Origin of the sequence: Stenotrophomonas sp. SMYL8, assembly GCF_036320065.1 — a bacterium.
GTDB lineage: Bacteria > Pseudomonadota > Gammaproteobacteria > Xanthomonadales > Xanthomonadaceae > Stenotrophomonas > Stenotrophomonas maltophilia_A.
Window position 1 is genome coordinate 1 of record NZ_JAWIRR010000006.1, and the last position, 57,671, is coordinate 57,671.

General features: G+C 64.0%; 47 protein-coding genes, 1 tRNA gene and 1 other RNA gene (1 of these 49 running past the window's edge). 29 read left to right on the forward strand and 20 right to left on the reverse strand.

Annotated elements, in window-relative coordinates; translation table 11 throughout:
* Positions 1–608 precede the first annotated feature (608 nt).
* A complete protein-coding gene (locus tag V3B25_RS07140; RefSeq protein ID WP_329810376.1) occupies positions 609–1,013 on the forward strand; it encodes a DUF6165 family protein in 405 nt (134 codons plus the stop codon).
* 18 nt (positions 1,014–1,031) lie between these two features.
* Here V3B25_RS07140 and V3B25_RS07145 read toward each other — a convergent pair whose 3' ends face one another.
* A complete protein-coding gene (locus tag V3B25_RS07145) occupies positions 1,032–2,078 on the reverse strand; it encodes a glycosyltransferase family 9 protein (protein WP_049421589.1) in 1,047 nt (348 codons plus the stop codon).
* Between the two features lie 20 nt (positions 2,079–2,098).
* Between V3B25_RS07145 and V3B25_RS07150 the strand changes: the two genes are divergently transcribed.
* From V3B25_RS07150 to V3B25_RS07160, 3 genes are read left to right on the forward strand one after another with little or no spacing between them, the layout of a single operon-like run.
* Complete coding sequence (locus tag V3B25_RS07150; protein WP_100437407.1) at positions 2,099–2,848, forward strand: 3-deoxy-D-manno-octulosonic acid kinase; 750 nt, start codon at positions 2,099–2,101, stop codon at positions 2,846–2,848.
* Entirely contained in the window at positions 2,848–3,615 is a 768-nt protein-coding gene (locus tag V3B25_RS07155; RefSeq protein WP_149908917.1) for an MBL fold metallo-hydrolase, read from the forward strand. The genes V3B25_RS07150 and V3B25_RS07155 overlap by 1 nt, the downstream gene beginning before the upstream one ends.
* Positions 3,612–4,001, forward strand: coding sequence for a nuclear transport factor 2 family protein (locus tag V3B25_RS07160; RefSeq protein WP_329810377.1), 390 nt, complete (start codon positions 3,612–3,614; stop codon positions 3,999–4,001). The genes V3B25_RS07155 and V3B25_RS07160 overlap by 4 nt, the downstream gene beginning before the upstream one ends.
* A gap of 78 nt (positions 4,002–4,079) precedes the next feature.
* On the opposite strand, the gene ffs is transcribed toward V3B25_RS07160, so the two are convergent.
* An RNA gene (ffs, locus tag V3B25_RS07165) (signal recognition particle sRNA small type) lies at positions 4,080–4,176 on the reverse strand.
* 300 nt (positions 4,177–4,476) lie between these two features.
* Here ffs and sugE point away from each other — a divergent pair.
* Positions 4,477–4,794, forward strand: a complete 318-nt coding sequence (gene sugE / locus V3B25_RS07170) for a quaternary ammonium compound efflux SMR transporter SugE (protein WP_010483859.1) — start codon at positions 4,477–4,479, stop codon at positions 4,792–4,794.
* Positions 4,795–5,153: 359 nt separating this feature from the next.
* Complete coding sequence (locus V3B25_RS07175; protein ID WP_329810378.1) at positions 5,154–16,034, forward strand: autotransporter-associated beta strand repeat-containing protein; 10,881 nt, start codon at positions 5,154–5,156, stop codon at positions 16,032–16,034.
* Positions 16,035–16,091: 57 nt separating this feature from the next.
* On the opposite strand, the gene V3B25_RS07180 is transcribed toward V3B25_RS07175, so the two are convergent.
* From V3B25_RS07180 to V3B25_RS07195, 4 genes are all read right to left on the reverse strand, one after another.
* Entirely contained in the window at positions 16,092–16,535 is a 444-nt protein-coding gene (locus tag V3B25_RS07180) for a GNAT family N-acetyltransferase (protein ID WP_329810379.1), read from the reverse strand.
* A gap of 75 nt (positions 16,536–16,610) precedes the next feature.
* Positions 16,611–17,717, reverse strand: a complete 1,107-nt coding sequence (locus V3B25_RS07185; RefSeq protein ID WP_329810380.1) for a DUF3667 domain-containing protein — start codon at positions 17,715–17,717, stop codon at positions 16,611–16,613.
* A 964-nt stretch (positions 17,718–18,681) separates the two neighbouring features.
* Positions 18,682–18,900, reverse strand: coding sequence for a hypothetical protein (locus V3B25_RS07190; RefSeq protein WP_072168251.1), 219 nt, complete (start codon positions 18,898–18,900; stop codon positions 18,682–18,684).
* An 816-nt stretch (positions 18,901–19,716) separates the two neighbouring features.
* Positions 19,717–20,739 (reverse strand): toll/interleukin-1 receptor domain-containing protein, encoded by a 1,023-nt coding sequence (locus V3B25_RS07195; protein ID WP_072168249.1) that lies wholly within the window; start codon positions 20,737–20,739, stop codon positions 19,717–19,719.
* Positions 20,740–20,913: 174 nt separating this feature from the next.
* Here V3B25_RS07195 and V3B25_RS07200 point away from each other — a divergent pair, with 174 nt between their 5' ends.
* Positions 20,914–21,246: a GrlR family regulatory protein gene (locus tag V3B25_RS07200; protein ID WP_072168248.1), complete on the forward strand. Its 333-nt coding sequence runs from the start codon at positions 20,914–20,916 to the stop codon at positions 21,244–21,246.
* A 56-nt stretch (positions 21,247–21,302) separates the two neighbouring features.
* Here the strand turns inward: V3B25_RS07200 and V3B25_RS07205 are convergent, their stop codons facing one another.
* From V3B25_RS07205 to V3B25_RS07215, 3 genes are all read right to left on the reverse strand, one after another.
* Positions 21,303–21,644: a hypothetical protein gene (locus V3B25_RS07205; protein ID WP_072168247.1), complete on the reverse strand. Its 342-nt coding sequence runs from the start codon at positions 21,642–21,644 to the stop codon at positions 21,303–21,305.
* Complete coding sequence (locus tag V3B25_RS07210) at positions 21,641–21,952, reverse strand: hypothetical protein (protein WP_072168246.1); 312 nt, start codon at positions 21,950–21,952, stop codon at positions 21,641–21,643. The genes V3B25_RS07205 and V3B25_RS07210 overlap by 4 nt, the downstream gene beginning before the upstream one ends.
* Positions 21,953–22,020: 68 nt before the next feature.
* Positions 22,021–22,797, reverse strand: coding sequence for a hypothetical protein (locus V3B25_RS07215; protein WP_329810381.1), 777 nt, complete (start codon positions 22,795–22,797; stop codon positions 22,021–22,023).
* Positions 22,798–22,927: 130 nt separating this feature from the next.
* Between V3B25_RS07215 and V3B25_RS07220 the strand changes: the two genes are divergently transcribed.
* The 3 genes from V3B25_RS07220 to V3B25_RS07230 all read left to right on the forward strand — a co-directional run bounded on the left by V3B25_RS07220 (position 22,928) and on the right by V3B25_RS07230 (position 25,464).
* Positions 22,928–23,242, forward strand: coding sequence for a helix-turn-helix transcriptional regulator (locus V3B25_RS07220; protein ID WP_072168244.1), 315 nt, complete (start codon positions 22,928–22,930; stop codon positions 23,240–23,242).
* A gap of 378 nt (positions 23,243–23,620) precedes the next feature.
* Positions 23,621–24,292, forward strand: a complete 672-nt coding sequence (locus tag V3B25_RS07225) for a hypothetical protein (protein WP_239499518.1) — start codon at positions 23,621–23,623, stop codon at positions 24,290–24,292.
* Between the two features lie 95 nt (positions 24,293–24,387).
* Complete coding sequence (locus V3B25_RS07230) at positions 24,388–25,464, forward strand: DUF3800 domain-containing protein (protein ID WP_239499520.1); 1,077 nt, start codon at positions 24,388–24,390, stop codon at positions 25,462–25,464.
* Between the two features lie 5 nt (positions 25,465–25,469).
* Here the strand turns inward: V3B25_RS07230 and V3B25_RS07235 are convergent, their stop codons facing one another.
* Together V3B25_RS07235 and V3B25_RS07240 are read right to left on the reverse strand one after the other, a co-directional pair.
* Positions 25,470–26,960, reverse strand: a complete 1,491-nt coding sequence (locus tag V3B25_RS07235) for a hypothetical protein (RefSeq protein ID WP_329810382.1) — start codon at positions 26,958–26,960, stop codon at positions 25,470–25,472.
* Positions 26,961–27,062: 102 nt separating this feature from the next.
* The gene (locus V3B25_RS07240) at positions 27,063–28,454 is read right to left on the reverse strand and encodes a site-specific integrase (protein ID WP_072168243.1); all 1,392 of its coding nucleotides are present in this window, start codon (positions 28,452–28,454) and stop codon (positions 27,063–27,065) included.
* A 354-nt stretch (positions 28,455–28,808) separates the two neighbouring features.
* On the opposite strand from V3B25_RS07240, the gene V3B25_RS07245 reads away from it, so the two are divergent.
* The 3 genes from V3B25_RS07245 to V3B25_RS07255 all read left to right on the forward strand — a co-directional run bounded on the left by V3B25_RS07245 (position 28,809) and on the right by V3B25_RS07255 (position 32,695).
* Positions 28,809–28,955 (forward strand): hypothetical protein, encoded by a 147-nt coding sequence (locus V3B25_RS07245; RefSeq protein WP_164092920.1) that lies wholly within the window; start codon positions 28,809–28,811, stop codon positions 28,953–28,955.
* A 119-nt stretch (positions 28,956–29,074) separates the two neighbouring features.
* The gene (locus V3B25_RS07250) at positions 29,075–30,964 is read left to right on the forward strand and encodes a DUF4209 domain-containing protein (protein ID WP_329810383.1); all 1,890 of its coding nucleotides are present in this window, start codon (positions 29,075–29,077) and stop codon (positions 30,962–30,964) included.
* A gap of 201 nt (positions 30,965–31,165) precedes the next feature.
* Positions 31,166–32,695 carry a MobA/MobL family protein gene (locus V3B25_RS07255; RefSeq protein ID WP_072168242.1) on the forward strand — a complete coding sequence of 510 codons (1,530 nt, stop codon included), beginning with the start codon at positions 31,166–31,168 and terminating at the stop codon, positions 32,693–32,695.
* Between the two features lie 104 nt (positions 32,696–32,799).
* Here the strand turns inward: V3B25_RS07255 and V3B25_RS07260 are convergent, their stop codons facing one another.
* From V3B25_RS07260 to V3B25_RS07275, 4 genes are all read right to left on the reverse strand, one after another.
* Positions 32,800–33,954, reverse strand: coding sequence for a phospholipase D family protein (locus tag V3B25_RS07260; RefSeq protein WP_329810384.1), 1,155 nt, complete (start codon positions 33,952–33,954; stop codon positions 32,800–32,802).
* A gap of 556 nt (positions 33,955–34,510) precedes the next feature.
* The gene (locus tag V3B25_RS07265) at positions 34,511–35,278 is read right to left on the reverse strand and encodes an NYN domain-containing protein (RefSeq protein WP_072168240.1); all 768 of its coding nucleotides are present in this window, start codon (positions 35,276–35,278) and stop codon (positions 34,511–34,513) included.
* Positions 35,278–36,786, reverse strand: a complete 1,509-nt coding sequence (locus V3B25_RS07270) for a site-specific integrase (RefSeq protein ID WP_329810385.1) — start codon at positions 36,784–36,786, stop codon at positions 35,278–35,280. Before V3B25_RS07270 ends, V3B25_RS07265 begins: the two co-directional genes overlap by 1 nt.
* 84 nt (positions 36,787–36,870) lie before the next feature.
* Positions 36,871–36,963: transfer RNA gene (locus tag V3B25_RS07275), tRNA-Ser, on the reverse strand.
* A 162-nt stretch (positions 36,964–37,125) separates the two neighbouring features.
* Between V3B25_RS07275 and dnaX the strand changes: the two genes are divergently transcribed.
* From dnaX to V3B25_RS07295, 4 genes are all read left to right on the forward strand, one after another.
* Positions 37,126–39,162 (forward strand): DNA polymerase III subunit gamma/tau, encoded by a 2,037-nt coding sequence (gene dnaX, locus V3B25_RS07280; protein ID WP_329810386.1) that lies wholly within the window; start codon positions 37,126–37,128, stop codon positions 39,160–39,162.
* Positions 39,163–39,168: 6 nt separating this feature from the next.
* Positions 39,169–39,489: a YbaB/EbfC family nucleoid-associated protein gene (locus tag V3B25_RS07285; RefSeq protein WP_005408298.1), complete on the forward strand. Its 321-nt coding sequence runs from the start codon at positions 39,169–39,171 to the stop codon at positions 39,487–39,489.
* Positions 39,490–39,630: 141 nt separating this feature from the next.
* On the forward strand, positions 39,631–40,230 hold the full coding sequence (recR, locus tag V3B25_RS07290) for a recombination mediator RecR (protein WP_010483844.1): 600 nt from the start codon (positions 39,631–39,633) through the stop codon (positions 40,228–40,230).
* Between the two features lie 66 nt (positions 40,231–40,296).
* Complete coding sequence (locus V3B25_RS07295; RefSeq protein ID WP_014646179.1) at positions 40,297–40,656, forward strand: histidine triad nucleotide-binding protein; 360 nt, start codon at positions 40,297–40,299, stop codon at positions 40,654–40,656.
* Positions 40,657–40,754: 98 nt separating this feature from the next.
* Here V3B25_RS07295 and V3B25_RS07300 read toward each other — a convergent pair whose 3' ends face one another.
* Genes V3B25_RS07300 through V3B25_RS07315 form a run of 4 tightly spaced genes read right to left on the reverse strand, consistent with a single transcriptional unit; the run spans position 40,755 to position 45,121 of the window.
* On the reverse strand, positions 40,755–41,282 hold the full coding sequence (locus tag V3B25_RS07300; RefSeq protein ID WP_032127773.1) for a Slp family lipoprotein: 528 nt from the start codon (positions 41,280–41,282) through the stop codon (positions 40,755–40,757).
* Entirely contained in the window at positions 41,279–43,228 is a 1,950-nt protein-coding gene (locus tag V3B25_RS07305; protein WP_329810387.1) for a DUF3488 and transglutaminase-like domain-containing protein, read from the reverse strand. Before V3B25_RS07305 ends, V3B25_RS07300 begins: the two co-directional genes overlap by 4 nt.
* A complete protein-coding gene (locus V3B25_RS07310; protein ID WP_185749964.1) occupies positions 43,221–44,144 on the reverse strand; it encodes a DUF58 domain-containing protein in 924 nt (307 codons plus the stop codon). The genes V3B25_RS07305 and V3B25_RS07310 overlap by 8 nt, the downstream gene beginning before the upstream one ends.
* Positions 44,145–44,167: 23 nt before the next feature.
* Positions 44,168–45,121 (reverse strand): MoxR family ATPase, encoded by a 954-nt coding sequence (locus V3B25_RS07315; RefSeq protein WP_032127770.1) that lies wholly within the window; start codon positions 45,119–45,121, stop codon positions 44,168–44,170.
* Positions 45,122–45,163: 42 nt separating this feature from the next.
* Between V3B25_RS07315 and V3B25_RS07320 the strand changes: the two genes are divergently transcribed.
* Positions 45,164–46,999, forward strand: coding sequence for a glycosyltransferase family 39 protein (locus V3B25_RS07320; RefSeq protein ID WP_329810388.1), 1,836 nt, complete (start codon positions 45,164–45,166; stop codon positions 46,997–46,999).
* Between the two features lie 98 nt (positions 47,000–47,097).
* On the opposite strand, the gene V3B25_RS07325 is transcribed toward V3B25_RS07320, so the two are convergent.
* Positions 47,098–47,667, reverse strand: coding sequence for a Maf family nucleotide pyrophosphatase (locus tag V3B25_RS07325; RefSeq protein ID WP_329810389.1), 570 nt, complete (start codon positions 47,665–47,667; stop codon positions 47,098–47,100).
* Positions 47,668–47,780: 113 nt separating this feature from the next.
* Here V3B25_RS07325 and V3B25_RS07330 point away from each other — a divergent pair, with 113 nt between their 5' ends.
* The 11 genes from V3B25_RS07330 to tmk form a co-directional block, all read left to right on the forward strand.
* On the forward strand, positions 47,781–48,290 hold the full coding sequence (locus V3B25_RS07330; RefSeq protein WP_329810390.1) for a YceD family protein: 510 nt from the start codon (positions 47,781–47,783) through the stop codon (positions 48,288–48,290).
* A 107-nt stretch (positions 48,291–48,397) separates the two neighbouring features.
* Positions 48,398–48,592: a 50S ribosomal protein L32 gene (rpmF, locus tag V3B25_RS07335; protein WP_004154640.1), complete on the forward strand. Its 195-nt coding sequence runs from the start codon at positions 48,398–48,400 to the stop codon at positions 48,590–48,592.
* A gap of 91 nt (positions 48,593–48,683) precedes the next feature.
* Complete coding sequence (locus V3B25_RS07340) at positions 48,684–49,661, forward strand: beta-ketoacyl-ACP synthase III (protein WP_032127766.1); 978 nt, start codon at positions 48,684–48,686, stop codon at positions 49,659–49,661.
* Between the two features lie 77 nt (positions 49,662–49,738).
* Positions 49,739–50,521 (forward strand): hypothetical protein, encoded by a 783-nt coding sequence (locus V3B25_RS07345; RefSeq protein ID WP_032127765.1) that lies wholly within the window; start codon positions 49,739–49,741, stop codon positions 50,519–50,521.
* Between the two features lie 135 nt (positions 50,522–50,656).
* Complete coding sequence (gene fabD, locus V3B25_RS07350; protein WP_032127764.1) at positions 50,657–51,601, forward strand: ACP S-malonyltransferase; 945 nt, start codon at positions 50,657–50,659, stop codon at positions 51,599–51,601.
* Between the two features lie 82 nt (positions 51,602–51,683).
* Entirely contained in the window at positions 51,684–52,427 is a 744-nt protein-coding gene (gene fabG, locus V3B25_RS07355; protein WP_329810391.1) for a 3-oxoacyl-ACP reductase FabG, read from the forward strand.
* Positions 52,428–52,579: 152 nt separating this feature from the next.
* On the forward strand, positions 52,580–52,819 hold the full coding sequence (gene acpP / locus V3B25_RS07360; RefSeq protein WP_005415509.1) for an acyl carrier protein: 240 nt from the start codon (positions 52,580–52,582) through the stop codon (positions 52,817–52,819).
* A gap of 143 nt (positions 52,820–52,962) precedes the next feature.
* Positions 52,963–54,225: a beta-ketoacyl-ACP synthase II gene (fabF, locus tag V3B25_RS07365; RefSeq protein ID WP_049463472.1), complete on the forward strand. Its 1,263-nt coding sequence runs from the start codon at positions 52,963–52,965 to the stop codon at positions 54,223–54,225.
* Between the two features lie 156 nt (positions 54,226–54,381).
* Positions 54,382–55,746 carry an aminodeoxychorismate synthase component I gene (locus tag V3B25_RS07370; RefSeq protein WP_329810392.1) on the forward strand — a complete coding sequence of 455 codons (1,365 nt, stop codon included), beginning with the start codon at positions 54,382–54,384 and terminating at the stop codon, positions 55,744–55,746.
* A gap of 274 nt (positions 55,747–56,020) precedes the next feature.
* On the forward strand, positions 56,021–57,082 hold the full coding sequence (mltG, locus tag V3B25_RS07375) for an endolytic transglycosylase MltG (RefSeq protein ID WP_329810393.1): 1,062 nt from the start codon (positions 56,021–56,023) through the stop codon (positions 57,080–57,082).
* Positions 57,079–57,671 carry the 5' portion of a dTMP kinase gene (gene tmk, locus V3B25_RS07380; protein ID WP_049400648.1) on the forward strand. Its footprint extends 73 nt past the window's final position, so only the first 593 of its 666 coding nucleotides appear in the window; its start codon is at positions 57,079–57,081; its stop codon lies beyond the right edge, outside the window. Before mltG ends, tmk begins: the two co-directional genes overlap by 4 nt.

Here is a 57,671-nt window from a genome sequence, read left to right on the forward strand (position 1 = left end):
TCGACCTGATCGACCACGGACAACTTGAAGGCCAGCGAGTAATCCCGCTGACTGCGCCTGATTGTTGATTTCATTGAACATTCCTTTTCCAGAGGGAAAAGGTGTCAACCCAATTCAGGACGGGTCAGATTAAAGAAAAAGGGCTGCCGAAAGGCAGCCCTTTTTCTTTAATCTGGCGCGGGACGCGCCGCGCTCTGCGCGTCGCCCCACACGTTGCTGCGCAACCTGTGGGCCCCTCCCTTTGCCGGCCTCTCCCCGCCCTGTCGGGGCAGCCCCTCAACAGAGGGGCTTGTTCCTCCAGATGCATCAGTAGATCCACACCATGTGTGGATGCGCGGCGGAAATCACGCCGTAGTGACCATATCCTGATCTGGCGCGGGACGCGCCGCGCTCTGCGCGTCGCCCCACACGTTGCTGCGCAACGCGTGGGCCCCTCCCTTTGCCGGCCTCTCCCCGCCCCTGTCGGGGCAGATGCATCAGTAGATCCACGCCAAGTGTGGATGCTGTTCCTGCTGGCAGGCTCATCCACGCATGGCGTGGATCTACCCGGCATATCCGTCCGGACGCTGCGGGTTACCATGTACGCATCACCTGCTGGAGCTTTCCCCATGACCGCTGAAATCCTCGTTCCCGTTTCTTTCGGCGAACTGCTGGACAAGATCTCGATCCTGCAGATCAAGTCCGAGCGCATCAGCGACGAGGGCAAGCTGGCCAATGTGCGCAAAGAGCTGTCGGCGCTGGAGCAGACCTGGATGGCACACCCGGCGGCAGTGAAGGACATCGCCAAGCTGCGTGCCGAGCTGAAGGCGGTCAACGAGCAGCTGTGGGACATCGAGGACGACATCCGCCTGAAAGAGAAGGCGCAGGCGTTCGACCAGGATTTCATCGATCTGGCGCGCAGCGTCTACCTGCGCAATGACGAACGCGCGCGCATCAAGAAGGCGATCAACCTGGCGCTGGGTTCGGCGTACGTGGAAGAGAAGTCCTACCAGGATTACGCGCAGCGCGCGTAATCCGGGGCAGCCTGCCGCTCACCCCAGGTGGTCGGCGACGTAGCGTTCGAACGCAGCGATACCGTCTTCCACGGTGATCAGTTCCATCACATCGTCGAACTCGATCTTGGTGCCCCACTTCAGATCGGTGGCCTGCTTGGCCAGGTACTTGCGCGCGGCATCGTCGTAGCGGTCCACGCAGTAGCGGCGGTCGGAATAGGGACCGCTGCGGTTCGGGTTGCTGGCCGCGTGCAGGCCCAGTACCTTGGCGCCCATCGCGTTGGCGATGTGCATCGGGCCCGAGTCCGGGGTCATCACCAGATTGGCGCGGGCCAGCAGCGCCGGCAGCTGCTTCAAGGTGTCCTTGCCGACCAGGTCAAGCGCCGGTGTGTGCAGCTGCGCCTGGATGGCATCGGCCATGCTGCGCTCCAGTTCGCTGCGGCCTCCGCACAGCACCACCTGCCAACCGCGCTGTGCGGCGTGGTTGGCCACGGCGGCGTAGCGGTCTGCATACCAGTTGCGGCGCACGTGGCTGGAACAGGGCGAGATCATCAACACCGGACGGCCATCGTCCTGCCATTGCGCGGCGGCCCACTCATATGCGGACTGCGGCACCGCCAGGTCCCAGCTGACCTCGGTCTGGCGCAGGCCAAGGGGTTCACAGAAACTGCCGATGGCATCCAGCACATGGATGCCGGGGCGGTCGGGGATGCGTTCGTTGATGAAGAGACCATGCAGGTCCTTCGAGCGGCTGCGGTCATAGCCGATGCGACGCTCTGCGGGAATGAAGGCCGACAGCAGGTTGGCGCGGAACGCCACCTGCATCTGCAACAGCGCTTCGAAGCGCCCCGGCGGCAGCTGCCTGCGCAGTTCCTTGACCCCGGCCATGCCGCTCTTCTTGTCGTAGGCATGGAAGGTGACACCGGGCAGGCCGTCGAGCAGCTTGTGGCCGGCCTTGTCGATGATCCAGTGGATCGGCGTATCCGGGCGCGCAGCCTGCAGGGTGCGCACCAGGGGCACCACGTGGGTGACATCGCCAAGTGCGGACAGGCGCAGGAGGCACAAGGAGGAGGACGCTGATGCCATGTGTTGTTAGACTCAATGAAATGGTCGCATTCGACGCCAATGAAGCGCTGACGCCATGCCGCGAGGGTCGCGGCATCGGGGCCATTCTGTTCGACCGCGAGCGGCTGCGGCAAGCCGAGATCGGCCTGTTCTCGCCCCAGCACTGGGGCAGCAGGGCTCGGCCGGTGGGCGAGGGCGGTCGTGGCAGCGCCTGGTTCGTCGATGCGCCGTTCGGCGCCAGCGTGCTGCGCCACTACCTGCGCGGTGGCCTGGCGGCGAAGATCAGCCATGACCAGTACCTCTGGCGCGGCGCGGACCGGACGCGCAGCTTCGCCGAATTCCGGCTGATGCGCGCGCTGCGCGAGAAAAAGCTGCCGGTGCCCCGGCCACTGGCGGCGTTCTACATGCGCGAGGGCCTGCGCTACCGGGCTGCGATCCTGATGGAGCGGATCGAGGGTGTCCGTTCGCTGGCCGACCGCGCGCTGGTCGCGGGGCGGGGCGCACCGTGGGAGGAGACCGGGCGGCTGATTGCCCGCTTCCATCGTGCCGGCCTGGACCATGCCGACCTCAATGCGCACAACATCCTGTTCGACGGCAACGGCCACGGCTGGTTGATCGACTTCGACCGCGGGGTGATCCGCATCCCGGCGACCGCCTGGCGCGAACGCAATCTCAAGCGCCTGCTGCGCTCGCTGGTCAAGCTGCGCGGCGAGCGCAGCATGGAAGACGTGCAGAAGGATTACGCGCGGCTGCGCCGCGCCTATGACATGGCCTGGAACCGGGGCACCTGATGGACTGGTCGTTGCGTTTCCTCGGCGTCGGCAATGCGTCGGCGGTCGAGCTGGGGTCGCCGATGTCGGTGATCGAACGGGACGGTCGGCCGTGGCTGACCATCGACTGTGGCGGCGAAGGCCTGACCGCGTTCAAGGCGCACTACGGGCACATGCCGCAGGCGCTGTTCGTCACCCATGTGCACCTGGACCACGTGGCCGGCTTCGAGCGCCTGTTCGTGGACACCTTCTTCAATGGGCACCGGCGCGGCAAGGTGCGCCTGTACGTGCCCGCCACCGTGGTGCCGCTGCTGCACAGGCGCATCGGTGATTATCCGAATGTGCTGGCCGAGGGCGGTGCCAACTTCTGGGATGCGTTCCAGCTGGTCGTGGTGGGCGAGGCGTTCTGGCACGAGGGCGTGCGCCTGGAAGTGTTCCCGGTGCGCCACCACTGGCCGGAGACGGCCTATGGCCTGCGCCTGCAGGGCGCGCTGACCTGGAGCGGCGATACCCGGCCGATTCCGGAGATGCTGGCCCGCTTCGCCAACGACAATGAACTGATCGCGCACGACTGCGGCCTGCACGGCAACCCGTCGCACACCGGCGTGGACGACCTGGAGCGCGAGTACAGCGCCGAACTGCAGGCGCGGATGATGCTCTACCACTATGCGAGCGCGGCCGACGGCCAGGCGCTGGCCGCGCGGGGGCACCGTGTGGCGCAGCCGGGGCAGTGCGTGCCGCTGGCCAACCCCACTGCACCGCACGTGCTGGTGCAGGATCCGCCGTGAGCGGTGCTGGCCAGCCCGCCGACGCGGCGCTGGGTGCCGAGCTGGAGGCGCTGGAACGCGCGCTGCATGCGCCGCAGGTGCGGGCCGATCGCGAGCAACTGGCGGCACTTCTGGACGAGGATTTCAGCGAGATCGGCAGTTCCGGGCGATGCTACGGCCGTGATGCGGCGTTGCAGGAGATCCCGCTGGAGCGCGCGCAGGTGCTGATCGAATCGGAACAGTACGCGGTGTGGCTGTTGGCCGAGGATCTGGCCCAGGTGCGCTACCGCAGCCGCTATCACGTTGATGGCCAGGCCCAGGGCTGGGTGTTGCGCAGTTCGCTGTGGCGACGGCATGCGCAGGAATGGAGGGTGGTGTTTCACCAGGGCACGCCCGCGGCGGGGTAGTGGTGGGCGATGCCCGGTGAAGGGCGCCAGCCAAGGCTGGCATCTACCAGAGGCGGGGCGTCGCCGGAAAAGGCGGTGGCCCCGCCGGCTGACCTCGGCGCCCGCGTCGATCGATACCGTTGCTGCCTTCCGGCCCTGGCGGGATTTTCGACCTAGCGTCGCGAGGGGCCGACGGGGCCACCATAGAGACGTTGGCCGCCCAGTGGGCGGCCGGTTCACGGATCAGGGGAAGCAGCGCGCGATGCGCCGGAGACCACAGCCGGACTGCACATCGGCTGGCCGATGGCAGACGGCAACTATAGCGCAGGCAGGTACATCGACGCCAGCTTCGTGCACTGAATCGGCTGTAACCCGCGTCTGCCGGCAACGCCCCGCGCCGACCGGCGTTGCTAGAATGCCGGCCAGGAGGAACGACCTCCCCCGCATCGGGAATCAATGACCAGGACGGCCTGGCCCTACCAAGAGGAGGGCTGTCATGGCCTGGATCTATCTGTTGTTCGCCGGCCTGCTGGAAATCGTCTGGGCCGTGTCCATGAAGCAGTCCGAAGGCTTCACCAAGCTCACCCCTACCGTGGTCACCATCATCGGCATGATCGCCAGCTTCTGGCTGCTGGCGGTGGCCATGCGCAGCCTGCCGCTGGGCACCGCCTACACGATCTGGACCGGCATCGGCGCGGTCGGTGCGTTCGTGGTCGGCATCGTCTTCCTCGGTGAGCAGGTCAGCCCGATGCGGATCGGTGCGGCGGTGCTGATCGTTTCCGGCCTGGTGCTGATGAAACTCTCGAGCAGCTGAATGCATTTAGTTGGGCGGAGAAAGGAATCTCCGCCTGCTGCAGGTATATGCATTTTCGGCAAAACCATTTTGTCCGCCCGTTTTATTTGACGTGCGTCATGAAAATAGCGAGCGTGATTCACATGCCGCTGGCGCCATCGGCCGCACAGTGCCGCCATTCGTCATGCGAAATCGGGGAGTTTTCGCCTTGACGGACACGTTGACCTGCCTTTTCCAGGTGCGGTCGCGTGAAGATGTGAAGATTTTCAGAAGTTAATGACGCCAGGCCTTGTTCCCGTGTCGGGAGCCGGGGTGGGCCGCATTGTCTTCAAAAAAAACCTGCCTGCAGTGCCATCCGGTCTTTTCATGGAGATTTACCGATGAACCGCATTTACCGTCTGGTTTTCAATCGTGCCCTCGGCGTAATGCAGGTTGCTTCGGAGGTCGCCCAGAATCCCGGCGGAAGCGCGGTCTGCGCAGGGCGGGTGCCGCGATTGCGGGCGCACCAGTTGGTGGTGGCATTGGCTGCCACGCTGGCCAGTGGTTCGGCCTTCGCAGCGTGCACTGGCACCACGACCGTCAACTGCGACAGCTCCACCAACATCAACAACTACGTCAACCCGACCAGCGGCCTGACGTTGAACATCGCCAATGGCGCGGTGTTCAGCGTGCCTCTGCTGTTGGGCGGCAATGCGGTGACATTGAGCGGCAGCAACACCACGGTCAACAACGCCGGCACGATCGATCCGTTCCTGACCGGTGGTCTCAGCCTGGCCGCGGCCGGCCTGGTGGTCGGCAACAACACCGCCGGTGGCAGCGCGATCACGGTCAACAACCAGACTGGCGGCCAGATCAAGGGCATCTTCAACATCGGCACTTTGCTGGGTTTCGGCGGCCAGGCGGTCACCGCGCAGAATGCCGCAGGTGGGACCACCACGCTGGTCAATGATGGTTCGATTGGAATGTCGCTGCTGGGGATAGGGCAGCTTGCGGATGCGACGTCGGTGGTGACCTATGGCGGAGCACAGGCCAACGTGACCAACCGTGGCAGCATCACCGGTCGTGTCGGCCTGGGTGCTTCGACAGGCAATACGTTCACCAATTCGGGCACGATCTCGGGCAGTGTGCATCTGGGTGATTCCACCGGCGGCAATACTTTCACTGCCGTGGCAGGGTCCACCGTGGTTACCGGTGGCGGTAGCGCACCTGCAGGCCTGCTCGCCGGCGTAACCGGGGTCAAGGTCGCAGCGGCGGGCACGGTTGATGCAGGCATCGGCACCGGTGCCGCCAACAACACCCTGGTGCTGCAGGACAACGCCAGTAACAACGGGCCTGCGTCGAGCATCGGCTGGACCAACTACATCGGCTTCCAGAAGCTCACCGTCAACAGCGGCACCTGGAACCTGCAGGGGCCGTGGTCGGGCACGGGCGCGATCACCCTCGGTGGCGGCGTGGTGAACTTCAACAACAACGCCGCATTCGGTTCCGGCCTGTTTACCGTCACTGGCGGCTCGATCGCGGCCAGTGGTGCAGGCCTGTCGCTGGGCAACAATTTCACCCTCAATGGCGGGTTGAACCTGGGCGGTGCCCAAGGCTTCGGTTTGAGTGGCGTGCTATCCGGTACCGGTGGGCTGACGGTCAACAACACCGGCATCGTCACCCTGGGCGGTGCGAACCTGTTCAGCGGTGGCGTCAACCTCAATGCTGGCGGCCTGGTGCTCGGCAATGCCGGTGCGCTCGGCAGCGGCAGTCTGACCGTCGGTGGCAACGCTTCGCTGGATACCTCGGCCAACTTCAATCTGGGCAACAACCTCGTCATCAACGGTGGCGGCACGCTCAACCTGCTGGGCAGCAACGCGCTGGGCCTGAATGGTTCGATCTCCGGCGCTGGCGACCTGGTCAAGGCGGGTCCGGGTACCCTCACCTTGAATGGTGCCAACCTGCTTACGGGCTCCTTCGCGGTCACCGGTGGTGCGCTGGCATTGGGCGCCGGTGGCAGCCTGTCGCCGACAAGTGCGATCTCGCTGAGCGCAGGTACCAACCTCGATCTCTCGGTTGCGGCCAGCCAGACCATCGGCTCACTCGCCGGATCCGGTGCGCTCAACCTTGGCGCGCGCAGCCTCACGTTGGGTGGCCTGAACACCAGCACCAGCTTCTCCGGCGTCATCGGCGGTGTCGGCGGCGCGCTGGTCAAGGTCGGTACGGGTACCCAGACCCTGTCGGGCGCCAATACCTTCACAGGTGGCGTCACGCTCAACGGCGGTGGCCTGCTGCTGGGCAATGCAGGCGCGCTGGGTACTGGAACACTTAGTGTTGGCGGCAACGTGTCTCTCGATGGCACCGGGGCGCTCGCTCTCGCCAACGCGGTCAATCTGGGCGCCGGCAGCATCCTCAATCTGTCCGGCAACCAGGCGTTGACCTTCAATGGCGTGATCGGTGGCACCGGCAGCCTGGTCAAGAACGGCGCGGCCACCCTGACCCTCAACAACGCCAACACGTTTGGTGGAGGGCTGTCGCTCACGGCTGGAGGACTGGTGCTCGGCAACGGCGGTGCGCTGGGAACCGGCGCATTGAATGTGGGTGGCGCGGTGACGCTTGATGCCAGCTCGGCACTGACCGTGGGCAACGGCATCAACCTGGGGGTGGGTGGTTCGCTCAACGTGCTGGGCTCCAACGCGCTGACGCTGGGCGGCGTGATCGGTGGTACCGGCAGCCTGGTCAAGAACGGCGCCTCCACGCTCACGCTGGGTGGGGCCAACGCGTTCACCGGCGGCCTGAACGTGAACGCAGGAAAGGTGGCACTGGCCAGTGGCGGCAGTCTGGCGGCCACCGGGGCGGTGAGCCTGGCGGGGGCCGGCGCCGAACTGGACATCTCGCTCGGCGGCAACCAGACCATCGGTGCGCTGTCCGGTGCGGCAGGCAGCATCCTCTCGCTGGGCGGCAGCACGCTCACCTTCGGTGATGCCACCAACCAGGCATTCGGCGGCGTGATCGGCGGTACCGGTGGCCTGGTCAAGCAGGGAACGGGCACGCAGACGCTCAGCGGCGCCAATACCTTCAGTGGTGGCCTGAACCTGGCGGCCGGTGGCCTGTTGCTGGGCAACGGCAGTGCACTCGGTACCGGCGCGTTGACGGTCAGCGGTAACAGTTCGCTCGATGGCAGCGCTGCATTGAACTTGGCCAATGCCATCAATCTGGGGGCGGCGTTGACATTGCCGGGCAGCCAGAACCTCACCCTGGGTGGCAACATCACGGGCACCGGCAGCCTGACCAAGAACGGTGCCTCGCTGCTGACCTTGAACGGCACCAATGGCTTCAGCGGCGGCCTGAACCTCAATGCCGGCAGCCTGCTGCTGGGCAACAGCGGTGCACTCGGGACGGGCGCATTGAGCGTGGGTGGCAATGCATCGCTCGATGGCAGCACGGCGTTGAACCTGGTCAACAATGTCACTCTGGGCAGTGGGGCCGTGTTGTCGCTGCCGGGTTCGCAGGCGATCACGCTTGGCGGGGTAGTTTCCGGAGCCGGTGGCCTGGTCAAGAACGGCGCCAGCACGCTCACGCTCAACGGCGCCAACAACTTCGCCGGTGGGCTGACGCTCAACGGCGGTGGCCTGATGCTGGGCAATGCCGGCGCACTGGGAACCGGGCTGCTTGCCGTGGGCGCGAACGCGACCCTGGGCAGTACGGTGGCATTGAACCTGGGCAATGCCATCGATCTCGATGCCGGTGCGCAGCTGAGCCTGACCAGCAATGAGAATGTTGCTCTGGGCGGACTGATCACCGGCACCGGTGGCCTGATCAAGACCGGTACTGGCGTGCTGTCGTTGAACAACAGCAACACCTTCAGTGGTGGTCTGGCGCTGAACGCGGGCGGTCTGTCGGTCGGCGCCAACGGTGCGTTGGGTGCCGGTGCATTGAACATCGGTGGCAATGTTTCGCTGGATGCGAGCGCCCCGGTTTCGCTGGCCAACGCGGTGAGCCTGGGCGCCAATACGCTGACCCTGCCGGGCAGCAACAATCTCACCCTGAGCGGTGTGGTGGGAGGAACCGGTGGCCTGATCAAGAACGGCGCCTCGACGCTGACGCTGTCCGGTGCGAATACCTTCCTGGGCGGTGCCACGGTCAATGCCGGCACGCTCGCGCTTGGCGCCGGTGGCAGCCTTGCCACAACCGGTGCGGTGGACCTCGCCGGTGCCGGCGCGGCGCTGGACATTTCCGCGGCCGGTGCCGGGCAGACGATCGGCGCGTTGAACGGCATCGCGGGCAGCCATGTGGCATTGGGCACGCAGACCCTTACTTTCGGTAGCGCCAGCAATGGCAGCTTTGCCGGTGTCATCGATGGCACTGGCGGATTGATCAAAGTCGGTGCTGGCGTGCAGACCCTGTCCGGCGCCAATACGTTCAGCGGCGGCGTCGCACTCAATGCGGGCGGGTTGGTGCTGGGCAATGCGGGCGCACTCGGTACTGGGGCGCTGGGCATTGGCGGCACTACCACGCTGGACAGCACCGTGGCACTGAACCTGGCCAACGCGGTGAACTTTGGTGCAGGCACCCAGCTGACGCTGGGCGGCACCAGCGATATCACCCTGGCTGGCGTTCTGGCCGGCAGCGGCAGTCTGATCAAGAACGGTGCAGGCCTGCTGACCCTCAACAACACCAATACCTTCGGTGGTGGCCTGACCTTGAACGGTGGTGGCCTGGTGGTCGGCGCGAACGGCGCACTCGGTTCCGGCACGCTGGCGGTGAATGCCAGCACCACGCTGGATGCGGGTGCTGCAGCGACGCTCGGCAATGCGGTCACGCTGGGCTCGGGTGTCGCACTGACATTGCCGGGCAGCAATGCGCTGACGCTGTCGGGTGTGATCGGTGGCAACGGCAGCCTGATCAAGAACGGTGCCACCACGCTGACGCTGTCCGGTGCCAACACCTATACCGGCGGTACCACCATCAACGCCGGTACGCTGGCACTGGGAACAGGTGGCAGCCTTGCCGCGGCGGGTGATGTCACGCTGGGCGCAGGCGCTGGCTTCGATATCTCCGGTGCCGGCAGCAGCCAGACCATCGGCGCGCTCAACGGTGCGGGCGGAAGCACGCTGGCGCTGGGCGGTAATTCGTTGACCTTCGGCACGGCCGGCAATGCCGCGTTCGATGGCGTGATCAATGGCGGCGGCGGGCTGGTGAAAGTGGGCGCCGGCGTACAGACGTTGTCCGGTGCCAACACGTTTGGCGGCGGCGTGACGCTCAACGCTGGCGGGCTGGTGCTCGGCAATGACGCGGCGCTGGGCACGGGTGCATTGACCGTCGGCGGTGCCGCCACGCTGGACACCACCGGCCTGGCAGCACTGACCAACAACATCGCGCTCAACGCAGGCCTGACCGTACTGGGCACCAATGCGCTGACGCTCAACGGGGTGATTTCCGGTACCGGCAGCCTGACCAAGGATGGTGGCGCAACGCTGACCTTGAACGGTATCAACTCCTATACCGGTGGTACCAACATCAACGCCGGCACGCTGGCGCTGGGGGCCGGTGCCAGCCTGGCGGCGAGCGGTACCGTGAACCTCGCCACCGGCGCGACGCTGGATCTGTCGGCCGGCAGCGGCACGCAGGTGTTCGGCACCCTGGTCGGCAACGGTACGGTGAATCTCGGTGCCAACTCGATCGAAGTCGGCGGTGCGACCAATGGCACCTTCAGTGGCTCTATCGCAGGTACGGGTGGCCTGACCAAGGTCGGTGCGGGCATCGAGACGTTGACCGGTGCCAACACCTACACCGGCGGCACCTTCATCAATGCCGGCACACTGGCGATCGGTCCGGGCGGCAGTCTGGCGGCCACCGGTGCAGTGACACTCACCGCAGCGGGAACCGGCTTCGACATCTCGACGTCCGGTGCCAGCCAGACCATTGGTTCGTTGGCCGGGGTGACCGGCTCCACGGTCACTCTGGGCGCGCAGTCGCTGATCCTCGGCGGCAACGACAACAGCGTGTTCGACGGCGCGATTTCCGGCACCGGTAGCCTGGTCAAGAACGGCACCGGCATCCTGACGCTGGGCGGCGCCAACCTGTTCAGTGGCGGCCTGGCGCTCAATGGCGGCGGCCTGGTGGTCGGCAACAACGCCGCGCTCGGCAGCGGTGCGCTGACGGTGGGGGCCAGCGCTACGCTGGATGCTTCGACCGCGGCCAACCTGGCCAACAACATCACGCTGGCATCAGGTGCCAACCTCAACCTGCTGGGCAGCAATGCACTGACCCTGGGCGGCATGGTTTCCGGTACCGGTGGGCTGATCAAGAATGGTGCGGCCACCGTGACCCTGACCGGTGCGAACACCTACACCGGAGGCACCACCATCAACAGCGGCACGCTGGCGATCGGCGCCGGCGGCAGCCTGGCCTCGACCGGTGCGGTGAACCTGGCAGGTACCGGTACCCTCGATATCTCTGCGGGCAACCAGAGCATCGGTTCGCTGGCCGGCGTGGCCGGCAGCACGGTGGCACTCGGTGGCAGCGCGCTGACCCTGGGCGGCACGGTAGACAGCACGTTCAACGGTGCGATCACCGGCAATGGTGGCCTCGCCAAGAACGGCGCAGGCGTGCAGACCCTCAACGGCGCCAGCACCTTCAGTGGCGGTGTAATGCTCAATGCAGGCGGCCTGGTGGTCGGCAACGATGCCGCTCTCGGCACCGGGGCGGTAACGGTGGGTGGCAACGGCACGCTCGATTCGAACACTGCGGTGACGTTGGCCAACAACTTCGTCCTCAACGCCGGGCTGACCGTACTCGGCAGCAACAACCTCACCCTCAACGGCAGCCTGAGTGGCACCGGCTCGCTGACCAAGGAGGGCGCGGCAACGCTGACCTTGAACGGTGCCAATACCTATACCGGTGGCACCTTCATCAATGCCGGTACGTTGGCATTGGGTGCCGGCGCGAGCTTGAATGCCAGTGGCATCGTCAACCTGGCCAGTGGTGCGACCTTCGATCTGTCGGCGGGCAGCGGCACGCAGCAGTTCGGTACCCTGATCGGCAACGGCACGGTGAACCTGGGCGGCAACACCTTGACCATTGGTGGTCCCGTCAATGGCACGTTCAGTGGTTCGGTGGGGGGCACCGGTGGGCTGATCAAGGAAGGCACCGGCACCCAGACCCTGACCGGTGCCAATACCTTCACTGGTGGCACCACCATCAATGCGGGCACGCTGGCGATTGGCGCCGGAGGAAGTCTGGCAGCGAATGGCGCGGTGACACTGGCCAACGCCGGAACAGCGTTCGATATTTCTGCCGGTGGTGCGCAGAGCATCGGATCACTGGCGGGTGTTACCGGCAGTACGGTTGCGCTCGGCGGCAGCACGCTGACCCTCAATGGCGTAGGAAACACGACCTTCGCTGGTGACATTACCGGTACCGGTGGCCTGGTGAAGAATGGTGCAGGCATCCAGGGCCTGACCGGCAGCAATACCTTCAGCGGTGGCGTGGCACTCAACGCCGGTGGCCTTGCCTTGGGTAACAACAATGCACTGGGAACCGGCACGCTGACCGTGGGCGGCAATGCCAGCCTGGACGGCACCGGCGCGCTGACGCTGGCCAATACCGTGCAGCTGGCCAGTGGCACGCTGACCCTTGCCGGCAGCAACGCGCTGACCTTGAACGGCCCGATCAGCGGCGCTGGGGGCCTGCTCAAGGATGGCGCAGCAACGGTCACCCTGGGCGGTGCCAGCACCTATACCGGTAACACCACCATCAACAGCGGCACGCTGGCGGTTACGGCCGGTGGCACCCTGTCGGGTGCGAGCACGGTCAATCTGACCGGTGCCGGTACGCTGGACATCAGTGCCGGTGGCAACCAGAGCATTGGTGGCCTGGCCGGCGTAGCCGGATCCAGCGTGGTGCTGGGTGGTGCGACCCTGACCACCGGCGGCAACAACGGCAGCACCACCTTCGGCGGTGTGCTCAGTGGCACCGGCGGCTTGGTGCAGAGCGGCACCGGCACGCTGACCCTGAGCGGTGACAATGTCTATACCGGCGGCACCACCATCAATGGTGGCAGCACGCTGCAGATCGGCAACGGCGGCAGCTCCGGTTCGGTGCTGGGCGACATCACCAACAACGGCAGCCTGGTCTACAACCTGGGCACCACGGCAACCGTAGGTGGTGTGGTCAGCGGTAGCGGTGGCCTGACCCAGGCTGGCAGCGGAACGCTGGTGCTGACCGGCAACAACACCTACACCGGCGGTACCACCATCAATGCAGGCGGCACGCTGCAGGTCGGCAATGGCGGTGCGACCGGCGCGATCGTCGGCGACATCACCAACAACGGCGCGCTGGTGTCCAACGTGGCGGGCAACACCACGCTGGGCGGCACCATCAGCGGCAGTGGTGGCCTGACCCAGGCCGGCGCTGGCACACTGGTGCTGACCGGCAACAACACCTACACCGGCGGTACCACCATCAATGCCGGTGGCACGCTGCAGGTCGGCAATGGCGGTGCGACCGGTGTGATCACCGGCAACGTCGCCAACCACGGCAGCCTGGTGTTCGACGTGGCGGGCAATACCACGGTCGGCGGCGCGATCAGTGGCAGCGGTGGCCTGACCCAGGCCGGTGCCGGCGTGCTGACGCTGGTCGGCAACAACACCTATACCGGCGGTACCATCATCAATACCGGTGGCACGCTGCAGGTGGGCAATGGTGGAGCGACCGGTGCGATCGCTGGCGACATCACCAACAACGGTTCGCTGATCTCCAACGTCGCAGGCAACACCCTGCTGGGAGGCACCATCAGTGGTGCGGGTGGCCTGACCCAGGCGGGCAGTGGCTCGCTGGTGCTGACCGGCACCAATACCTACACCGGCGGCACCACCATCAACACCGGTGGCACGCTGCAGCTGGGTAACGGTGGTGCGACCGGCTCGATCGTCGGCGACATCATCAACAACGGCACGCTGGTGTCCAACGTGGCCGGCAACACCACGCTGGACGGCACCATCAGCGGCAGCGGTGGCCTGACCCAAGCCGGCAGTGGCACGCTGACCGTGACCGGCAACAACACCTACACCGGCCCGACCACCATCACTGCCGGTGGCACCCTGCAGGTGGGCAATGGCGGCGCGACCGGTGCGATTGGCGGCAGCGTCACCAACAACGGCAGCCTGATCTTCAACGTGGGTGGCAACACCACCGTCGGCGGCGCCATCAGCGGCAGCGGTGGCCTGACCCAGGCCGGCAGCGGCACGCTGATCCTGGGCGGCAACAACACCTACACCGGCGGCACCACCATCAACACCGGCGGCACGCTGCAGGTCGGCAACGGCGGCGCGAGCGGATCGATTGCCGGCAACGTCAGCAACAACGGCAGCCTGGTGTTCAACGTCGGTGGCAATACCACCGTTGGCGGCACCATCAGCGGCAGCGGTGGCCTGACCCAGGCCGGCAACGGCACCATTACGCTTACCGGAAACAACACCTACACCGGCGGCACCACCATCAACGCCGGTGGCACGGTGCAGGTTGGCAATGGCGGCGCCAGTGGCTCGATCACCGGCAACATCACCAACAACGGTGGGCTGATCATCAACACCGGTGGCAGCACCACGCTGGGCGGCAGCATCAGCGGTGACGGCAGCATCGTGCAGGCCGGTCCGGGGGGCCTGAACCTTGGCGGCAACAGCGGTGGTTTCAGCGGCACCGGCCAGGTCACCGGCGGTGGCCTGAATGTCACCGGCAACATCGGCGGCCAGTGGACCATCGGCAGCGGTACCACGCTGTCCGGCACCGGCACCATCGGGGGTACCGGTGGTGGCGTGACGGTATCCAGTGGCGGCGTGCTGTCGCCGGGTAATGGCCCAGGCAATGGCAGCGGTGCGGGCAATGGCACCGGCACGATCACGGTGGGTGGCAACCTGACCTTGTCGCCGGGCAGCACGCTGGGCATCGATCTGGGTGCCACCGGCAGCGACACGGTGCAGGTGGGTGGCAGTGCCAACGTGGGTGGCAGCAGCGTGCAGGTGAATACCATCTCGCCGAGCACCAGCTACCAGCAGGGCCAGCAGTACACCGTGGTCAATGCGGGCGGTGGCGTGAGCGGGCAGTTCGCTTCGGCGAAGACGCCGTCGGCCTTCCTGACCATCACCCCGGTCTACACGGCGAACACGGCCAATCTGCAGATCGATGTGGCGCAGACCGCAGCCTTCACCACGGCGGCGAAGACGCGCAACCAGTACAACACCGCCGCAGCGCTGGACAGCCTGCCGCAGAGTGGTCCGGCGCTGGGCCTGTACAACACGCTGCTGATGTATGACGCGGGTACCGCGCGCGCGGCCTTCGACCAGCTGTCCGGTGAAGTGCATGCGGCCAGCCGTGCGGTGCTGTTGTACGACAATTACCTGGAAGAGGGTATCCGCCAGCGTCTGGGCAGTGAGCTGCCGACCGTGCGCGGTGAGCGTGCCTCGGCCTGGCTGGCCGGCAGCGGCAAGGTGTTCAGGCAGGATGGTGATGGCAACGGCGACGACATCCGCTCCAACCGCAATGCGCTGATGGCCGGCGTGGACTGGCAGCTGGGCGAGCACGTGGTGCTGGGTGCAGCGGCCGGCAACGAACGGCTGGATACGCGCCTGTACGATCGCAGCTCGCGCGCCCGCCTGCGTGGCAACACCTTCGGCCTGTATGCGCAGGGCCAATGGAACAACGGCTTTGCGGTCGGTGGCAGCGTATCGCGCGGTGACTACCGCACGCGCACCACACGTGAGGTGCCGCTGCTGGGCCAGACCCTGTACAGCCGCCAGGACTCGGATGTGACCATCGCCCAGGTGGAAGGCAGCTGGACCTGGACCCACGGCAGGACCCAGCTGCAGCCGTATGTGCAGTTCACCAAGCACTGGGTCGACAGTGATCGCGCGGTGGAGCAGGGCGGCACTGCTGCGCTGGAGCTGGAAGGCGGCAAGGACACGCTCAATGTCAGCACCGTGGGCGTGCGGGGCCGCTGGGACGTGGGCAGCGGCGAGCGCTTCCCTGCACAGCTGACGGTCGGCCTCGGCTGGCAGCATGCTTCGGGTGACACCGACGTGGCCAGCCGCAACCGCTTCGCGGTCGGTGGCAATTCCTTCGACGTCTATAGCGCGGTGATGGCACGCAATGCATTGGTCAGTCAGGTCGGCGTGGCGGTTGGGCTCGGCCGCAACAGCCAGCTGTCGATGTTCGTGCAGGGCCAGCACGGCGACGGTCGCCGCGATGTCGGCGGGCAGATCAACCTGCGTGTGGGTTTCTGAGGGGAGCGGGCCAGCGGTAGATCCACGCTCTGCGTGGATGGCACCGGGGCGGGAGCGCTAGAGCTCCCGCTCCATTTCCACGGCGTCGATTCCGGCGCCGTGGCCATCGGGCACCACACGTGTCACCTGGAAGCCGAGACCGGAATAGAAGCCCTGGGTGTGCTGGCTGGTGCTGAGCGCGATGCGCTTGATCGAGGGATCCGCTTCGGCCTGGCGCAGGCGCGCCAGCGCCAGTTCGCGTCCCAGTCCATGCCGGTGCAGCGCGCGCTGCACCATGCCCCAACAGAAACCGGCGCTGCCATCGCCGCGGCGCGACAGGCCACCACAGGCAACGACGCGGTGGTCGCGCTCGATCACCTGGAAGGCGCAGTCCATGGCCTGCTCACGCAGGAAGCGTTCAAAGTCGCTGCGCTCTTCGGGCGCGAAGTAGGTGGGCACGTTGCTGTCGAAAATCGACAGGCAGGCGCTGGCATCTGCGGGTCGGTAGAGGCGGAGGTTCATGGGCCCACGATAGACGATCGTCAGTAGATCCACGCTACACGTGGATTCATGGGCCGGATGCCGTGCGTGTATCCCTCAGGCCGAGATTCCCGCCAGCACCGCATACATCACCACGAAGCTCACCAGGAACAGGTAGACGCCGCCGATGGCCAGGTAGCGCAACACGGTCAGCGCCTTGTTGCCGCCATACACGCGTTGCTGCATCCACAGCAGATAGCCCGGGACCGCCAGCCACAGCAGGGCATACAGCCATTGGCTGGCGGCGGCGAAGGCGGGGGATGCGAGCGCGCTGCTGATGCCGGCGATGAGGAAGGTTGCCAGCAGCACCATCATCAGCCAGCAGTGGCTGTACAGCGCCACCACCAGATGTTCCAGATACCCCATCTGCCGTGGCACGTAGGCGATGCGCAGTACCAGCGCGAACACCGGCATCAGGAAGAACAGGGCACCTGGCAATGCGGTCAGGATCGCCTGCATGTACAGATCGGTCTTACCCCCCATGCGCTGGATGTTGGCGTTGCCGTTGTGCAGGCGCTTGTTGAGCCAGTTGTTGGCGAACCGGGGCCAGCCGGCCACCACGATGGGGTTGGTGTCAGCGTCCCACGGTTTGCCGTTGACGGTGTGGTTGAAGAAGGTGCCGGGCTCGGTCGTGCCGACCTCCTTGCTGGTGCCGGTGAGCTCGGCTTTGCGCTGTGCGGCTGCCGCATTCACCGCCGCTCTGGCCATGGCGAAGCCGGCGTTGCCGGTGGCAGGTGAGCTGGCCTGCTGTTGATCGATCATCGTCAGCTGTTTCGCGCGTGCGGCCTCGACCTGTTCAACGGTGATGGACTTGGCATACAGCGAATCGCCTCCGCCCATGCGGATGTCGTCGACGTGCACGAACAGTTTGCCGATGAAGAACGTAAACAGGGTGAGGATGACGAACAGCCGCAAAGGCTGCACGTATCCGACCCGGCGGCCCTTGAGGTAGTTCTGCGTGATGCGGCCGGGAACCCAGAGATCGCGCAGCGTGCGGAAGATGCGCCCGTCCAGGTGCCAGAAGGATTCGAACACTTCTTCGATGGCATGGCCCACGTGCTTGAGCGGATTGTGCGCCGATTGCCCGCAGCGATGGCAGTAGTGGCCCTGCAGGGTGGTGTTGCAGTTCTCGCAGTCGGCGTGAGCGCTGTCGGTCGAACTCATGGGCAATGGGCCAAGCGTCGGATGAAGGCGCCTACGATAGCGAATTTTCAGGTTTCGTTCAGCTTTGTTTTGGAGTGCCAACGAGCGTGCGTAAGGCGATCAAAAGCATCCACGCGTGGCGTGGATCTACTGATGGATCTGGAGGAACAAGCCCCTCTGTTGAGGGGCTGCCCCGACAGGGGCGGGGAGAGGGGGATTGTCGTGGGCATCCATGCACCCGATCCCGATGCGCGTTGCGCCTCGGGACCCGCCTGCGGCGGTCCGGTTCTGCTCCTGCAGAACCGTCGAACCCCGGCGTGGCTTCTCACCACCCATCCCATCCGCCAGACAAACGCAAAAGGGCCACCCTGTGGGCGGCCCTTTTGCGTTTGTCTGGCGGAGAGAGGGGGATCGGATCAACTCCAACCTAACCCCTTGACCCTGCAACAGTTCGCAAACCGGACATGTGTCCTGTGTTGTGTCCTATCAGGATAAGGGATGAGGTTGTGGGTGTGCTACTCCATTTCGAGCGAATTTGCACGCTGGGCAAGAGGCTTCGTAGAGCGTCCAAGCTAAAAAATCAGCAAGCAAACGATCATCGCCGCCTATGAAACTAGGGCTTCCAGTCCAATCGCATGTTTGCAACAAACTCGTCTCTTCCAAGACTGCCTTTAGCGGCGGCGACAAATACAACAGTCTTTGAGAGGTCGTCTACGATTGCGGCCATATATATGAAGACTCGGCCGTTTCGCTCGCACCAAGTGCACTTCAAGCCTGGCAAAATCTCGTCGTATGCAAGTAGTCGATGGGGGAATTGATCGTAGGACTCGCATTGCGCTTGAACGAAATCAAATCGGTCTTGAGCGGTCGAGCTGTCATATCCATACTCAACGAAAACCTTGGCTAGGCTCACGTAAAAATAAGGATCATAATCCACTACATACATTAACTTTCCTTGTTAATGGACCCGTGTCAGCGGTGCTAATCAGACAGCCTTGTCGTAAAAAGAGTCATGTTCGGCAGCTTGCGCAAGAACTCGTTGGTTCTTGAACTCAGCCAAGAAAAACTCTCTAGGGTCTACTCCGTTTTCTTTCAGTCGGAATCCCTTGCCCTCCTGCGCCGCCTGCGCTATTGGGGCAACAACGTCCCTCAGCCATCCGCTAACGGATTCTTGGTAGGGCATCTTAGCGGCGGAGTTTCTCATGTCGACACTCCTGTGAGTTGGTCCCGGTTGGACCCGAAAATAGTCTACTCCAAATCTGTGGAGCTGCCAAGCGTCTGCCTGAACTGAGGGCCACGAATGCCCACTACGACGGGGGCGCTCGCCTAGTTGAAGGCTTGGACACGCGTTGCCTCGGGAGCCTGATTCATTCAGGTCCGTCAATGATATGTGCATGCAGCACTAACAACAGCATCGGAAGTCCTCAGCACAGCGAAAGCTCCGAACGCACCATCAGACCGAGGCCGGCTCATCACACCTAGCAATGGAGGATGCGCGGGTAGCGGCCGGGAGAGATTCGTTCCATGTGCCTAAGGCGCTTTGGGAAGCTCAACATCGGCTGACGGTCCAATCTTGAACAATACTCTTTTCTCAAGCCCCTGACCAAGGACGACCTGCCACCGAGTGAACCCGACGGAAATCTCCCCAGTAGAAGGAAGGTTGTCCTCCAAGATTACGAAGTCCTGGCCCCTAAACTCGCGCGATTTGGCGCAGACCGCCAATGAAGTTCCCTTCCGTATGAGGTTGCCCAAGGCAGCTTGCGTGTAGTCGGGGCTGAATACACTGGTCTCATCCATCTCGATGCGCACCGAGGGATACGCTAATCCAAACCAAGCATCAGCACCTTCCGATTCAAACCAGGAATACTGATGGTGTCGGCCCAACATGAGGCATGCGCTCTTCCCGCTTTGTGAGGTCCCGATGAGCAAGGGTTCGTCTAAGTGATTTCTAGGGAGGAGCAGCGAAAGCGGTGTGCAGGAACTTGCCGTTGCTACGTGAAAATCGCCTGTCGTAATCACGTCAGCGCCTCCTGGGATGGTTGCTGGAGCTTTGAAGCGGCCCGATCAGTTGCTCCCAGAGAAGCTCTGCCGCGCCTTCCTGGGTAAGCTTTTGATCGCGATTGGAGCCAAACGCCGACATTCCCATGCTAGTAAGGAATAAGGTTTGGTCATCGTGACCAATGGTGAGGGCCTCGTTGTAGGAGTTGCTGTCAAGCGTCTCGCCTTGCATGTAGTGAATGCCTCCGAGCATCCCGCCCAGATAGACAGTTGCCCGGGCCACGTCATGCCCGTCTTCGTAGATGGTGGCAAAGAATCGATTTGCGTCCACGCGCCGGAAAGTGCCCTCATAGCCTGGATTGCGCAACTGGAGTTCATTCAACGAATTCTCAAAGTGCTTGGCAATGTATTCAAAAGTCTCCGCTTTGAAGTGATCCTTGTCCCGCTGCGTGAACGCTTTAGCCAATCGGAGGTTGCTGGAACGCGGTCCTAAAGTTGCTTCGGGAGGGGGGTTGGTAGCCTCGGTTGGCGTAGTGGGGCGGGCAAGCCGCAGCGGAGCTGAGGCAGGCACTAGATCCGCTTTGGTTACGCCCATCTTTCGTGCATGCTCAGCCGCCACAGCGCGAACGGATTTAGCCACTTGCAAGAACGCGTCGTCCAGGTCTGCCCACTGCTTTACGGGCTTGCCATCGGTTGGGGTAGCCATAAGCTTCCCAAAAGGGGCGTGATGCCATTCGCAGGCCCGCAAGATGACAGGGATGACGGTTGCTTCGTCCGATTCGTGCCGCTCCAGCGCACGCTTCATTTCTCGGTCATAGCAGTAAGGAGAGGCAAGGAAGTCGGGACTGACTAGAAGAAGGATGATGTCATCGGAGTTGATGTGCTCATCAATCGTCTTATCGATCTCCTGGCCAGCGACGATCCTGCGGTCGTGCCACGTTTCGATAATCCCCTGATGCTTAAGCATTGCGAGCTGCTTCTCGAGCTGGTCGCGGAGTTCTTCGTCTGCGTGGCAATAGGAAAAGAAGACGCTAGGCAAGATCATGCTCCTTCGGGCGCTGGGGCGTAGCTACGTGGGATAGATTCTATCCAAAAGCAGGCGATTCTGGTTTATGGCACCAAACGTGCCATCCCACTCCTAAAAATCGCTGTTTGGCGTCGCGGCGGGTGAGACTAAGAGGTGATTTAATGGGGCCTCCAACCCAGTGGAGGTGTGAAAATGAAAGACGGCATTTACCACGTTCGCTTTTCGTCAAACATGCAGGGCGTGGGCGAGGGCATCGCTGTATTCAAGGGATCGGGTGTCAATGGGGGCGACTCTGGCTACACGTATTCAGGGGTTATGCAGAGCACCGACGCCGGCTTTACGGCCAAGCTGACTATCAAGCGCTGGGATCCGGGTTCTGAATCTGTGTTTGGTGGGCTCGACCAGTTCGAGCTCGAGTTCCGGGGCAGCGCAACTCCATCGGGCTTTGTTGCCAAGGGCAGCATCGTGGGGCACCCGGAAGCTACGTTGACAGCGGAAGGACGCTACTTGGTCCCTGCGGCCTAACCGTCCCCAACAAGAAGGCCCCCAAGTAGGGGGCCTTCTTGTTTCTGCAAACGCCATTAGGCTTGGGTCAGTTGTGCGTAAAGCACGAAAAGGAACATCGGCAGCCCGCTCAGCACTGCGAAGGCTCCAGCAGCGCCCAGCAAGGTGAGCACCGTCATGGCCCACCACTGCCACCAAGCGAACCCCTTATCCCTAGCCTGAGCCACTCGAGCCTCGGCAGGGTAGAGACGTCCTACCTTCCGTGTTCCTCGCCGGGCCATAAGCGGCCCGACAATGAACCCAAAAGGTCCAGTGAGGAGCAGGGCACCCGAATACCACCAGAAAAATCGGTCCCGTGGCGTCATGAGATTGCGGCGGGCGGGCACCGGCTGGTCAAGCAGGGGAGGGGGCCCGCTCATTTGGCGTAGGCCCTCCAGCTCCCTGACTCCTTCGCATACCTAAGGTTCTTGCTGACCGGAATGGGCACCTGGCGGCCGCCGATATCGATGGAGACTTTCCCCTTGGTGTCGCAGCGGTAGCCCTCCACGTCTTGGGCCTCGACGCATCCGGTCAGTTCGAAGTCGCGGATGTCGCCAACCCGTCCAGCCCCGCTTTCCTCCAGAAGGGTGGCGAGTGCCCTTTCGGCCTCGTTAGTAGACGGCGGGCCGCCGCAAGCAGAGAGGGTCAGTGCAACGGCCAAGCCGGCCAGGGGAAACCTTGCGTTCATGGGTCAATCCTTGAGGATGATGATGGGGCGGCGGTAGGCCGCCCCGGACGGGTAGAGAAAGAGAGGGCTTACCGGTCTCGATTGCCTTCCGGCTTGAACCCCGCAATCCACATCCGACTGTCCTTGAACGGGGTCAGCATCCCCGACGCGCCCGGGTGCAGGTCAGCGGTCTGGATGAATCCAGAAACCCACGCCACCCTCAGGGCCACGTCGACCGCCTTGTCCGAAACGCCAGGGCGGCTGACGTTGACGACAAACGGTTGGGCGGGCGGGTTAGGACCGGTAGACCGGCTGGCCCCGGTATTGGCCTTGTTGGACGGCACCCGAACGCCGGTGAGGCTGTCGCGGGCTTTCCAGAGCGCCGCCGTGTTGAGCTCAGCCATGTCGCCCAGGTCGTCGGTCTCCGTCAGGGCTGCATTGGCGCAGGTCTGGAAGACCTCCGTCGTAGACGAGGTGGCGCTGGTCCAGATTTTTGCCTCGACGGTCCAGCAAGGCAGGGACGCCCCCCATTCCTGGAACGTCAACGCCACGCGGGGCCAGTCCAGCCGGCCTTGTTGTGCGAGCTGGTGGTTATCGGATTTGAACAGCCCCCGGATCTTTCCGGCCCCGCTGACCGGGGTGTAGATCGCTTCATTGCCGGCAGACTGAGTTCCGCTGGCCCCGGTGGGCTTCACTCCAATCATCTGGCCGCCAGCATCTTTCAGGCTCTTGCCCAGCTGTCGAAAGAAGCCCGGCTTCTCTGACTCCGGGTTGGACTGGCTGGCTTCTTGGGCGGAAGCGACGTGGGCACTCAACAGCAGCGTGGCCGCCAAGGCGGTGGCCATCCTTGTCTGGTTCTTCTTCATGAAAACCCCTGTGGTTGGTCGGGAGAGTGCTACATTTCATGAAGAGTCTGCCATGCAACGAGGGACCGCGTCATGCTGTCTACCCAAGTTTTCAACATCCGTTCACTTGCCCAGCACCTCCGCCCGCTCTTTGTTCGCCGCCCGCCTCAAGCAGGCCAGGGAGCTGCGCGGCATCGCCAGCCAGCGAGCGCTGGGGGTTCTGATGGGGCTTGATAAGAAGCTGGCCAGTAGCCGGGTTAACAGATACGAGACCGAGGTCAGTGGTATTGACCTGGATGGACTGGGGAAGCTGGCCGACGTGCTGGGCTTGCCGATGGCTTATTTGGTTGCCGAAGATGAGGTCATTGCGGACGCCATTTTGGCTCTGTCCCGGATGAGCCGTAAGGAGCGAGTGCGCGCCCTGCGAGCACTGATTGAAGCGCCCGCTCCGTCAACCCAAGACTGACCTAGAGGCGCAAGAAGCTGTCTAGCCACGACCAACATGGTTCACGGGAGCGGCCAAGACGCGCCTTCTCATGAACCATGTTGAATGCGCTATCGTGAGGCCATGAATCCTTTAATATCAATAACTTGTAGTGAATTTTTGGCTTTGAAATGGTGTAGCTCTATCTAGATACTGTTGTTGAGGATGAGAAAAACTTCCAGCATCGATCTCCGAGCGGCAAGTTATGACACTTATCCAGTCCATCCTCGATTTCTTTGAACGCATGGCCTCCCAGACGGACCCGGTCTTTGCTGCCGCGTTGCTCCTCGTCGTAATGGCTCTTTCTCTGGTGGGGATGTCCCTTTACGTAGTCTTGGCCGCAATCAGGAAGCGGAAAGAATGAGCACCAAGTGGGGAAGCTTCCCGAAGGCGGCAGTGGACTCTGGAAAGTTGGCCTCCCTCACCGGGGCCAATGGGGAGGTGGGCACGCACATCGCCGCCCATAAGGTCTATTTGGCGCTCGCGCTAGAGGTGAACTTCCATACTCGCCAGGTCGAGATGGGGATGTCATTCCTGCAGGATCGCACCGCCCTTGCTAGGCCGATGTTGGGCAGAGCCTTGTCGGCCTTGGAGCAGGCTGGCGTGTTGCAAGTAGAGCGTGACGGCTATCGGAACCGCTACACGCAGCTTCTACACGCGCCGAACGCCTTTAGGCAGGTCCCGAGGTTTGTGACTAGCCAAGCGCTGAAGTTCAAGTTCAATAGAGGAGTGACTGTCTTGGCAGCTTGGAAGCTTCTGCCCGTCCTGCTCTTCTTGCGAGATGGCAAAACAGGTGACGCGCTGGCCATGCATGAGACGCTCCAGCGCTACTCACGCGTGCGACCCGAACATGTTAGTGCTGGGATCTCGCACTTGGTCGAGTGGGGGCTGGTTAGGCATCGTCCCACAGAGAGCAACCGAAACGGTCATCCAAGCTTCGTCTATCGACTGACGGGTGAGTTCGGAGGCGGGGCACCTGAGAGCGGTAGCTCGAACACTCCCGTGCTGAAGCCGAACACTGTCCCCTTCTGAAAATCGGATAGTAGTCGGAAGGAGGGCCGTGTCTGCGAGATGGCGTGCTCGTAGCGGCGCATAGAAGATTGCCATGAGTGAAGAGAGTGAAGACCATGGCCGCTGCTTTCGAACTGGGAGGGGGGATGTTCATCTACGTAGATGAGTCCGGCAGCTTCGTTCCTGCGACGAGGAACGACAGTTGGTGCGTCGTTGCGGGTTATGTCGTGCCGGAGGTGGCCAGGAAGCGGGTAGAGCAGTCGCTGGCACTGCTCAAACGGCGTTTGGGGCGCGGTATCCAAAATGAGGTCAAACTGAAAGACCTATCAGAAGCAAACCTGAGGCGCTTCCTGGGCGAGCTCGGTAAGCTCGAAGCAACGCTCTTCATCTCTGCGATTGACCTGGGCCATCAAGACCCCGAAGTGGTGGTGGCCCATCAAGCAAAGCAGGTCGAGAGCGTGAGAGCCAATCGTCCAAACATGCTCTACGAAGAGGGGCGTGCTTCCATCGATGATCTATCGGGCAGGTTGGAGCGCCTGTCTCCGCAGCTATACACCCAGATGGTGGCGCAAATCGACCTGCTGGATCAGGTCTTTCGGATGACTACGCTCTACTATGCCCAGCGCATTCCGGCCACGCTGAGCAGCTTCAAGTGGCGCATGGATGAAAAGAACTCGGCCCGCCCTCTGTTTGAGCAAACGCTAACCCACATGGCACCTGCCCTTATCCAGGCGAAATCTTTGAGGGAGCCTGGAATCCATGTGGAAGGGTTCGACTACTCCCACTTTCAGAAGCGTTTTAGAAATGCCCCCGAAGACATTCCAGCCTACCTGCAAGAGGCGGCTGGCCACACCATCAAGTCAGCGGTGAACTTGGGAGCTGTCATGCGGGATTCGAAGTTCGTCCGCTCGCATGATGTTCCTGGCGTGCAGGTGGCCGACCTATTGGCGTCTGCATGGCGTAGGGTCCTGAGAGGGGAGTTCGAAGACAACGACGGCATCGCGTGTCTTCTTGGGCGTCTGACAGTTCAACGGCAGACGCCGAACCCGTCCATCCATCTCATGTCATTGGGAGAAGAGCGGTTTGCGGAAGGGACGGCCTATCTCGCGGCCTTGAGTGCAAGACGGAGCGCCAGACCGATGGTCTACAAGAGTGCGGCCACTGGTCATACTCGCCACAAAGCGAAGCCTTGACATAGTTACGTGATGGAAGCCGTTGGGAACCTAGAGTTGAGTCGTCCCATCAAATCCTCCCATTCACGGTCAAACATGGAGGCTGTCGCGCCATCTTTACTGAGCTCGGCATCCTTTAAGAACTGAGGAAAGAGGTAGCCCTTGAATCGGTGGCTGGACTTTTCGGTAAAGATGCGCAGGCCATGCTCACTGATGGAGTCAACCACTTCTGGCAGCGCAGCGTAGCAGACAATGGAGAAGGGATACCGCTCCTGGAGGTCCCTATCCATCCCTCGTGCCTCCAGCTCCTTCTTCACGAGGCCGGTGAGCGCATCCACAGACTTATGGCTAAAGAGAATCCAGTCCTCCAGAGTCACTATCAGGGAGTAGATAGCTCCATCCGGCAGCCTGATGCCGGCACGCCCTGATGTTGCATCCAATATGTTGCGATAGTTCTGAACGACCGCCTTTGCCAGGCGCGCCAGTCCGGACTCCAGATCGCCGGGATCCGCCGCAAGCCTTGCTGGGACGGGAATGCGCATGGTCTTGCACTCCACAAAAAGACTTGTGGATGTGTCCCTAAGCAGCCAGTCGCTTCCGTGGTGCTGCATCTTGCCAACAAAATACGGTGCAGGACGCTCAGCTGTCGCCTTACCGGTTAGGTGGCTAAAGCAATCGCCTACTAGTTCCTCAAAGGCTTCGCCATACGCTTGGGCGAAGCCGTCGGCATCTGCTAAGTCATAGAAGAGCCCAGCCAGAAGGCGCTTACCTAATAAGGAAGGCCGTGGACATGTCAGGCGATCGGGAGCGTCAGAGCGAAGCTGGATCAGGGGCTTCACGACGATAGGATTCGGAGTGTAGTCCCAAGATGAGTCGTAACGAGCATCCAGAGCACAGCGGTTCCGCAGTAGCTTAGGCGTGCCGCTGATGGCGGCCACCCTTGCCGCCACCGCGGACGAGTCCAGCCCAAGCATAGCCAGTTGCGGCATCAGCGCCACTTCGTAGTTCCGCATAAACAGCGCCTGGGTAGCCCCAGCCAGGAGGAAGTAATCCTCAGCGGTCAGCCCTAGGGCATTAAATACAATGTTTGAAAGGCGGCCGCGCTTATAGAGCGACCAGTAACGGCCGAAGTAGGCAGCGCTAGAGCGATCGAAATGAGGCAACTGCTGGTGCCCGATTCGATGCATCGTTGTCCAGATGTCGAGGTCGCACTTTGCCTTGAACTCGCTGTAGCCTCGAATGGCATTGTGCAAGGTGCCGAGGTCAGTCCAGTTGCGTAACGACCGGCGCGCCCCTTTTGAAGGCCCCGCATGTTGTAGGATTTCTCTTACGTAGAGGTCCAAGTAGAACTCAAAGACATACGGTCTGATCTGATCCGGCAGCCCTGGGCGAGAGTGGGAATATTCGATGGGCAGGCCATACCCATGGCCGATGTGCAGGCTGTAGGCCCAGATATGAACCATGGAGTCTCGCAGACCAAAGCTGGCAGCGATCTTTGCGAGTTGATCGTAGGTCACGTTGAGGCCTCTTCCGATGAGGAGGCCCATTATCAACCCTAAAGCAGGCCTGGCGGACGCCGGTGCCGACATGTCGCCCGGGCCCGCTTCTGCGCGAGGCTATCAAGGGTAGAACTTCCGGGGGTCGGACAACGCCCCCTTGAACTGCCCCGCTTGGTAGACCGGAAGCACCACGTCAGGGCGATACTTCTCCAGGACTGCGATCTGCTTCGTTCGTGCCTGCGCTGGCTTCTTGTGGAAATAGGCCTCGTGCAGCACTGGGACCCGCTTGCTGATGGAGTGGCCGGTGACCAAGGCAATGTCCTCATCTGCCACCCCCATGTGGTGTAGCTCTGTGGCAAGGGTGTGCCTGAAGGCATGGAACCCGACGCCTTTAGGGAAGCCCAGGTCTTTCATGTATCGGCTGAATTGATTGAGCACGCCTTGGCTGTAACGGGCGTTGGTATCGCCACTATCTCGTCGCACGCCTGCAGACAGGTGGGGGAAGAGGCGAGGATGGCCACAGGCTCGGATGTCCTCCACGAACGCCAGGAACCCCGCATCGAGCAGCGGTTGGGGAATGGGGAGCGTTCGGACGGCTGCTTTGCCTTTTAGGCTTTGGCGGCTCCGGTTCCTGTCTCTGTGGCTCAGGTCCGCGTCTACCGTCTTCTGGATCTTGATGCACCACACGCCAGCCTCCTGGACGATGTCGTTCAACTTCAGCTGAGCGACTTCATTGATGCGCGCTCCCGTATGGAGTCCGATCATAGGCACCCACCACCGGTGGGGCGCTTTCATTGCCCAGGGGATGAATGTGTTGGGGGCAAAAATGCGACGCAAATCCTCTTCGTCAAACAGACGCTCTGCCTTGTCGGGGTCAATGACCAGATCCTTCTTCGCCTCAGGGAAAAAGTGCATGGGAGAGCCCACAATGGCTTTCGCCTTGTCCAGCCGGCCAAAGAAGGTGACCAGGAACCGTCGGTGCTTTTCTACGGTGGCCGGTGCGGGCGGTTGGACGCGGAGCGCCTTCCCCTGGGCCACCGCCTGCTCATACGTGTAGTTCCGATACTGAGGGTCTGACTGGAGAAGTGGTGGAGCCCAGCGCATCAGCTCCCAGAGTCGGTAGATATGCACGTGGTCGACCCGGGACACCGGAATATCCCCGCAGGCCATAAGGAGCATCTTCAGTGACCGCGCTGTGGCTTCGATGGTGTTGCGTGTCAGGCCCATGCGCTCGCGGTCAGCCAGGTAGTCCCGGATCTCGATAGACAGCAATCGAGCGGGAGCGGCCACGGGGAGAGGCTCAGGGTGGCGCGTGCCATTCTTTCCAAGGAGCGCTCGACGGGTCCGCTCGCAGGCGTCGTTGATGATCTCTTGAGCATGAATGGCTGCTTCTCGGCCAGTAACGATCATTTCGCCGATGCGGACGCGGCCAATGCGCACGTCTGTCAGTTTGAGGGTGCCAGTTGGGTCTGCGAGGTAGGAGTTGATCTGTTTCGAGGTGGGGGAGGTCACTGCGTTGCTTCCATCTGAAGGATGGAAGTACAGATACTGCGGGTCTAAAAATCGTCAACGAAAAATCGGCTTTTTATTCGCGGCCTTAGGCATCGCCTGAGAGGTGACATTTTGCACGTCGGGCTAGCCAATCGTACCGCCCTAAGCCGCGCTGGCGTTTACTTTAAAATCAATGGCTTGTGCGGGTCAGGTCGGTCCATTTTCGGAGTCATTACCGTACTGTTTAACTGAGGTAACCTAACAGTTCATTTTTTGAAAATGAACGCAGGATAAATGTCAAAATTTAGTTGTTAGCGTTTATGTCTGTTTTTCATACTCTCCGCCTGCCACCCCTTGGTGGTCAGGAGAGACGACATGGCAAAAAACGAACAGACGAGCCCGAAGGCAGCGAAGGCCGCAAGTGCTGTTTTGCGTGACGATCGAACCGGCAGTAAATCTAAGACGGCAGCGGGCTCAGCCCTGAGCCAAGCTCCCGACAAGAGCAAGAAAGGCAAGAAGTAATGCGGTAGAGGGGGCCAGCATCTACCGTGCTGGCCTCCACTGTCGGCAGTGCGCAATGCTGTTTGAGCCAACGATGGTTGGCACCACACCCTTGCTAAGGTGGGCCCCGAAGCGATTTCATGGAGGAAGAAATGACAGGTTCAGATGTTCAGGGGGATGCCTCCGGTGAAGAGCTTATCCGCCAAGGAATTTTGGATGCCCCGGTGTCTAGGGAGGATTTGGAAGCCTTTGGCTGGCAGCAAGAGCTCGCAAGCCTATCAGGCCCGGTTAGCCGCTGGACCACTGTGGCTGAGCTACGTAAGCGCGGCGATGAAATAAAAGAAGAGCGTCCGCAAGATGCCGCGATTCTGCGTCTGCTCTCAGCCGCTATCTCAATGCACATGGTTGTCGGGACGCCTCAGCCCTATGTGGCCGCACTCCAGATGAGCAACGGCCGGTCTGCTGCCCCAGACGATCTGGGCATACACGATCTGGATGCTCTTGAGATGATGGCTGAAAGGGCCCCAGATGCGTGGGTTCGTGCGCGGCTCTCCGACGTGGCCTTGCAAGTGGCTCCAGTCTACGAAAGGCCTGGTTGGCAACTGGGGGCGATGGCGGCTCGCGCACATCTTGAGTATTCGATGCGCTCGGATGACCATGCAGTGTCTCGAAGAGAGAGCCTACAGCGGGCAATGGAGCTGGGATGGAGATACCTCCGGCGCGATACCGAGTTTTCGGAAGCACTATGGGTTACTGCAAAGTCACTCATGCATCAAGGCCTAGAAAAGTCATGGCCGGGCGTCAGCATTCCGATCGCTGAAGAGATCCGGAAGCGGAATCGCTCCATGGCTGCGGAGGCTGCTGAAGCCTTCGAGCAACAGGGCGAGACGTTGCTTGCCAGTGGTCCATCTCCAGATGCCGTGGACTTGTTCCGAGAGGCTGCTGCGCTGTGGCTCGCCGCAAAGGATCCCTCTCGGGAGCAGATCGCTCACCACAAGAGCGCGGATGCATTGATTGGCTTGGCTCGGACGCCGGGGCAAGCCATGCTCCAGGCCGACCGGATGGCCGAGGGCATTGCCGTGTTGCGGCGTCACAAAGGAGACAGGACCCGCATCAAGGAGTTGCAGGCAGAGCTGGCCGACATCAGGTCTCGCATTCTCGGGGAGATGAGCACCTTTTCTCACCAGATCGACGTGTCCTCAGTCGTCAAGCATGTCCGAGAGCGCGTCACAGCCCCGTCGCTGGCCGACGCGCTCTTGCAAGTGGCTTTTGCGTTCTCCAACTGGGTCAACGCTGAGCAGGTTCGCACAGAGGTAACAGACAACGCTCGGCGGTTCATTTTTACCGGGATGTTTCGTCAGGTTACCTATGACGCCAACGGCGTTCCCGTGGACTCAACTGCGCCATTTGACGCTTCTGATGAAGCGGAAATGGAGCGGCGTATGGTGAATCATGTGTCGCAGCACGACCATCCCATCCTGGCGCAGGTGGCCATACCCGCTGCTCTAGATGTCCTACAGGGAAAGTTTGAGCCTACCCTGGCCGACATCGTCGGGATACTGCATAGCTCGCCGGTTACACCGCGCGGCCATGAATGGTCGTTGGCACGAGGAATCTTGGCGGGCCTTGAACTGGACTGGGAGGAGGCTGCGGTGTTTCTCATTCCCCAAGCCGAGCCATTTGTGCGCGCGGCATTCAAACGGGCCGGCATCCACACTCTGTCCAATAGCAATGCGACGGATGGTGCTGAAGAGGAAAAATCCCTCAACGAGCTCTTGGCCCACCCAGATGTGGGGAGCGTTCTCTCGCCTGATTTGATTTTGGAACTTAAGGCGCTGCTGACGCACAAGGCTGGGCACAACCTCCGGAATCGCTATGGTCACGGTCTTATCTCGGACGACCAGTTGGCAAGCGTGGGGACAGTCGCGCTCTGGTGGACGATGTTGAGGTTGGTGCTTTGGCCCTTCCGCGAGCGTATGGTTGAAATGTGGGAGCAGGCCAAGAGCTTGAAGAGCGAGGGGGATGCATAGGCTTGGTTGGGCGGGCGCGAGCCCAGCGGCACGTGTCTTTCGGCTTAGGTCTCCGACCGAAAAGCGATTGAAGCAAGAGCGCACTTAGGCATCCTGACGGATGCGTGCGCCAAGGGCTGCGCCCCTGGAACCCCAAGCCTCTGCGAGGCTTGCCAAAGGCAAAAGTTGAGCCATAAAGACTTCTATTTCTTAGGAGTTTCCATGGCTATCTTCCACGCGGCGGTCAAGACGTTCAGCCGAGCCAAAGGCCAATCCGCCGTCGCCGCAGCCGCCTATCGAGGTGGCTTGCTGCTGTCCGATGTCATCACCGGGCAGCAGCACGACTACCGCCGTCGGAGCGGCGTTGTCGAGACCTTCTGCCTCGCACCCCCAGATGCGCCCGACTGGGCACTGGTGCCCGGCGAGCTCTGGGCCGTCGCGGAGGCCGCTGAGCGTCGTAAGGACGCTACGGTGGCTCGCGAGTTCGAGCTGTCGTTGCCCCATGAGCTTTCGGAAGAACAGCGCGCACACCTGGCGTTTTCCATCGCCGAGGCCTTGGTGGATCGCTACCAGTTCGCCATCCAAGCTAGCATTCACTCCCCTGGGACCCCGGACGGGCTCAATCATCACGTGCACCTGCTTGCCAGCACCAGACGCATTGGGCCGGATGGGTTTGGCGAGAAAACGCGCGAGCTCGATGGGGGCGTGTCGGGAAAAGTACAAGTCCAGTGGGTCCGGGAGATGGTTGCTGAAACGACCAACGCACACCTTGAAGCGGCTGGCCTGACGGTCACAATCGATCATCGGAGTCTGGCAGAGCAGGCTCGGGCGGCGTCGGACCGGGGTGACGAACTCCGAGCCGTAGCCCTATCTAGAGAGCCCACGAGACACCTTGGAAAGGCAGCAACTGCGCTGTCCAGAAAGGGCATGGACAGCCGGCTTGTAGTGGAGAACGACGTCATAGAGGTCGGCAACGTCGAACATCTGGACCATCTCACCCTCCAAGCTGGGCGCGAGGGCAGGGCAGTTCCCATGCCTGCGTCGGTCGGTCATGGCCAAGGTGGCCGGCCGTCCTCCATGCAGGGCTTGGCTCCTGGACTCGAGATTCGAGGCGTGTCCGGGATGCGGCTGTCTCAGGTCGTGGCCCTCCAGCACGAAGCGACCGAAGGGCAGCGCCCGGTCAGTCTCGTCGAGCGTGTGAGTGATGCCTTGCGCGACCTGCGGGACATCGCGCGCGCTAGGGCAGACCTGTCGACCCAGCGCATCCGTGCTGGTCTCGAATGGGCTCAAGCCGAACTGGCAAAGGCTGGGGAGACGGTCCTCTTGCGGCAGTGGATCACCAAAGCGGTTCTTCAGGTCCGGGCACTGCGAGCGGCGATCCTGGGGCGTGCCTTGCGATTGGTGTCGCTGGGCAGGGCTGAACGCCTACGTCACCTAGCTCAGCACGAATGGGAGCGCTTCAACACCGACTATCCCATGGGAACCAACGGCTATTCGCGGCCCGAATGGACGCAGCGCCGGGAGCGCCGCCTGTCTGCGCTGGAGCAGCGGACCAAGGAGCTCGAGAAGGCGCGGTTGCGCGGGTCGGCTGAGGCGCTGGCAGAGGTAGATGCGGACATCCTCCGCAAGGCGGTCGAGCTGGAGGCCCTCCCTTCGCCGTCCCAGTTCGCTCTTGAACGGCAGGCCATTTCGTCGGCTGCAGGGAACTCCTCCGCGCCAGTTTTGAAGCCACGGCCGCCCACCCTCCATTGAACGAAAGAGCCCCGCGAATGCGGGGCTGGTTGTCATGACTGCGTCCGGAGACGTTTTCCGGCTAATGCACTAGCTCGGTAAGGGCTGATGGTGCCGCGTGCGAGTCACCCCTGCGGGTTGTATTCCGATGAGTCCCAGATCAGCAGATCAAGTTCGGCCAGATTTTTCGCGATGTAGCCAGGGTTTGCGCGGAGGGCCGTCCGAAGCTTCTTCGCGAGATCGATGTATTTCGAGCCTTCGCTGGATCCACGCGGAGCGCTGAGTTGATGCTTGACCAAGAAGGCACGAACCGGATTGTTGAGGACGGGGTAAGAGTTAGGGAATCGAAGGCAGAGCATTTCCGACAGGAAAGCTCGGCGTGCTGGATTGGCGCGATCATGAAGGCGGTCTATCTCTCGCCTGACGACATCATCACGGTCTCGCTTGGAGGCATCTTCAATGGCGATGAAAGCTTGGGCTATCTCCTTAAAATCTGCCGCCATCCCCAGTCTCTCCCATCCTCTTCCTTGCAATCGATTGCCAAGCTCAAAGCTCCAGTGGCTTGGCAGCAGTTCATAAAACTCGTTGTTCTTTATCTCGCCTTTCGCAGTTCGCCTGAAAAGGGCCATGAGTCCTTTTTTGTGCTTCTCAAAGGCCTTCATCTGTTTCTGGCGTTCCTGGACACGCTCCTCAGCGTTCGCGGGCCAAGGAAGCTTGAAGGCTACGGTGGGGGCCTCGTCGGCGAAGGATGCCTTGTTCTCATCGTTGCCGATTTTGGGCGGACGGACTGCTTCCGTGTAGAGCTCCAGCCAGTCCTCTGAAACAGGGATGGATGATTCCTCGATCCAGTCTATCCAAGCTCTGACATCATTGAACTCACTGGCGGAAATCGATACGAGGATGTTCGCTTCCACATTGCTGTTGAAGGCTGCTTTGCTTAGGTTTGAAGAACCGATGATCATGAGCGCGTCACCGCTCAGGTCCTTCCAAATGACTGACTTGGGATGAAAGCCGCGGATTCCATCGGCAACCAGGAACTCGGCCTTTCTCGATGGAGCTAGCCACCTCAGGACCTTCCGACAGGCATCTTTTCGCGTAATGCCGAAGTCCTTTCCAACGATGAATCGGAATCGCTTGCATTGGGGCGATATCTTTAAAGCGTCGTCCCACTCAGTCAGGTATGCGGAGACCACATACAACTCCACCGCTTCTCGGAATGCCTTGGTGTAGCGATGGCCAAGCTGACTTTTCTGCTGGCTCTGATGTAAAAACAGTTCCATGTTTCCCCTTTGGTGATCGCTTGGAGCGTTCCGTATTGGTCCTTCGTATGAGCGTTCCGCCTGAGTTTTACGGGAGGGATGGACCGCTCACGCGCTTCGGCGAATGCTGTTGTGTCTTAACTGGCTGGAGACCGCGAGCCTTCCGCCAGTCTTCCTGCGAGGGGAAGGTGGGTGGTAACTGTTCGCGCTCAACCGTCGAGGCTCGTGGAGATGGTCGACAGGTCGGGCTGGATGTGTAGGCTTGCTGGGCCTGGCCGTGGGGTGAGCCAGCGAACCTTCGCATGAGCAGCGCGGCGACATCAATGGCGTGTTGAACGTCGATTTCTCTGGCGTTGACGTCGCGCGTGTCGCTCTGGGCTATTAGGGTCGGGAGCAGGCGGCTGGCGATACGGAGCTCAACATTTGCGGGCATAGGATTTCTGAGGTTCCAGATGTGAAAAGTATTCACATCGAAGCACTGGCTGGAAGATTGGCAAGGGGAGGAATCTGCGCTGGTTCACAGATCTTGAAGTTGCTTTCCAATGCCTAGGAGTCGAAAGCCGACCAGCAAAAGCAGTCACACATCGGCCGATTCGATTTGCGGTGCCAGCTTAACAAGCCAGTGTCCGCCGGATGCTTGTGAGGCTGTCAGGAGGTCATACGTCTTGATCATGTTCAGGAGCCCGGAGTGGCCATAGGCGTTCGGGGAGAAAGATGGGTCAGTCCGTTTCAGATAGTGGCCAAGCGTTCCTAGCACTACTTCCCCGTCCGTGGTCCCATCGGCTAGCAAGGAGACCGCGTCGACAAGAAAGCGAGGGCGGCGTTTGGGAAGCGGCTTGGGTGCCTCCACTTTGCCGTGGGAGTCCTTGGGGGGCGGGGCAGGTGATTCCTCGCAGGATGCATTCGACTCTGCTGGTTGCCACTCGAAAAACTGGTCGCAGGCGTTGCGCAATGCCTCTGGTGTCTTGGCTTCACCAACGATGCAGACGGTGGCTCCTCGCTCTCGGAGCTTGCGACAAAGGTAGGCAAAGTCAGAGTCGCTGGTCACTAGGCAAAAGGTGTCCGCTCGTTGGTCAAACATTGCCTCCAGAGCGTCCAAAGCCAACGCCATGTCAGCTGTGTTTTTGCCCGCCGCGTATTGATACTGGAGGCATGGAGTGAAGGCTTGTCGGACCAAAGTCTCCTGCCAGCGCTTAGCCAGCGTGGCGTGGTTGCCGTAACCCCTCCGAACGACAACCCGTCCGAACTGCGCGGCCATGAGAAGGGCGTGATCCACAATCTCCGGATTGACGTTGTCGCAATCCAGAAGAACCGCGACGCGTGATTCGTGTGGAACGATGCTCATCAACGAGCTTTCCTTTGCTTGTCGGAGCTGGGCTCCACGGTCAAGAGGGCGCGAAGCGCAGGCAGGTTGAGCTCGTAAGAAAGCACAGCCAGCCCCGGCGAGACGCCTTTAAGGCCTTTCAGCTTTTCCCGGACCGTGAAGGTCCGGCTGTAGGTGGCATGGTGCTCGTCGTCCAGCTCATGGCCCACCAGTTGGGCCCGGAGCTCGGAGACCACGCCAGCGCCTTGGAGCTCCTGAATCAGCGTTTTTCGGAGGGAGTGGAAGCCACGCTTGGCTTCCGGCCAGTTTGCCCCGACCTGCTCCAGGTGTCGGCCGAATGCCTTGGTGATCCAGTTGCCCGCGCCGTTTTTGGCGTTCGCCTTGGCGGCGGGGAAGAGCCGTGGTGCCTTCTGGGCTCGAAGGGTGCCCACCCAGTCCAAGAAGCCCAGCTCAATGAGGTCGGGATGCACGGGGATCGTGCGCAGGCTGACTTCGGTCTTGACCTTCTGGTGCTCCCCCTCGTCAGAAATCCTAATGCAGGGCAGTCCGTCCACCGTCAAGACATCCTCGACCAAGAGCTGGCCGACCTCTGATGCCCGGGCACCCGTGTAGAGACCCAGCAACGAGGCCCAACGGGCGGACAGGGCCAGCTCTTCGAACGCGGCCGGTGCGAACAGCGCTTGGACCTGATGACTGTCATAGGCTTTGAAGCCGAACTTCTTCCGCGCCCGCTTCTCCCTAGTGGAGTAAGTGATATGGCCGGCCGCTGGGTTGTCGCCTTTGGGGTAGTGGCCGGATGCAATCGCCCATTCGAAAAACCCTCCGCGGCCGCCGACATAACTTTGCTTGTTCGTAAGGGTGGGGGTGGCTGCGCCCCCGTCTCGCATGAACTGATACCACCGAGCCAGGTCGGACCGGGTGACCGAGTGGAGTTTGGCCTTTTCCCCCAGGAAGGACACCAGTGCCTCGATGGCGGTCTTTTTAATGGTGAACGTTTTGGGGAGGCAGCCGGGCTGGATGCTGGCCAGCCAAGCGTCGCGGGCCTTGCCCAGGGTGATGGTCTCCACGGCAGGCTTGGTCACGCGACGGGCCACGGGCATGGGCGGCACGCCCTCACGGATCAACTCGCTCAGCTCACTGGGCTGAGAGGCAGAGAGTTCCATCATCTGCTGATAGAGCCTGACATCGTCTGGCGTGTCGATTTGCCAGTGCTCGGTCACCGTCCCGTCTGCTGTCTTGGTCCGGTTCAAGATCAACTGCTGTAGCGGGTCGCCATCGGTCAGGCGCCTGAGCAGCGCGTCGATGTCCTCTTCCTTGATTCCCATGCGTTGCTCCCTCAACACGTCGAAGGCTTGAGCATAGCGCGCCGCCAGTTGCAGGGCGCGCAACTGGGCCACGGCCAGCTCGGACGTGCGCAGGGTGCGCTTGAAGATGCGTCGGCCAACGATGGCCTGGAGATCGGTGGGGACCCGTTGCCGGAAAGACCAGAGCCCTGAGGGCGCGCGAACGAGGTGGTGTGGGATGCGCATCGAGAGATGTGTCCCGATTTGTGTCCCGCCGAAGGTCGCCTCAGAAAAGCAAAAACCCCTGCGTAAACAGGGGTTTGCGTAATCTGGCGGAGAGAGGGGGATTCGAACCCCCGAAGCGCGGTTTAGACGCTTACACACTTTCCAGGCGTGCTCCTTCAACCACTCGGACACCTCTCCGGATCCCTGCCATCGGCAAACGCCTCAGCAGGGGCGCAGATTCTAGCGGGCCGCGCGGCACTTCACAAGCACCCCGGTCAGGAACCTGCGAAGGACGTGCCGGAGGCGAGGGGGCTGGACAGGCATGGCACAATGGAACATCCGATGGAAAACGGTGGCCTGATGTCCTATCTCGTCCTTGCCCGCAAGTGGCGTCCGAAGCGTTTTGCCGAGCTGGTGGGCCAGGAACACGTGGTCCGTGCGCTCAGCAACGCGCTGGACAGCGGCCGGGTCCACCATGCGTTCCTGTTCACCGGTACCCGCGGCGTGGGCAAGACCACCATCGCGCGCATCTTCGCCAAGTCGCTGAACTGCGAGCAGGGCACCAGCGCAGACCCATGCGGCCAGTGTGCGGCCTGCCTGGACATCGACGCCGGGCGCTACATCGACCTGCTGGAAATCGACGCCGCGTCCAACACCGGTGTGGATGACGTGCGCGAGGTGATCGAGAACGCGCAGTACATGCCCTCGCGTGGCAAGTACAAGGTCTACCTGATCGACGAAGTGCACATGCTGTCCAAGGCGGCGTTCAACGCGCTGCTGAAGACGCTGGAAGAGCCGCCGGAGCACGTGAAGTTCCTGCTGGCCACCACCGACCCGCAGAAGCTGCCGGTCACCGTGCTCAGCCGCTGCCTGCAGTTCAACCTCAAGCGCCTGGACGAGGATCAGATCCAGGGCCAGATGACCCGCATCCTGGCGGCTGAGGAAATCGAGGCCGACGGCAGCGCCATCGTGCAGCTGGCCAAGGCCGCCGACGGCAGCCTGCGTGACGGCCTGTCGCTGCTGGACCAGGCGATCGCCTACGCCGGCGGCGCGCTGCGCGAGGACGTAGTGCGCACCATGCTGGGCACGGTCGACCGCACCCAGGTGGCAGCGATGCTCGATGCGCTGGCCGAAGGCGATGGTCCGCGCCTGTTGCAGGTAGTGGCTGCGCTGGCGGAGTTCTCGCCGGACTGGAGCGGCGTACTGGAAGCGCTGGCCGAAGGCCTGCATCGCATCCAGGTGCAGCAGCTGGTACCGGGTGCCGCAGCGGCTGCCGAAGGCCTGGACGCGACGGTGTTCGCCGAACGCCTGCGTCCGGAAGTGGTGCAGCTCTGGTATCAGATGGCCTTGAACGGCCGTCGCGACCTGCCGCTGGCGCCTAGCCCGCGCGCGGGCTTTGAAATGGCTGTGCTGCGCATGCTGGCGTTCCGCCCGGCCGCGGCGGTCCCGCCGGTGCCGAAGTCGGTGGATGGTGCAGGCAATGCGCCGGGTGGCAATGCTGCCGGTGGTGGCAGCGGTACGGGTACCCGCGAAGCGACACCGGCGGCTGCCGCCACTTCGGCAAGCCCGGCCGTAGTAGCGCAGGTGGCCGCTCCGGCGCAGGCCGCGCCGCGCGAACCTGAACCCGAACCTGAGCCGGCCCCACGACCCGAACCGGACCCGACCCCGGAGCCCGAGCCGGTTCCGGTGGAAGAGCCCGTGTCACCGCCGCCGGTGAAGGCTGAAGCAGCGGCGCCGGCATCCGTTGAAGCCGAAGCGGGCGACGACCTGCCGCCGTGGACCACCGACGAAGCCGAGGCGCGTGACGAGGCGCTGGCGGCCGAGATGGCTGGGCCGGACGCCGCCATGGTGGCGCCCTGGCATGAACCGCCAGCTCCCGTCGCGGCTCCCAGCGAGCCTGCGCCGCCCGAGCGCCCGTTCCGCACTGAAGGCATTGCCATCGCGCCGGCCGAGCCGGCCCCGGCACGTGATGCCGTGCCGCAGGAAGGTGTCAGCGATCTGGCCAGCGCCGAGGATTGGCTGGATCTGGTCGCCAACAGTGGCCTGAGCGGCCCGTCGCGGCAGCTGGCCGCCAACGCTGCCTTCATCAGTTGCCAGCACGGGACCTTGAAACTGGGTCTTTCGCCCGGATTTGAATATCTGCGCTCGGAGCGCGCGCTGGCCGCCCTGGGCGAGATGCTGGAGAAGGCCCTCGGCCAGGCGCCGAAGATCGTGGTCGAGACCGTGGAAACCGAACACGTTCCGGCCGAGACCCTGCACCAGCGTGCCGATCGCCAGCGTGGCGAGCGGCAGCAGGTGGCAGAGGCTGTTTTCATGGACGATCCGGAAGTGCAGGTGCTGATCCAACAGCACGGCGCCCGGGTTGTTTCCGATTCCATCCGTTCTTTTGACGAGTAAGACACCATGCGCGGAAACATCGCCCAACTGATGCAGCAGGCCCAGAAGATGCAGGAAAACCTGCAGAAGGCCCAGGAAGAAATCGCCAAGATCGAAGTGACCGGCAGCGCCGGCGGCGGCATGGTCAGCGTGACCCTGACCGGTGCCAAGGAATGCCGCAAGGTGCGCATCGACCCGTCGCTGACCAGCGACCCGGAGATGCTGGAAGACCTGATCGCCGCCGCCTTCAATGATGCGTCGAACAAGATCGATGCCGAGTCGAAGTCGAAGATGGGGTCGGCCACCGCCGGCATGCAGCTGCCGCCGGGCATGAAGCTGCCGTTCTGATTTTCAGCGTGGCACCCGTATAACCGGGTGCCACGGATCCCGTAGAGTCGAGCTTGCTCGACTGTTCCAACCTTCAGTCGAGCATGGCTCGACTCTACAAACAGCTGTCGAGCGTGCTCGACGCCATGAAAGCATGCCGCCGTGTCCGCACCCCTGCTTGAACAATTGATCGACGCATTGCGGGTGCTGCCTGGCGTCGGCCAGAAGACTGCGCAGCGCATGGCCTATCACCTGCTCGAGCGCGAGCGCGAAGGTGGCCAGCGTCTGGCCGAGACACTGGCATTGGCGGTGGAGCGAATCGGCCACTGCGTGCAGTGCCGCGATTTCAGCGAAACCGAGTTGTGCCCGACCTGTGCCAACAGCAGCCGCGAGCGCAGCCAGCTGTGCGTGGTCGAATCACCGGCCGACCGCCTGGCCATCGAGAACGCCACCGGCTTCCGCGGTGTCTACTTCGTGCTGCAGGGCCGGCTGTCGCCGCTCGATGGCATCGGCCCGCGCGAGCTGGGCCTGGAGCAGCTGGAGCGGCGGCTGGCCGAAGGCGAGGTGCAGGAGCTGATCATCGCCACCAGCGCCACTGTGGAGGGGGAGGCCACCGCGCATTACCTGGCGCAGCTGGCGCGCGCGCGCAAGGTGCAGCCCAGCCGCCTGGCGCAGGGCCTGCCGCTGGGCGGCGAACTGGAATACGTTGATCGTGGCACGCTGTCGCACGCGTTCGGGACCCGCAGCGAATTCCGCGATTGAGCAACGGCCGGCATGGCCGGGCGCGGGCGGCCTACAATGCGGACGACATACCCGCCGAGGCCGATCATGAGCAACGAAACCCTCTTCAGCAAGATCATCCGTCGCGAGATCCCGGCCACCATCGTCTACGAGGATGACGAGGTGCTGGGCTTCAAGGACATCGCACCGCAGGCGCCGGTGCACGTGCTGTTCATTCCGAAGAACGAGATCATTCCGACCCTGGATGACCTGCAGCCGTCGCAGGCGCACCTGATCGGCAAGCTGGCGCTGGCTGCCGCCGAGTATGCGCGCCGCGAGGGCTTTGCTCAGGACGGCTACCGCATCGTGATGAACTGCCGCGAGGATGCCGGGCAGACCGTGTTCCATATCCACATGCACCTGCTGGCCGGTGCGCCGCTGGGGCACTTCGGTACCCCGGGGCGTTGAAGCCCCTATCCACGCATGGCGTGGATCTACCGTATCCCGGCGTGGATGGAAAAGGCCGCCCGAGGGCGGCCTTTTCCGTCATGCCTGTGCGGTGATGATCACCACCAGCCCCAGCGACCATAGCCGCCCCAGTACGGGCCATACGGGCTCGGGCCCCACGGGCCATAGGGATAGGGCACCACGTCGACCTGACGCTGTTCCGGCCACAGGTAGATCACATCGGCCGACAGCTTCGGCAGGCGGTAGTCGTATTCGCCGATGCGGGTGTTCTGGTAGCCGTCGATCTTGCCGATGAAGGTCACGTCACGACCGGCTTCGAACACCGCCGGGTCGTAGAAGCCAGCACGGCAGGCGATGAAACGACCGTCGCTGGCATCGGACGAAGTGGTGTTCGGGCGGCCACTGCCATTGAGCGGGCGCGAGATGATCTGGAAGCAGGTCTCGCCCTGGCCGGGCTTGGTTTCGATGATGCGACCGCCCCAACGGACCGGCGTGCCGACCTGCTGGGTAGCGACTGAATCGCGAGGGGAGACCAGGCTGAACTGTCCCTGCAGCGGCTTGGGGGCCGTGGCGCAGGCCGACAGGGCCAGCGTGGCCACAGCGGTGAGAAGGAACTTGGTGTTCATGGGGAGGCTCCGGAAGTCGGGCGATGCCTGCGCAGGTCCCGCAATAATGAAGCGAGGTCGGTGCAAGTTCCAGCGTAACGCGCATCAGCGAAACGCTGGCTGAGCGCGAGCAGGGCCGGGTCAGGACGCTGCCGGTGTACGCGCTGTGCCCAGTCCTGGGCGGTTTCGTGCGGTTCACGGGCCAGGCCGAGGCGGGCGTAGCGCCGTCCGAGCCGGTGCCAGGCGCGCAGCAGCGGGTCGCGTTCGCGCTCGCCACGGGCCAGCAGCCAGGCCATCCACGCCAGCGCCAGCAGTGCGGCCACCACGAAGCCAGCGACCAGCTGCCCGGGGCCCAGATCGTCCAGCCCGAACGGCTTGAGCAGCTGTTGCTGGCGGCGCGCATCGAAAGACAGCACCAGGTCGTTCCAGCCACGGCGCAGCCAGTCGCCCATCTGGCCCAGCTGCAGCCAACGCTGCTGCAGTGGCGTGTCCGTGCCGGCCTGCAGGCGGTCATCCAGTGTGTCCAGGATGCGTTCCGGTGCCACGGCTGCGGTCGGGTCGACCCGGACCCAGCCGCGCTGCGGCAGCCACACCTCGGCCCAGGCGTGGGCATCCATTCGCCGCACTACCCAGTAGTCGCCGATGCGGTTGCGGGTGCCGCCGGCGAAACCGGTCACCACCCGCGCCGGGACGCCGGCGTTGCGCATCAGCACCACGAAGGCCGAGCTGAAGTGTTCACAGAAGCCGGCCTTGTAGCCGAACAGGAACTCGTCGATCGGGTCGCGTCCCGCCGCAGGGGTGTCCAGCGTGTACGAGAAGTCGGTGGTGATCCACTGCAGCGCGCGGCGCACGATGGCCTCGTCATCGCTGCCAGCCTCCTGTCGCCATTGCTGCGCCAACGTGGCGGTGCGCGGGTTGAAGCCGGTCGGCAGCTGCAGCGTCGCGCGGCGCAGATAGGGCGACAGCGTGCTGTCGAAACGCAGGGGAGGGGCCGAATGCAACCGCCAGCGGCTGAGCGAGGCCAGCGGGCGTTCGCTGCTCAGGCTCATGTCCGCATCCAGCATGCTGCCTGCAGGCGCGCGGCTGGGCAGGTCCAGCGCCACCAGCTGGCGGCGGTCGGTCGGCTCGTAGTCGATCTGGTAATCCCAGCCCTGTGTACTTGCTTCAACCACCGCAGCAGGCCGCCGCGCGCTGGCGCGGTCGCGTGTCCAGCGCCGTCCATCGAAGGCGGTCAGTACAGGGCCGCGCCAGTAACGCTGCGCCGGCTCGGGTGGAGTGCCGAAGAACTGCACGCGCAGCGCCGGGCTGTCGTCGGCCATCAGGTCCAACCACTGGCCGGGCTCCATGCTGTCGGACAACCCCGGTGTACCCACGGCGCGCTCGGGAACACCCCACAGTGGTGTGGCCAAGCGCGGGAACAGCCAGAAACAGGCCAATGCCAGCGGCAGGCCGATCGCCAACAGGCGGCCGACACCATGCAGCTGCCCGCGCAGTGGCAGGCGGTCGGCATGACCTTCATCCTGGGCCAGGCGTTGCAGCGCGATCAGTGCGCTGCCCCCGGCCAGCGCGGCCAGCGCGGTTGTCAGCGGCCCCTGGTCGAGCAGGAATGCTGCAAAGGGCGAGAACAGCGCGAAGCCGAGCAGGCTGCGGGCATCACGCAGGCTGCGCAGCTCGCTGGACTTGATCGCCAGCATCGCGGCCAGCAGTGCGCAACCGGTATCGCGCCCGGGGCGCACCATGCCCATCTGCCAGACGATGGCGCCGAGCATGCCCAGCACCAGCAGCAGGCGTACCGGCATCGGCAACACTGTCCGCCACGACAGGGCGGCGGTGATGATCGCCGCCAGCGCGATCACACCAGCCAGCAGTGGCGGCAGCTGCAGCAGCAACGGCAACAAGGCCAGCGCCGCGCTGGCCAGGGTCCAGTTGCGGGCATTGCGATCGAGCAGGGCGGGGGTCTCAGTCATGCGGCATCAGCGCCAGCGCGCGCAGGCACAGGTGATGGTGGCTGGCGCCCTGACCGGGCCCGAACGGCGGGTGTGCAGGCAGCAGCAGGGTGTAGCGGCGGCCCTCGCGCTCTGCCACATCCACCCAGCGCGCCAATCGAGCGATGCGTGCTTCATGGCCCAACGGCGCCAACGAGCGCCAGTCGAGGATCACTTCGATGCCGACCGGCTTTTCGTACTCGCGCACCAGCAGGCTGTCGCGGCGAGCCGAGTGCTTCCAGGAAATGCTGCGCGGCGCATCGCCCGCCCGGTAGGGGCGCAGCTGATGCAGTTCCTCGCCGCTGGCATGGGCGCGGGTGTGCAGCGGATCGCTGCCGCTCTCCGGCAGTGCAGGCGCCACGGCTTCGGCCAGCGGGTAGACCAGCAGCGGCTGTTCCGGCCACACCCACGACCACGCCCGCACCAGGCCCAGCGGCTGGGTGGTGGACAGTCGGATGCGCGGCAGTTCCAGCCAGCCACGGCGTTCGCTGGGAACGTCCAGTTCCACTTCGCCACGGCCGTGCGCAGGCAGCGAGGTCCAGGCGTTGCTGTCACCCAGCTGCAGATGAAGGCCGTGCCGCGCACGCGGGTCACGCAGTGAGAGGTCCACGCGCAGACGCAATGGTTGCCCGGCCGCTACCGGCTCGGCGGAGATCGCATCGATCTGCACGCCGGACAACTGGAGATGCGCGGCAATGGCACTGGCGATTGCTGCTGCCGCGAGCAGCAGGGCCAGCAGCAGCGCCGGGTTGTTGTTGTAGTTCAGTGCGCCCAGCAGCATGGCCGTCAGCAGGGTGGCAACGAACAGGCCGAAGCGGGTGGGCAGCACATAGATGCGATGGCGGTCCAGCCGCCTCGGCAAGGCTTCGGGCCTGCGTGGCCGAGCCAGCAGCTGCATGCGTGCCCAGCGTGTGGCCACGCTCAGTCCACCGCGACGGTCTGCAGGATCGCGCGCGCCAGTGCCGGACCCGAACTGGATTCGGCTTCCGCCACCAGTCGGTGGCCGGCCACCGCCACGAACAGGGTCTGCACGTCTTCGGGCACCACATGGCCGCGCCCCAGCAGCAGTGCATGTGCCTTGGCCGCGCGCAGCAGCGCCAGGCCCGCACGTGGCGACAGGCCCACGCGCACACCGGCATGCTGGCGGCTGCGGGTCAGCAGCGCCTGCACATAGTCGATCAGCGCGTCGCTGGCATGCACCTGGTTCACTGCGTCGCGCAGCGCGCGCACCTGGGTGTCATCCAGTTTCGGTACGGCACGCGCGATCAGGTCGCGGCGATCGCTGCCGCGCAGCAGCTCGCGCTCGGCCTGCGCGCTGGGGTAACCCATCGCCAGTCGCAGCAGGAAGCGGTCCAGCTGCGAATCCGGCAGCGGGAACGTGCCGGACAGATCCACCGGGTTCTGCGTAGCGATCACGAAGAAAGGATCGGGCAGGGCATGGGTCTGTCCATCCAGGGTGACCTGTTGCTCGGCCATCGCTTCCAGCAACGCGCTCTGCGTGCGCGGTGGTGCGCGGTTGATCTCGTCGGCCAGCAGTACGTGGGTGAACACCGGGCCGGGGTGGAACTGGAACTGACGGCTGCCGGCTTCATACACCGACACGCCCAGCACATCGGCGGGCAACAGATCGGAGGTGAACTGCACGCGCTGGAAGCTGAGGCCGAGGCTGCTGGCCAGCGCATGCGCCAGCGTGGTCTTGCCCAGGCCGGGCAGATCTTCAATCAGCAGGTGACCGCCGGACAGCAATGCGACGAACGCCAGCCTGACTTCCGGCACCTTGCCCAGTACCAGTGCGTTCACCTGATCCTGTGCCTCCCGCAGGGCCTGACGCAATTGATCGGTTAGCATGCTGGGGTTGGGGGACGAAGCTGGCATGATCGTCTCAGATCTGGAATCCACTCGATTATCCATAGAGCAATGCAAGGCGAACAGCGCGCACGGACGATATTTCTCTGGTTATGGACGTTGGTCACAGCGGCCAAGCTGATCGTTGCCGCGCGCTTGCCGCTGTTCGTCGACGAAGCGTTCTATTGGCAGGAAGGCCAGCATCTGGCCGCGGCCTATTCGGATCTGCCCGGGTTGACCGCCTGGCTGGCCCGCCTGGGCGTGGAGCTCGGCGGTCATCACGTGCTTGCGCTGCGCCTGCCGTTCCTGGCCATCGGTGCGCTGTTGCCGCTGCTGGTGGTGCGCACGGCCACGCGCTGGTTCGGCAATGTGGCGGGTTGGCAGGCGGGCAGCCTCACGCTGTTGATGCCGTTGTCGGCGACGCTGGGCCTGCTGGCGGTACCCGACGTGCCGATGGCGCTGGCGGCGGTGATCTGCCTGCACGCCGGTGCGCGCCTGCTGCACAACGTGGATGCCTCCTCGGCGATGAAGCTGGCGCTGGGCCTGCTGATCGGTGCACTCAGCCACTACCGTTTCATCGGTGTCATCGGCGTCGGTTTCATCGCGCTGCTGGCATTGCCGCAGGGGCGGCGCATGCTGGCCGATCCGCGCGTGTGGGTCGCACTGGCGGTGGGCGTGCTGGCATGGCTGCCACTGCTGGCGTGGAATGCGGACAACCACGATGCCGGTCTGAAATTCCAGGTGGTCGAGCGTCATCCCTGGGCCTTTGAATGGGGCGGGCTGTGGTTCCTGGTGATCCAGCCGATGCTGGTGACGCCGATCCTGTGCATGGCGATGTGGAAGGTGGCGCTGGCAGGGACCCGGAGCGGTGGCGGTGCGCGCGTGCAGTGGCGCTATTTCGGCCTGGTGGGCGGCGTATCCACGCTGGGCATTTTCGTGCTTGGCTTCTTCACTGACGTCGAGCGGATCAGTTTCCATTGGCCGCTGCCGGGCTACCTCGCACTGCTGGTGGCGGTGCCGGTAGTGCTCAACGGCTGGCCGCGCTGGCTGCGCCGCACCGGCTGGTGGCTGGCAGGCGCGGGCATGGTGCTGGCGTTCGGCTACTACCTGATGGCATCCACGCCGGCACTGCGCGAGCAGATGGCCGGCAGCAAGTACTACCCGCGCAATTTCGCTGGCTGGCAACCACTGGCCGTAGCGGTCCATGAAGAGCTGCGGCAGATGCCGGAAGGGACGCGCGTGCTGGCCGGCAACTTCAAGGTTGGCGCCGAGCTGGGCTTCCAGCTGGGCAATGGCAACATCGCGGTGCTGCCGCATCCGCTCAATGACAAGCATGGCCGCACCGCGCAGCTGGCACAGTGGGGCCTGCTGCATGAGGGCGAGCGCACGGCGCCGATGCTGCTGGTGCTGTCACCCAGCGACCAGCGCTATCGCGAACTGCTGGAGCGCTATCACGCCATCTGCGATCAGGTGGGGCCGATGCCGGCGCCACGCGTGGTCAGCAGTGATCACGGGTTCCAGCGCTTCCTTTTGTTCCGCCTGCCGGTGCAGCGCGCGGAAGGGCCGTGCGTGACGCCGGCGATGGCGTGGCTGGATGCGCCGTCCAATGGCGAGAAGGTGTCCGGCACGTTCGCGATCAAGGGCTGGGCGTTCAAGGATGGCGTCGGCCTGGCACGTGTCGAAGTGCTGGTCGATGGCCGTTCCATCGGTGACGCCCGCTATGGGCGTGTATTCGACGTGCGCCCCGTGTGGCCGGACAGCACCGATCCGCAGCACCCGGCGGTGGGCTTCGACGCATCGCTGGATACCACCACGCTGGCGCCGGGCAGGCACTGGCTGGGCCTGCGCCTGTATGGCCGCGATGGCAGCGTGGAGCAATGGCAGGAGCAGCCGTTCGAGGTCCGTTGAGGCCTCTGCTTTTGTAGGGTCGAGCCATGCTCGACTGCTTTTTCCGGGCCGCCTGCCATCTACAGCAGAAGCAGTCGGGCAGGGCTCGACGCTACAGTTCAGGGCACCGCGAAACCGGCCCTGCGCAGCAATCCGCATACCGCAATCAGCGGCAGGCCGACCAGCGCGGTCGGGTCGCGGTTGTCGATGGCGTCGAACAGGCTGATGCCCAGGCCCTCGCATTTGAAGCTGCCGGCGCAGTCCAGTGGCTGCTCGGTGGTCACGTAGCGGGCGATCTCGTCCGGTTCCAGTGCGCGGAAGCAGACTTCGGTCAGATCGACGGCCGTGAATGATTCTCCATCACGGCTGAGACAGACGGCGGTGTGGAAGCGCACGGTCTGCCCGGACATCGCTGCCAGCTGCGCACAGGCGGCCTCGACCGTACCGGGCTTGCCCAGCGGCCGGCCGTTCAGGTCCGCGACCTGGTCCGAGCCGATTACCCAGGCGCCCGGATGGCGGGCAGCCACCTCGGCGGCCTTGGCCGCAGCCAGGCGCGTGGCCAGAGCCCGCGGCGCTTCGCCATTCAACGGGGTTTCATCCACCTCCGGGCGCGCGCAGTCGAAGGCAAGGCCCAATCGCTGCAGCAGCTCGCGGCGGTAGCGGGAGGTGGAGGCCAGGACCAGTGACATGCGAGAATACCGGGGCAGGGCGCGGCAGTCTGGCGTGTCCGCAGCGCCAGCGGCAAGTCCTGTATGGCGGGCATTTGACAGCCGCCGCCCCGATCCTTAGTATTCAGCGGCTTATGTCCGCGAACGTGCCCGAAACGCTGGATGCCTGGCGGATGGTTGTAGCGCGAAGGCGCTTCGACGGTCAGGTGTCCCTGGCTGAATTGACCCGCCTGCAGGGGTTGGTCGCAGATACCGACGGTGAGTGCAATTACTCGCTTGAATTCGGTCGCGACGACGTCTTGCGGGTATCCTATGTGGAATTGACCATCGACACCGCGTTGCCGCTGACCTGTCAGCGCAGCATGCAGCGATTCCTGTTGCCGGTGAAGATGACCCAGAGGCTTGGCCTGATCCGCGACGAGGACGAGGAATCGTCCCTGCCGGAGGAGTACGAGGCGTTGCTGGTGCCGGAAGACGGCCAGCTGCGTCCGCTGGACCTGGTCGAGGACGAGCTGGTGCTGGCGGTGCCTGTGGTGCCGCTGTCGCCCGACGGTGAAGCAGTCGACAAGGACTGGGCGCCGAGCGAAGAAGAAACAAAGCAGGCCAACCCGTTCGCGGTGTTGGCGGCACTGAAGAAACAATAGCAGCCGGATTGTCGTCGGCGGCTGCGGCGAAAGCGAAAGTGTGCTGGGCGCTGGCGTCCTGCGCGACGATACGACGAAGCAAAACGAACCGAGTTTGGAGCAATCCCATGGCTGTGCAGAAATCCCGTGTCACCCCGTCCCGCCGCGGCATGCGTCGTGCGCATGACGCCCTGAGCGCCAAGCAGCTGTCGACCGACCCGACCACCGGCGAAGTGCACCTGCGTCATCACATCACTGCCGATGGTTTCTACCGCGGCAAGAAGGTCATCCAGACCAAGACCTCGGCCGTCGAAGAAGATTGATGTGCCGGGAAGGCCGCTGCCCCCGGGCAGCGGCCTTTGCCTTCTTTCCCGGGTGTGCCGGTGATCGGCGGCCCGCGCAACAGGAAACATGATGAGCAAGCGGATCTACTCGAGGATCGCGGGCACCGGTAGCTATTTGCCGGAAAAAGTCCTGACCAACGCCGACCTGGAAAAAATGGTCGAAACCTCGGATGAGTGGATCCAGTCGCGCACCGGCATTCGTGAGCGGCACATCGCGGCCGAAGGCGAAACCACCAGCGACCTTGGCTACAACGCCGCCCTGCGCGCGCTTGAAGCCGCAGGCATCGACGCCTCGCAGCTCGACATGATCGTGGTCGGCACGACCACCCCTGATCTCATTTTCCCGTCCACCGCGTGCCTGATCCAGGCAAAGCTCGGTGTGGCCGGGTGCCCCGCCTTCGACGTCAACGCCGCCTGCTCGGGCTTCGTGTTCGCGTTGGGCGTGGCCGACAAGTTCATCCGCTCCGGCGACTGCAGGCACGTGCTGGTGATCGGCACCGAAACGCTGACCCGCATGGTCGACTGGAACGATCGCACCACCTGCGTGCTGTTCGGCGATGGCGCCGGTGCTGTCGTGCTCAAGGCCGACGAAGACACCGGCATCCTCAGCACCCACCTGCATGCCGATGGCAGCAAGAAGGAGCTGCTGTGGAACCCGGTTGGCGTTTCGACCGGCTTCAAGGACGGCGCCAATGGCGGCGGCACCATCAACATGAAGGGCAACGACGTGTTCAAGTACGCCGTCAAGGCGCTGGACTCGGTCGTGGACGAGACTCTGGCCGCCAACGGCCTGGACAAGTCCGACCTGGATTGGCTGATTCCGCACCAGGCCAACCTGCGCATCATCGAAGCCACCGCCAAGCGCCTGGACATGTCGATGGACCAGGTCGTGGTCACCGTCGACAAGCACGGCAATACCTCGTCCGGCTCGGTGCCGCTGGCGCTGGACGCCGCCGTGCGCTCGGGCAAGGTCGAACGTGGCCAGCTGCTGCTGCTGGAAGCCTTTGGCGGCGGCTTCACGTGGGGTTCGGCTCTGCTGCGCTATTGATAGTGCAAGTTACGACAACGTGAAGCTTTGTCGTTGCGGCCCCTCTGGGGCCGTAACGCGTTTAAGGAGGACCTGTCATGGTTGAGCCCATCGTCATCGAAGGGCAACGTGCCTGGCTGAAGCAGTACGGCAAGGGAAGCCGCGCGCTGGCCCTTGGCCTGCTCAATTTTGTTGCCCGTCGTTTTCATCTGGATGCCCTGCGCCCGCCGCCGCACCGTGGCGGTGACGCCGCGCGCGAAACCGAAGCCCGTCGCCTTGCAGAACTGCAGGCGCAGGGCGTGAACGTGCCCGATGTGCTGGGCACCGGCCATGCTGCGCTGGTGATCGGCGACAACGGCAGTTCGTTCAATACCTGCCTGCGCGAAGCCGACGAGGCCGGTCGCGACCGCCTGGTGATGGCGGCCATGCTGGCCATTGCCGCAGCGCATGCGCGCGGCGCCTATTTCGGTCAGCCGTTACCGCGCAATCTCACCTGGGATGGCGAGAAGGTCGGTTTCATCGACTTCGAGGAAGATCCGCTGGAAGTGATGGATCTGTCCGAAGCGCAGGCCCGCGACTGGCTGATGTTCGGCTATGGCGTGGCCAAGTACTACGCCGACCGCCCCGAGCACCTGCAGGCGATGATGGCCGAGGCGATGGGCGATGCGCAGGCGCCGGTGCGCGAGCACGTGCACGCGGTCACTGGCCGCCTGCGCAGCCTGGCCCGGGTCTGCATGAAGCTGGGCCGCTCGGCGCGCGCGCTGGCCCACTCCATCTTCATCGCCCATGGCGCCAGCACCGCTGGCGTGCTGATGCTGGTGGGCCTGTGCGTGGATTTCCTCGCCGACGGCGATCTGGACGTCCTGCAGCTGTTCTGCTGACTGTGCGTCCGCCGGGCCATGCCCGGCGGCGTTCCGCGGCTGGCCCACCATACGCGTGCATACGCGCACGTACAGACGACACGGCATGTTCCCCCTTATCATGGCCCGCTTCGATTGCAACAAGCGGATGACCGCGTGACCGTATCCACCCTCGCTTTTGTCTTCCCCGGCCAGGGCTCGCAGTCTGTGGGCATGGTGGCCGAGCTGGCTGAACTGCACCCGCAGGTGCGTGAAGCCTTCACCGAGGCATCCGATGGTGCCGGCGTCGACCTGTGGGCGCTGTCCCAGGGTGGCCCGGAGGAAATGCTCAACCGCACCGAATACACCCAGCCGGCCCTGCTGGCCGCAAGCATCGGCGTGTGGCGCGCCTGGAACGCCGTGGGCGGTCCGCGCCCGTCGGTGCTGGCCGGTCACAGCCTGGGCGAGTACACCGCTCTGGTCGCCGCTGGCGCGCTGAGCCTGCATGACGGTGCGCACCTGGTGCGCCTGCGCGGCCAGCTGATGCAGGAAGCCGCACCGGCCGGCGTCGGTGCCATGGCCGCCGTGCTCGGCGCCGAAGACCAGCTGGTGCTGGACGTCTGCGCCGAAGCCGCAGGCAGCCAGGTGGTGGTGCCGGCCAACTTCAATTCGCCGGGCCAGATCGTGATCGGTGGCGACGCCGACGCGGTCGACCGTGCGCTGGCGCTGCTGGCCGAGAAGGGCGTGCGCAAGGCGGTCAAGCTGGCCGTGAGCGTGCCCTCGCACACCCCGTTGATGCGCGAAGCCGCCAACCGCCTGGCCGAAGTGATGGCCGGCCTGGCCTGGCAGGCGCCGCAGCTGCCGGTGGTGCAGAACGTCGACGCCAAGGTGCATGACGGCATTGACGCGATCCGTACCGCGCTGGTCCAGCAGCTGTACCAGCCGGTGCAGTGGACCGGGTGCGTGCAGGCGCTGGCTGGCCGTGGCGTCACCCGGATCGCCGAGTGCGGCCCGGGCAAGGTGCTGACCGGTCTGGTCAAGCGTATCGACAAGGCCATCGACGGCCGTTCGCTGGCCACGCCAGGCGACTTCGAAGCCGCCCGCGAGGCATGGTCGGCCTGATCCCCCTTGTTCCTGCCGACCGTACCGGTGGCCGCTGCAAGCGGCACGGGTACGGCGGCCGTCCCAGCCTGAGGAAAACATCATGAGCAAGCCCCTGCAGGGTGAAATCGCACTGGTCACCGGCGCCAGCCGTGGCATTGGTGCCGCCATCGCCGATCTGCTGGCCGCCCAGGGCGCCACCGTCATCGGCACCGCCACCACTGAATCCGGCGCCGCCGCGATCGGTGAGCGCCTGGCCGCCCACGGTGGCCACGGCCTCGCGCTGAACGTCACCGATGCCGCCGCGCTGGACAGCGTGCTCGATGGCATTGCCAAGGAATTCGGCCCGATCTCGATCCTGGTGAACAATGCCGGCATCACCCGCGACAACCTGCTGATGCGCATGAAGGACGAGGACTGGGCGTCGATCATCGACACCAACCTGACCAGCGTGTTCCGCACCAGCAAGGCGGTGATGCGCGGCATGATGAAGGCGCGCAAGGGCCGCATCATCAATATCGCATCGGTGGTGGGCGTGACCGGCAATGCCGGCCAGGCCAACTACGCTGCCGCCAAGGCCGGCATCATCGGCTTCAGCAAGTCGCTGGCCAAGGAAATCGGTTCGCGCGGTGTCACCGTCAATGTTGTCGCACCCGGCTTCATCGACACCGACATGACCAAGGCGTTGCCGGAAGAAGCGCGTACCGCGCTGATCAACGACATCGCCCTCGAACGCCTGGGTTCGCCGGAAGACATCGCCCATGCGGTGGCCTTCCTGGCCGGCCCGGCTGCCGGTTACATCACCGGCGAAACCCTCCATGTGAACGGTGGCATGTACATGCCGTAAGCAAGGGGCGCAGGGATTGCGCCGCAAGTGGTTGATCTGCGGAGGTTTTTGCTGCGATGCAAGGCCGCGCCGGTTTCCACTACACTATCCCACGGCCATCGCCTTTGATGGCGACCACTTTTGAACCACAACTCCATCTGGAGCGAGATCCCATGAGCACCATCGAAGAACGCGTCAAGAAAATCGTCGTCGAACAGCTTGGCGTCAAGGAAGAAGAAGTCACCAACAGCGCATCGTTCGTCGATGACCTGGGCGCTGACTCGCTGGACACCGTCGAGCTGGTGATGGCCCTGGAAGAAGAATTCGAGTGCGAGATCCCGGACGAAGAAGCCGAGAAGATCAGCACCGTGCAGGCCGCCATCGACTACATCAAGGCCCACGTCAAGGCCTGATGTCAGACGGCAGTGCGCGCGCGGGCTCACGCTCGCCGCGCACCGCACCCCATGGGGCCGCTGTTGCGGCCCCGTGTGTTTGAGCATCACACCGAAGCAAACCGAGTTGCCCGTTGAAATCATCCGGGCCAGGAGAATCAGCAATGAAGCGTCGCGTCGTCGTAACCGGCCTGGGTATCGTCTCGCCGTTGGGCAATGATCTGGCCAGCAGCTGGGAAGGCATCACCCAGGGTCGTTCGGGCATCGGTCCGCTGACCAACGTTTCTGATGCCTATCTGGATCGGTTCACCACCAAGATTGCAGGTGAGGTCAAGGGATTCGACATCACCGCCGACAATGAACTGTTCGGCAAGTTCCGGGTCAGCGGCAAGGATGCCAAGAAGATGGACCCGTTCATCCATTACGGCCTCGGTGCCTCGTTCATGGCCCTGCACGACTCGGGCCTTGAGATCACCGACGCCAATGCCGAGCGCATCGGCGCCATCGTTGGCGCCGGCATCGGCGGCCTGCTCGGCATCGAAGAGCAGACCATCGAGTTCCATGAGGGCAAGAAGATCTCGCCCTTCTACGTGCCCAAGACCATCATCAACATGCTGCCGGGCCAGCTGAGCATCATCACCGGCCTGAAGGGCCCGTCGTTCTCGGCGGTGTCTGCGTGCGCGACCTCGAACCATTCGATCGGCACCGCCATGCGCATGATCCAGTACGGCGATGCCGACGTGATGGTGGTCGGTGGTGCCGAGCGTGGCTCGTCGCCGACCGCACTGGGCGGCTTCTGCGCGATGAAGGCCATGAGCACCCGCAACGACGCCCCGGAACAGGCCTCGCGCCCGTGGGACAAGGACCGTGACGGCTTCGTGCTGGGCGACGGCGCCGGCATCCTGATCCTGGAAGAGTACGAGCACGCCAAGGCACGTGGCGCGAAGATCTACTGCGAACTGGCCGGCTTCGGCGCCAGCTCCGACGCGTACCACATGACCGCACCCAGCGAGAACGGCGAAGGCGCCGCGCGCTGCATGGTCATGGCCATGAAGGATGCCGGCGTGACCCCGGAACAGGTGGGCTACCTCAACGCGCACGGCACCTCCACGCCGCTGGGCGACCTGGGCGAGACCATGGCGATGAAGACTGCCTTCGGCGACCACGCCTACAAGATGATGGTCAGCTCCACCAAGTCGATGACCGGACACCTGCTCGGCGCTGCCGGCGGCGTGGAAGCGATCTTCTCGGTGATGGCGCTGCAGGACAACGTCATCCCGCCGACCATCAACCTGCAGCAGCCGGGCGAAGGCTGCGACCTGGACTACGTGCCCAATGAAGCACGCCAGGCCAAGGTCGACGTGGTGATGTCCAATGGCTTCGGCTTCGGCGGCACCAACGGCACGCTGATCTTCAAGCGCGTCTGAGCGACGTTGTAGAGTCGAGCTTGCTCGACTCCGCCCTTGTGTAGAGTCGAGCCATGCTCGACTGAACGTGCAACACAGTCGAGCAAGCTCGACTCTACGCACGAGGAGGCCGCCGCAAGGCGGCTTCCGTGCATCTGAATCCCCGAACTGGCCGCCATGACCCACGCACCGCTGATCCACCCGCTGCCGCACCCGATCGATCTGCTGGCCCTGCAGCAGCACGACCCGGCACGCTTCCCGCTGCTGATGGAATCCACCGCCTCGGGCACCGCCCAGGGCCGCTGGAGCCTGCTGCTGGCGGCGCAGGGCGATAGCCTGCGGCTGGATGCCGATGGCCAGGTGCGCGACCAGCACGATGCGGTGCAGGCCGGCAGCTTCCTGCAGGTGCTGGACCGCGCCTGGCAGCACGAACGCCTGCCGCATGACGGCAGCCACAGCCTGCCGTTCCGCGGTGGCTGGGCGTTGATGCTGGATTACGAAGTGGCCAGCCAGATCGAACCAGTGCTGCCGGCGCGCGCACGCGAGGACGGCCGCCCGACCGCGCTGGCGCTGCGCTGCCCGGCCGCGGTGCTGCACGACCACCACAACGAGGCCAGCTTCGTCATCGCCGAAGCCGGCGAGCAGGCGTTGCTGGATGCGCTGGTGGCACTGGCCTCGGCCACGCTGCCCGAAGCCGGGCAGGGCTGGCAGCCACCGCAGTCGGTCGGCGAGGATGCGCCGCAGCGCTTCACCGACGGCGTACGCCGGGTGATCGAATACCTGCGTGCCGGCGATGTGTTCCAGGTGAACCTGTCGCGGCGCTGGAGCGCGCAGTTTGCCGCACCGGTCAGCCCGCAGGCGCTGTACGCGCAGCTGCGCCGTGCCAACCCGGCACCGTTCGCTGGCCTGTTCAGCGCGCACGGCCGCCATGTGGTCAGTTCCTCGCCGGAGCGGCTGGTGTCGGTGCATGCCGGCCACGCGCAGACCCGTCCGATTGCCGGCACGCGTCCGCGCTTCGAGGGGGACGATGATGCTGCGCGCATCCAGGAACTGGTCGGTCACCCGAAGGAGCGTGCCGAGCACGTGATGCTGATCGACCTGGAGCGCAACGACCTGGGCCGCATCTGCCTGCCTGGTACCGTGGTGGTCGATGAGCTGATGACCGTGGAGAGCTACGCGCACGTGCATCACATCGTCAGCAACGTCAGCGGCCATCTGCGCCCGGAGGTCACCCCTGGCGAGGTGATCGCCGCCACCTTCCCCGGCGGCACCATCACCGGCTGCCCGAAGGTGCGCTGCATGCAGATCATCAGCGAGCTGGAGCAGGTGCCGCGTGGTGCCTACACCGGCGCGTTCGGCTGGCTGAACCGCGATGGCGACCTGGACCTGAACATCCTGATCCGTACCGCCGAAGTGGATGGCCACGAGGTGAGCTTCCGCACCGGCGCCGGCATCGTGGTCGACTCGGACCCGGACAAGGAACTGGACGAGACCCGCGCCAAGGCCCGCGGCCTGCTGCGCGCGCTCGGCCAGCAGGGGTAGGCGTATTCCGGTAGTGGGGGGGGGGGGGGGGGGGGGGCGCGGGCGGGCGGGGGGGGGGGGGGGGGCGGGCGGGCGCGCGCCGCCCCGCCCCCCCCCCCCACCCCCCCCCCCGCCCGCCCCCCCCCCCCCCCCCCCCCCCCCACTACCGGTACCGGTGGGTGCCATTGTTCGGGTGGGTGCCGACCGTCGGTCGGCACAGGCGCATGCCCCCGGTCATGACCCCAATCCACCGGCACGGTATCCTGCACGACGGAATCGAGTTCAGAGGTAGTCCATGGCGGGAGCCAAGCGCGGGTGTCTGTTCGTGGTAACGCTGGTGGTGGTGCTGGCCGCCGTCGTGGCCGGCGCGGGCGCATGGTTCTTCTACCAGCAGACCCGGTTCGCCGACGCCCCGATCACCCCGTCCGCCGAAAGCGTGGTCATCGCCAGTGGCGACGGCATGAGCACGGTGCTGCGCAAGCTGCGCGACGCCGGCGTGGACGAGGGCCAGGACGCGCAGTGGCAGCTGCTGGCGCGCCAGCTCGATGCGGCCGGCAAGCTGAAGGTGGGTGAGTACGCGCTCAGCAGCGACCTGACCCCGCGTGATCTGCTGCTGCGCATGCGCGCCGGCAAGGTGCTGCAGCACCGCGTCACGATCATTGAAGGCTGGAACATCCGCCAGTTGCGTGCCGCGCTCAAGCGCGCCGAGCCGCTGCTGCACACCACCGACAACCTCGATGACGCCGCGTTGATGCAGCGCCTCGGCTTCGGTGGCCAGCATCCGGAAGGTCGCTTCCTGCCGGAGACCTACGTCTACCAGCGTGGCGACAGCGATCTGGATGTGCTCAAGCGTGCTCACGCCGCAATGCAGGACGCACTGGATGAAGCCTGGGAAAGCCGTGCGCCGGACCTGCCGATCAACACGCCCTACGAACTGCTGACGATGGCCTCGATCATCGAGAAGGAAACCGCGCTGGCCAGCGAGCGCCCGCAGATCGCCGGCGTGTTCATGCGCCGCCTGAAGATCGGCATGCGCCTGCAGACCGACCCGACCGTGATCTACGGCATCGGTGCTGCGTATGACGGCAACATCCGCCGCCGCGACCTGACCACCGATACGCCCTACAACACCTATACCCGCGCCGGCCTGACCCCGACCCCGATCGCCATGCCCAGCCGCGATGCGCTGCTGGCAGCCGCGCAACCCGCAGCGGGCGACGCGCTGTACTTCGTCGCCGTGGGCGATGGCAGTGGCGCGCACGTGTTCTCGCCCAGCCTGGACCAGCACAACGCCGCAGTGGCCCGCTACCTGCAGCAGCTGCGCCAGCAACGTACCAAGGAGACCCCGGCGCAATGAGTCCCGCGCTGCTTCGCCACCCGCGTTTCGTCAGCCTGGAAGGCGGCGAGGGCGCAGGCAAGACCACCGCCATCAATGCCATCCGTGACTGCCTGCGCAGCCACGGCCACGAGGTGGTGCTGACCCGCGAGCCGGGCGGTACGCCGCTGGCCGAGCGCATCCGTGGCCTGGTGCTGAAACCCGATGCCGAGATCGCCGCCGAGCCGCTCAGCGCCGAAGCCGAGCTGCTGCTGGTGTTCGCTGCACGCGCGCAGCATGTGCGCCAGGTGATCCAGCCGGCACTGCAGCGCGGCGCCTATGTGCTGAGCGATCGCTTCACCGATTCCAGCTACGCCTACCAGGGCGGTGGCCGTGGCCTCGACCCGCAGTGGATTGCCGATCTGGAACGACGCGCGGTGGGCCTGCTGCCGGGCCTGACCCTGCTGCTGGACGTGGACGTGGCAGTAGGCCGCGCACGCGCCAACGGGCGCGATCTGTGGCCGGACCGCATCGAAAGCGAACAGGATGATTTCTTCCAGCGCGTGCGCGAAGTGTTCCGCAGCCGCGCGCAGCAGGACCCGCAGCGCTTCGCGCTGATCGACGCCGGCCA

Excerpts from the sequence above, each read along its gene's own strand:
- V3B25_RS07140 (WP_329810376.1), top strand. The coding sequence starts at position 609 with ATGACCGCTGAAATCCTCGTTCCCGTTTCTTTCGGCGAACTGCTGGAC.
- V3B25_RS07145 (WP_049421589.1), bottom strand. The coding sequence starts at position 2,078 with ATGGCATCAGCGTCCTCCTCCTTGTGCCTCCTGCGCCTGTCCGCACTT.
- V3B25_RS07150 (WP_100437407.1), top strand. The coding sequence starts at position 2,099 with ATGGTCGCATTCGACGCCAATGAAGCGCTGACGCCATGCCGCGAGGGT.
- V3B25_RS07155 (WP_149908917.1), top strand. The coding sequence starts at position 2,848 with ATGGACTGGTCGTTGCGTTTCCTCGGCGTCGGCAATGCGTCGGCGGTC.
- sugE (WP_010483859.1), top strand. The coding sequence starts at position 4,477 with ATGGCCTGGATCTATCTGTTGTTCGCCGGCCTGCTGGAAATCGTCTGG.
- V3B25_RS07175 (WP_329810378.1), top strand. The coding sequence starts at position 5,154 with ATGAACCGCATTTACCGTCTGGTTTTCAATCGTGCCCTCGGCGTAATG.
- V3B25_RS07180 (WP_329810379.1), bottom strand. The coding sequence starts at position 16,535 with ATGAACCTCCGCCTCTACCGACCCGCAGATGCCAGCGCCTGCCTGTCG.
- V3B25_RS07185 (WP_329810380.1), bottom strand. The coding sequence starts at position 17,717 with ATGAGTTCGACCGACAGCGCTCACGCCGACTGCGAGAACTGCAACACC.
- V3B25_RS07190 (WP_072168251.1), bottom strand. The coding sequence starts at position 18,900 with ATGAGAAACTCCGCCGCTAAGATGCCCTACCAAGAATCCGTTAGCGGA.
- V3B25_RS07195 (WP_072168249.1), bottom strand. The coding sequence starts at position 20,739 with ATGATCTTGCCTAGCGTCTTCTTTTCCTATTGCCACGCAGACGAAGAA.
- V3B25_RS07200 (WP_072168248.1), top strand. The coding sequence starts at position 20,914 with ATGAAAGACGGCATTTACCACGTTCGCTTTTCGTCAAACATGCAGGGC.
- V3B25_RS07205 (WP_072168247.1), bottom strand. The coding sequence starts at position 21,644 with ATGAGCGGGCCCCCTCCCCTGCTTGACCAGCCGGTGCCCGCCCGCCGC.
- V3B25_RS07210 (WP_072168246.1), bottom strand. The coding sequence starts at position 21,952 with ATGAACGCAAGGTTTCCCCTGGCCGGCTTGGCCGTTGCACTGACCCTC.
- V3B25_RS07215 (WP_329810381.1), bottom strand. The coding sequence starts at position 22,797 with ATGAAGAAGAACCAGACAAGGATGGCCACCGCCTTGGCGGCCACGCTG.
- V3B25_RS07225 (WP_239499518.1), top strand. The coding sequence starts at position 23,621 with ATGAGCACCAAGTGGGGAAGCTTCCCGAAGGCGGCAGTGGACTCTGGA.
- V3B25_RS07230 (WP_239499520.1), top strand. The coding sequence starts at position 24,388 with ATGGCCGCTGCTTTCGAACTGGGAGGGGGGATGTTCATCTACGTAGAT.
- V3B25_RS07245 (WP_164092920.1), top strand. The coding sequence starts at position 28,809 with ATGGCAAAAAACGAACAGACGAGCCCGAAGGCAGCGAAGGCCGCAAGT.
- V3B25_RS07250 (WP_329810383.1), top strand. The coding sequence starts at position 29,075 with ATGGAGGAAGAAATGACAGGTTCAGATGTTCAGGGGGATGCCTCCGGT.
- V3B25_RS07255 (WP_072168242.1), top strand. The coding sequence starts at position 31,166 with ATGGCTATCTTCCACGCGGCGGTCAAGACGTTCAGCCGAGCCAAAGGC.
- V3B25_RS07260 (WP_329810384.1), bottom strand. The coding sequence starts at position 33,954 with ATGGAACTGTTTTTACATCAGAGCCAGCAGAAAAGTCAGCTTGGCCAT.
- V3B25_RS07265 (WP_072168240.1), bottom strand. The coding sequence starts at position 35,278 with ATGAGCATCGTTCCACACGAATCACGCGTCGCGGTTCTTCTGGATTGC.
- V3B25_RS07270 (WP_329810385.1), bottom strand. The coding sequence starts at position 36,786 with ATGCGCATCCCACACCACCTCGTTCGCGCGCCCTCAGGGCTCTGGTCT.
- dnaX (WP_329810386.1), top strand. The coding sequence starts at position 37,126 with ATGTCCTATCTCGTCCTTGCCCGCAAGTGGCGTCCGAAGCGTTTTGCC.
- V3B25_RS07285 (WP_005408298.1), top strand. The coding sequence starts at position 39,169 with ATGCGCGGAAACATCGCCCAACTGATGCAGCAGGCCCAGAAGATGCAG.
- V3B25_RS07295 (WP_014646179.1), top strand. The coding sequence starts at position 40,297 with ATGAGCAACGAAACCCTCTTCAGCAAGATCATCCGTCGCGAGATCCCG.
- V3B25_RS07300 (WP_032127773.1), bottom strand. The coding sequence starts at position 41,282 with ATGAACACCAAGTTCCTTCTCACCGCTGTGGCCACGCTGGCCCTGTCG.
- V3B25_RS07305 (WP_329810387.1), bottom strand. The coding sequence starts at position 43,228 with ATGACTGAGACCCCCGCCCTGCTCGATCGCAATGCCCGCAACTGGACC.
- V3B25_RS07310 (WP_185749964.1), bottom strand. The coding sequence starts at position 44,144 with ATGCAGCTGCTGGCTCGGCCACGCAGGCCCGAAGCCTTGCCGAGGCGG.
- V3B25_RS07315 (WP_032127770.1), bottom strand. The coding sequence starts at position 45,121 with ATGCCAGCTTCGTCCCCCAACCCCAGCATGCTAACCGATCAATTGCGT.
- V3B25_RS07320 (WP_329810388.1), top strand. The coding sequence starts at position 45,164 with ATGCAAGGCGAACAGCGCGCACGGACGATATTTCTCTGGTTATGGACG.
- V3B25_RS07325 (WP_329810389.1), bottom strand. The coding sequence starts at position 47,667 with ATGTCACTGGTCCTGGCCTCCACCTCCCGCTACCGCCGCGAGCTGCTG.
- V3B25_RS07330 (WP_329810390.1), top strand. The coding sequence starts at position 47,781 with ATGTCCGCGAACGTGCCCGAAACGCTGGATGCCTGGCGGATGGTTGTA.
- rpmF (WP_004154640.1), top strand. The coding sequence starts at position 48,398 with ATGGCTGTGCAGAAATCCCGTGTCACCCCGTCCCGCCGCGGCATGCGT.
- V3B25_RS07340 (WP_032127766.1), top strand. The coding sequence starts at position 48,684 with ATGAGCAAGCGGATCTACTCGAGGATCGCGGGCACCGGTAGCTATTTG.
- V3B25_RS07345 (WP_032127765.1), top strand. The coding sequence starts at position 49,739 with ATGGTTGAGCCCATCGTCATCGAAGGGCAACGTGCCTGGCTGAAGCAG.
- fabG (WP_329810391.1), top strand. The coding sequence starts at position 51,684 with ATGAGCAAGCCCCTGCAGGGTGAAATCGCACTGGTCACCGGCGCCAGC.
- acpP (WP_005415509.1), top strand. The coding sequence starts at position 52,580 with ATGAGCACCATCGAAGAACGCGTCAAGAAAATCGTCGTCGAACAGCTT.
- fabF (WP_049463472.1), top strand. The coding sequence starts at position 52,963 with ATGAAGCGTCGCGTCGTCGTAACCGGCCTGGGTATCGTCTCGCCGTTG.
- V3B25_RS07370 (WP_329810392.1), top strand. The coding sequence starts at position 54,382 with ATGACCCACGCACCGCTGATCCACCCGCTGCCGCACCCGATCGATCTG.
- mltG (WP_329810393.1), top strand. The coding sequence starts at position 56,021 with ATGGCGGGAGCCAAGCGCGGGTGTCTGTTCGTGGTAACGCTGGTGGTG.